The sequence below is a fragment of the Streptomyces sp. NPDC048001 genome, from assembly GCF_043203115.1.
GTDB lineage: Bacteria > Actinomycetota > Actinomycetes > Streptomycetales > Streptomycetaceae > Streptomyces > Streptomyces sanyensis.
The window spans coordinates 228707-286377 of sequence record NZ_JBIDBN010000011.1; the positions used below are offsets into that span (position 1 = coordinate 228707).

At 75.6% G+C, this 57671-nt stretch carries 42 protein-coding genes and 1 pseudogene (2 of these 43 running past the window's edge); 17 read left to right on the forward strand and 26 right to left on the reverse strand.

Annotated elements, in window-relative coordinates:
• Nucleotides 1–1335 carry the 3' portion of an ATP-dependent Clp protease ATP-binding subunit gene (locus tag ACGF15_RS21820; RefSeq protein ID WP_256526613.1) on the forward strand. The gene continues 1191 nt to the left of window position 1, outside the view, so 1335 of the gene's 2526 nt are visible here — the last part of the coding sequence; its start codon lies off the left edge, out of view; the stop codon is at nucleotides 1333–1335.
• 100 nt (nucleotides 1336–1435) lie between these two features.
• Here the strand turns inward: ACGF15_RS21820 and dacB are convergent, their stop codons facing one another.
• Nucleotides 1436–3043, reverse strand: coding sequence for a D-alanyl-D-alanine carboxypeptidase/D-alanyl-D-alanine-endopeptidase (gene dacB / locus ACGF15_RS21825; RefSeq protein WP_392801162.1), 1608 nt, complete (start codon nucleotides 3041–3043; stop codon nucleotides 1436–1438).
• A 546-nt stretch (nucleotides 3044–3589) separates the two neighbouring features.
• Between dacB and ACGF15_RS21830 the strand changes: the two genes are divergently transcribed.
• A complete protein-coding gene (locus tag ACGF15_RS21830) occupies nucleotides 3590–4270 on the forward strand; it encodes a M23 family metallopeptidase (protein WP_345614284.1) in 681 nt (226 codons plus the stop codon).
• A gap of 76 nt (nucleotides 4271–4346) precedes the next feature.
• Here ACGF15_RS21830 and cseC read toward each other — a convergent pair whose 3' ends face one another.
• From cseC to ACGF15_RS21860, 6 genes are all read right to left on the reverse strand, one after another.
• Nucleotides 4347–5702 (reverse strand): two-component system sensor histidine kinase CseC, encoded by a 1356-nt coding sequence (gene cseC, locus ACGF15_RS21835; protein ID WP_392801254.1) that lies wholly within the window; start codon nucleotides 5700–5702, stop codon nucleotides 4347–4349.
• 11 nt (nucleotides 5703–5713) lie between these two features.
• Entirely contained in the window at nucleotides 5714–6403 is a 690-nt protein-coding gene (gene cseB, locus ACGF15_RS21840) for a two-component system response regulator CseB (RefSeq protein ID WP_345614283.1), read from the reverse strand.
• Nucleotides 6404–6487: 84 nt separating this feature from the next.
• Nucleotides 6488–7171, reverse strand: coding sequence for a hypothetical protein (locus ACGF15_RS21845; protein ID WP_345614282.1), 684 nt, complete (start codon nucleotides 7169–7171; stop codon nucleotides 6488–6490).
• On the reverse strand, nucleotides 7159–7731 hold the full coding sequence (locus ACGF15_RS21850) for a SigE family RNA polymerase sigma factor (protein ID WP_345614281.1): 573 nt from the start codon (nucleotides 7729–7731) through the stop codon (nucleotides 7159–7161). The genes ACGF15_RS21845 and ACGF15_RS21850 overlap by 13 nt, the downstream gene beginning before the upstream one ends.
• Before the next feature lie 247 nt (nucleotides 7732–7978).
• Nucleotides 7979–8917, reverse strand: a complete 939-nt coding sequence (locus tag ACGF15_RS21855) for an A/G-specific adenine glycosylase (RefSeq protein WP_392801167.1) — start codon at nucleotides 8915–8917, stop codon at nucleotides 7979–7981.
• Nucleotides 8918–9044: 127 nt separating this feature from the next.
• Nucleotides 9045–9659: a phosphatase PAP2 family protein gene (locus ACGF15_RS21860; protein WP_345614279.1), complete on the reverse strand. Its 615-nt coding sequence runs from the start codon at nucleotides 9657–9659 to the stop codon at nucleotides 9045–9047.
• Nucleotides 9660–9859: 200 nt separating this feature from the next.
• Here ACGF15_RS21860 and ACGF15_RS21865 point away from each other — a divergent pair, with 200 nt between their 5' ends.
• Complete coding sequence (locus ACGF15_RS21865) at nucleotides 9860–10666, forward strand: hypothetical protein (RefSeq protein WP_392801171.1); 807 nt, start codon at nucleotides 9860–9862, stop codon at nucleotides 10664–10666.
• 403 nt (nucleotides 10667–11069) lie between these two features.
• Here the strand turns inward: ACGF15_RS21865 and ACGF15_RS21870 are convergent, their stop codons facing one another.
• Entirely contained in the window at nucleotides 11070–12137 is a 1068-nt protein-coding gene (locus ACGF15_RS21870; RefSeq protein ID WP_392801174.1) for an LAETG motif-containing sortase-dependent surface protein, read from the reverse strand.
• A gap of 388 nt (nucleotides 12138–12525) precedes the next feature.
• On the opposite strand from ACGF15_RS21870, the gene ACGF15_RS21875 reads away from it, so the two are divergent.
• Nucleotides 12526–13113: a hypothetical protein gene (locus ACGF15_RS21875; RefSeq protein ID WP_362614401.1), complete on the forward strand. Its 588-nt coding sequence runs from the start codon at nucleotides 12526–12528 to the stop codon at nucleotides 13111–13113.
• Nucleotides 13114–13134: 21 nt separating this feature from the next.
• Here ACGF15_RS21875 and disA read toward each other — a convergent pair whose 3' ends face one another.
• Entirely contained in the window at nucleotides 13135–14286 is a 1152-nt protein-coding gene (disA, locus tag ACGF15_RS21880; RefSeq protein WP_256526626.1) for a DNA integrity scanning diadenylate cyclase DisA, read from the reverse strand.
• A gap of 81 nt (nucleotides 14287–14367) precedes the next feature.
• Nucleotides 14368–15765 (reverse strand): DNA repair protein RadA, encoded by a 1398-nt coding sequence (gene radA, locus ACGF15_RS21885; RefSeq protein WP_345614275.1) that lies wholly within the window; start codon nucleotides 15763–15765, stop codon nucleotides 14368–14370.
• A 196-nt stretch (nucleotides 15766–15961) separates the two neighbouring features.
• Here radA and ACGF15_RS21890 point away from each other — a divergent pair, with 196 nt between their 5' ends.
• Nucleotides 15962–17641 (forward strand): hypothetical protein, encoded by a 1680-nt coding sequence (locus ACGF15_RS21890; protein ID WP_392801179.1) that lies wholly within the window; start codon nucleotides 15962–15964, stop codon nucleotides 17639–17641.
• 68 nt (nucleotides 17642–17709) lie between these two features.
• Here the strand turns inward: ACGF15_RS21890 and ACGF15_RS21895 are convergent, their stop codons facing one another.
• Complete coding sequence (locus ACGF15_RS21895; RefSeq protein WP_392801182.1) at nucleotides 17710–18561, reverse strand: hypothetical protein; 852 nt, start codon at nucleotides 18559–18561, stop codon at nucleotides 17710–17712.
• Nucleotides 18562–18601: 40 nt separating this feature from the next.
• Here ACGF15_RS21895 and ACGF15_RS21900 point away from each other — a divergent pair, with 40 nt between their 5' ends.
• The 4 genes and pseudogenes from ACGF15_RS21900 to ilvD all read left to right on the forward strand — a co-directional run bounded on the left by ACGF15_RS21900 (nucleotide 18602) and on the right by ilvD (nucleotide 23244).
• Entirely contained in the window at nucleotides 18602–19534 is a 933-nt protein-coding gene (locus tag ACGF15_RS21900) for a Ppx/GppA phosphatase family protein (protein WP_256526630.1), read from the forward strand.
• Between the two features lie 23 nt (nucleotides 19535–19557).
• Nucleotides 19558–20379, forward strand: a complete 822-nt coding sequence (locus ACGF15_RS21905) for a sugar phosphate isomerase/epimerase (RefSeq protein ID WP_345614272.1) — start codon at nucleotides 19558–19560, stop codon at nucleotides 20377–20379.
• Nucleotides 20380–20503: 124 nt separating this feature from the next.
• Nucleotides 20504–21109, forward strand: a pseudogene (locus ACGF15_RS21910) (TetR family transcriptional regulator); the annotation flags it as partial.
• Nucleotides 21110–21393: 284 nt separating this feature from the next.
• Complete coding sequence (gene ilvD / locus ACGF15_RS21915) at nucleotides 21394–23244, forward strand: dihydroxy-acid dehydratase (RefSeq protein WP_345614271.1); 1851 nt, start codon at nucleotides 21394–21396, stop codon at nucleotides 23242–23244.
• Between the two features lie 51 nt (nucleotides 23245–23295).
• Here ilvD and ACGF15_RS21920 read toward each other — a convergent pair whose 3' ends face one another.
• Nucleotides 23296–25467, reverse strand: a complete 2172-nt coding sequence (locus tag ACGF15_RS21920) for a PQQ-binding-like beta-propeller repeat protein (protein ID WP_392801257.1) — start codon at nucleotides 25465–25467, stop codon at nucleotides 23296–23298.
• 135 nt (nucleotides 25468–25602) lie between these two features.
• Here ACGF15_RS21920 and ACGF15_RS21925 point away from each other — a divergent pair, with 135 nt between their 5' ends.
• From ACGF15_RS21925 to ACGF15_RS21940, 4 genes are all read left to right on the forward strand, one after another.
• Entirely contained in the window at nucleotides 25603–25911 is a 309-nt protein-coding gene (locus tag ACGF15_RS21925) for an SH3 domain-containing protein (protein ID WP_345614270.1), read from the forward strand.
• A 195-nt stretch (nucleotides 25912–26106) separates the two neighbouring features.
• The gene (locus tag ACGF15_RS21930) at nucleotides 26107–26445 is read left to right on the forward strand and encodes a PadR family transcriptional regulator (RefSeq protein WP_256526635.1); all 339 of its coding nucleotides are present in this window, start codon (nucleotides 26107–26109) and stop codon (nucleotides 26443–26445) included.
• On the forward strand, nucleotides 26442–27389 hold the full coding sequence (locus tag ACGF15_RS21935; protein ID WP_362612030.1) for an HAAS signaling domain-containing protein: 948 nt from the start codon (nucleotides 26442–26444) through the stop codon (nucleotides 27387–27389). The genes ACGF15_RS21930 and ACGF15_RS21935 overlap by 4 nt, the downstream gene beginning before the upstream one ends.
• Nucleotides 27390–27708: 319 nt before the next feature.
• A complete protein-coding gene (locus tag ACGF15_RS21940) occupies nucleotides 27709–28317 on the forward strand; it encodes a GNAT family N-acetyltransferase (RefSeq protein ID WP_392801189.1) in 609 nt (202 codons plus the stop codon).
• Nucleotides 28318–28592: 275 nt separating this feature from the next.
• Here ACGF15_RS21940 and ACGF15_RS21945 read toward each other — a convergent pair whose 3' ends face one another.
• The 6 genes from ACGF15_RS21945 to ACGF15_RS21970 all read right to left on the reverse strand — a co-directional run bounded on the left by ACGF15_RS21945 (nucleotide 28593) and on the right by ACGF15_RS21970 (nucleotide 35752).
• Entirely contained in the window at nucleotides 28593–30113 is a 1521-nt protein-coding gene (locus ACGF15_RS21945; RefSeq protein ID WP_392801192.1) for an AMP-binding protein, read from the reverse strand.
• Nucleotides 30110–30406: an acyl carrier protein gene (locus tag ACGF15_RS21950; RefSeq protein WP_345614266.1), complete on the reverse strand. Its 297-nt coding sequence runs from the start codon at nucleotides 30404–30406 to the stop codon at nucleotides 30110–30112. Before ACGF15_RS21950 ends, ACGF15_RS21945 begins: the two co-directional genes overlap by 4 nt.
• A gap of 48 nt (nucleotides 30407–30454) precedes the next feature.
• Nucleotides 30455–31486 (reverse strand): 3-oxoacyl-[acyl-carrier-protein] synthase III C-terminal domain-containing protein, encoded by a 1032-nt coding sequence (locus tag ACGF15_RS21955; protein WP_392801195.1) that lies wholly within the window; start codon nucleotides 31484–31486, stop codon nucleotides 30455–30457.
• A gap of 63 nt (nucleotides 31487–31549) precedes the next feature.
• Nucleotides 31550–32863, reverse strand: a complete 1314-nt coding sequence (locus ACGF15_RS21960; RefSeq protein WP_392801198.1) for an amidase — start codon at nucleotides 32861–32863, stop codon at nucleotides 31550–31552.
• Between the two features lie 135 nt (nucleotides 32864–32998).
• Nucleotides 32999–34624: an MFS transporter gene (locus tag ACGF15_RS21965; RefSeq protein WP_392801201.1), complete on the reverse strand. Its 1626-nt coding sequence runs from the start codon at nucleotides 34622–34624 to the stop codon at nucleotides 32999–33001.
• Nucleotides 34625–34816: 192 nt separating this feature from the next.
• Nucleotides 34817–35752, reverse strand: a complete 936-nt coding sequence (locus ACGF15_RS21970) for a LuxR C-terminal-related transcriptional regulator (protein ID WP_345614262.1) — start codon at nucleotides 35750–35752, stop codon at nucleotides 34817–34819.
• A gap of 203 nt (nucleotides 35753–35955) precedes the next feature.
• On the opposite strand from ACGF15_RS21970, the gene ACGF15_RS21975 reads away from it, so the two are divergent.
• Both ACGF15_RS21975 and ACGF15_RS21980 read left to right on the forward strand, forming a co-directional pair.
• The gene (locus ACGF15_RS21975) at nucleotides 35956–36633 is read left to right on the forward strand and encodes a 4'-phosphopantetheinyl transferase (protein WP_392801204.1); all 678 of its coding nucleotides are present in this window, start codon (nucleotides 35956–35958) and stop codon (nucleotides 36631–36633) included.
• A gap of 551 nt (nucleotides 36634–37184) precedes the next feature.
• Nucleotides 37185–38621, forward strand: a complete 1437-nt coding sequence (locus ACGF15_RS21980; RefSeq protein ID WP_392801207.1) for a helix-turn-helix domain-containing protein — start codon at nucleotides 37185–37187, stop codon at nucleotides 38619–38621.
• Between the two features lie 113 nt (nucleotides 38622–38734).
• On the opposite strand, the gene ACGF15_RS21985 is transcribed toward ACGF15_RS21980, so the two are convergent.
• Nucleotides 38735–40474, reverse strand: a complete 1740-nt coding sequence (locus ACGF15_RS21985; RefSeq protein WP_345614259.1) for an acyl-CoA dehydrogenase family protein — start codon at nucleotides 40472–40474, stop codon at nucleotides 38735–38737.
• Complete coding sequence (locus ACGF15_RS21990) at nucleotides 40471–40815, reverse strand: acyl carrier protein (RefSeq protein ID WP_345614258.1); 345 nt, start codon at nucleotides 40813–40815, stop codon at nucleotides 40471–40473. Before ACGF15_RS21990 ends, ACGF15_RS21985 begins: the two co-directional genes overlap by 4 nt.
• A 149-nt stretch (nucleotides 40816–40964) precedes the next feature.
• Here ACGF15_RS21990 and ACGF15_RS21995 point away from each other — a divergent pair, with 149 nt between their 5' ends.
• Nucleotides 40965–41741 carry a thioesterase II family protein gene (locus tag ACGF15_RS21995; protein ID WP_392801210.1) on the forward strand — a complete coding sequence of 259 codons (777 nt, stop codon included), beginning with the start codon at nucleotides 40965–40967 and terminating at the stop codon, nucleotides 41739–41741.
• A gap of 46 nt (nucleotides 41742–41787) precedes the next feature.
• On the opposite strand, the gene ACGF15_RS22000 is transcribed toward ACGF15_RS21995, so the two are convergent.
• From ACGF15_RS22000 to ACGF15_RS22020, 5 genes are all read right to left on the reverse strand, one after another.
• The gene (locus ACGF15_RS22000; RefSeq protein WP_362612002.1) at nucleotides 41788–43017 is read right to left on the reverse strand and encodes a cytochrome P450; all 1230 of its coding nucleotides are present in this window, start codon (nucleotides 43015–43017) and stop codon (nucleotides 41788–41790) included.
• A 74-nt stretch (nucleotides 43018–43091) separates the two neighbouring features.
• Nucleotides 43092–43862: an SDR family NAD(P)-dependent oxidoreductase gene (locus tag ACGF15_RS22005; protein ID WP_392801213.1), complete on the reverse strand. Its 771-nt coding sequence runs from the start codon at nucleotides 43860–43862 to the stop codon at nucleotides 43092–43094.
• Between the two features lie 154 nt (nucleotides 43863–44016).
• Nucleotides 44017–45096, reverse strand: coding sequence for a guanitoxin biosynthesis L-enduracididine beta-hydroxylase GntD (gene gntD / locus ACGF15_RS22010; RefSeq protein WP_362611996.1), 1080 nt, complete (start codon nucleotides 45094–45096; stop codon nucleotides 44017–44019).
• Between the two features lie 274 nt (nucleotides 45097–45370).
• On the reverse strand, nucleotides 45371–51931 hold the full coding sequence (locus ACGF15_RS22015) for an amino acid adenylation domain-containing protein (protein ID WP_392801218.1): 6561 nt from the start codon (nucleotides 51929–51931) through the stop codon (nucleotides 45371–45373).
• Entirely contained in the window at nucleotides 51928–55347 is a 3420-nt protein-coding gene (locus ACGF15_RS22020; RefSeq protein WP_392801260.1) for an amino acid adenylation domain-containing protein, read from the reverse strand. Before ACGF15_RS22020 ends, ACGF15_RS22015 begins: the two co-directional genes overlap by 4 nt.
• A gap of 284 nt (nucleotides 55348–55631) precedes the next feature.
• On the opposite strand from ACGF15_RS22020, the gene ACGF15_RS22025 reads away from it, so the two are divergent.
• Complete coding sequence (locus ACGF15_RS22025) at nucleotides 55632–57266, forward strand: AMP-binding protein (RefSeq protein WP_345614251.1); 1635 nt, start codon at nucleotides 55632–55634, stop codon at nucleotides 57264–57266.
• 305 nt (nucleotides 57267–57571) lie between these two features.
• On the opposite strand, the gene ACGF15_RS22030 is transcribed toward ACGF15_RS22025, so the two are convergent.
• A protein-coding gene (locus ACGF15_RS22030) for a ferritin-like domain-containing protein (protein ID WP_392801221.1) crosses the window boundary here: on the reverse strand, nucleotides 57572–57671 show its 3' portion. 920 nt of this gene lie beyond the right edge of the window; 100 of the gene's 1020 nt are visible here — the last part of the coding sequence; its start codon lies beyond the right edge, outside the window; it ends in the stop codon at nucleotides 57572–57574.

Here is a 57671-nt window from a genome sequence, read left to right on the forward strand (position 1 = left end):
CTCATCGACGAGGCCGGCTCGCGGATGCGCATCCGCCGGATGACCGCGCCGCCGGACCTGCGCGAGTTCGACGAGAAGATCGCCGGCGTCCGCCGGGACAAGGAGTCCGCGATCGACTCCCAGGACTTCGAGAAGGCGGCTTCCCTCCGCGACAAGGAGAAGCAGCTGCTGGCGGCGAAGGCCAAGCGGGAGAAGGAGTGGAAGGCCGGCGACATGGACGTGGTCGCCGAGGTCGACGGCGAGCTGATCGCCGAGGTCCTCGCCACGGCCACCGGCATCCCGGTCTTCAAGCTGACCGAGGAGGAGTCCTCGCGTCTGCTGCGCATGGAGGACGAGCTCCACAAGCGGGTCATCGGGCAGAAGGACGCCATCAAGGCGCTCTCGCAGGCCATCCGCCGTACGCGGGCCGGCCTGAAGGACCCGAAGCGCCCCGGTGGCTCGTTCATCTTCGCCGGCCCCTCGGGTGTCGGTAAGACCGAGCTCTCCAAGACGCTCGCCGAGTTCCTCTTCGGCGACGAGGACGCGCTGATCTCCCTCGACATGTCGGAGTTCAGCGAGAAGCACACGGTCTCCCGCCTCTTCGGTTCGCCCCCCGGCTACGTGGGCTACGAGGAGGGCGGCCAGCTCACCGAGAAGGTGCGCCGCAAGCCGTTCTCCGTCGTCCTCTTCGACGAGGTCGAGAAGGCCCACCCCGATATCTTCAACTCCCTGCTCCAGATCCTGGAGGACGGTCGCCTGACCGACTCCCAGGGCCGGGTCGTGGACTTCAAGAACACGGTCATCATCATGACGACCAACCTCGGGACCCGGGACATCTCCAAGGGCTTCAACCTGGGCTTCGCCGCCCAGGGCGACGTCAAGACCGGCTACGAGCGGATGAAGGCGAAGGTCAACGAGGAGCTCAAGCAGCACTTCCGGCCGGAGTTCCTCAACCGTGTCGACGACACCGTGGTGTTCCACCAGCTCTCGCAGGAGGACATCATCCAGATCGTCGACCTGATGATCGCCAAGGTCGACGAGCGTCTGAAGGACCGGGACATGGGCATCGAGCTCAGCTCCTCGGCCAAGCAGCTGCTCGCCAAGCGGGGCTACGACCCGGTGCTGGGCGCCCGGCCGCTGCGCCGGACGATCCAGCGCGAGATCGAGGACGTGCTCTCGGAGAAGATCCTCTTCGGCGAGCTGCGCCCCGGTCACATCGTGGTCGTGGACACCGAGGGCGAGGGCGAGGAGAAGAAGTTCACCTTCCGCGGCGAGGAGAAGTCGGCCCTGCCGGACGTCCCGCCGATCGAGCAGGCGGCCGGCGGCAGCGGGCCGAACCTCTCCAAGGACGCGTGAGCGGCCCGCCGGGGCACGCCTGAGACACGGTCGGAGGGCCTGGCCCGGACACCCCTGGAGGGGTGTCCGGGCCAGGCCCTTCCGTGTGCGCGGGCCCGGCTCAGCAGGAGGCCGGCTTGCGCCAGGAGCACTCCAGCCCGTCCTCGGCGCCGCCCTCGCGCGCGGCGGGCGGGCGGACCGCCCCGATTCGGCCGGCCGCCGTGTCCGAGGAGGCGAGCAGGACCACGATCGCGTCCTCCACGCTCTTCACCGAGGGGGCCAGGTAGTCGTTGAGCAGGATGCCGAACACCAGCTCCCGCCCCCCGGCGTCGGTGACCGTGCCGGACAGGGCGGAGGCACCGGTGAGTGAGCCGGTCTTGGCCCGGGCGTTGAGCGCGGCCGGTGTCGAGCACATCCGCGAGCGCAGGGTCCCGCCCACGGCCCGGTCGGGTGCGCAGGCCACGGGCAGGGAGGCCGACCACTGCGCGTACCAGGGGGCGTCGCGCACCGCGAGGAGCAGGGTGGTGAGCTCCTCGGCGGGGAAGAGGTTCATCCGGGACAGGCCCGAGCCGTCGGCCTGGCGCACGGTGGCGGTGCGGACGCCCCGCTCCGCGAGGTGGGCCCGCACCTCGGAGAGTCCGGCCGCCCAGCTCCCCTCGCCCGCCCGTACGCGGCCGATGGTCTTCACCAGGGCCTCGGCGTGCATGTTGTTCGACAGCTTCATGAACGGGTGCATCACCTGGGACAGCGGCATGGAGCGGTGGGAGGCCAGCACCCGTGCGCCGGGCGGGGTGGGCCGCCCGGTCCGGGTCGTGCCCCGGACCCGCACACCGTGCGAGGCGAGGGACTCCGCGAAGACGGAGGCCGCGTAGCCGGACGGGTCCCGCACGGCGATCCACTCCTTCGTGGCGGGCGCCCCGAGGGGGATCGTGCCCGTCACCGTGATCGTGGCGCCGCCGTGCGGCCGGTCGACGGTGAGGGTGTCGGCCCCGCCCTCGTCGACCGTGCGGCCCGTGACCTCGAGGGGCACATGCCCGGTGGGCGGCGTCAGGGAGACCCGCGGCGGGTCTCCGGGCCGGGCGCCCGGACGGGCCTCCACCAGGACGGTCCCGGCGTCGTAGTCGGTGTCGGGGGCCAGCGTCAGGGCGGAGACCGGCGCGGAGTAGTACGCGGACTCGTCCTCGGCCGCCCAGGAGCGGCCCAGCCGGACGCCGTCGAAGGCGGTGTCGTCCGCGAGGATCCGGCCCGTCACACGGCGGATGCCGGCGGCGGCCACGTCCGCGGCCAGCCGCTCGTAGTCCGCGGCGAGCATCGTCGGGTCGCCGTCGCCCCGCAGGTACAGGTCCCCGTGCAGGGTCGAGCCGTGGCGGTGGCCGCTCGCCAGTACCCGGGTGGTCCAGCGGTGGCCGGGCCCGAGCAGGGCCATGGCGGCGAGCGATGTGGCGATCTTGGTGGTGGAGGCGGGCATCAGCCGGTCACCCGCGTCGCGCCGGTAGAGGCGCTCGCCGGTGGCGGCATCGGCGACGACGACGCTCACGGAGCCCCCGTCGAGCCGGGGGTCGGTGAGGATCTCGTCCAGGGCGCCCTTGAGCCCGGTGTCGGAGGGGCCCGCCCCGGCGGGCGGGCCCCAGGCGAGGAGGGTGCAGGCGAGGGCCGCGACGGCGGCCAGGGCCCCGGCGCGGCGCAGGGCGGAGGGGCGGTGGCGCGCGGGTTCGGGGGGTCTGCTCATGGCACCGGAGGATCCCGCACACCCCCGTGCCGCGGAAGCATGCCGCGGGGCGTTGCGCCATGTGGCACCGGTCACTCCCAAATGGTGCAAAACGGGCGCGCGTTGGCCTCACCCGAACGGCGGTTCCGCGTGGCCCGGGTCACCTTTCGAGCCTCCGTGGGGCGCTTCGCCCGTGACAAGGCGCACAGGACGAAACGGACCTACTAGATGGAATAGTGCGGGACTCCGGTGCTCTTCCGGGGGGTCGGGCCTCCGGTGGTGCCGGCCCTGCGGGCCCCGGGTGCCACGTCCGGCGGGCGCACGGGCCGAAGGTGCCGCTGCTGGGCCCCGACATGCGGCTAAACCTGATCCAATCCGGACATCCCGGTTCGTTCTTCGGGGCTTCGGGCGGGGGGTGTCCGGTGCGTCAAGAGTCCGATTTCCCTCGCCCTCTCTACGACCTGATGTCGTAGTTGAGGCATTTGAGGCGACTTGGGTGGACGGGTTACCAAGGTGGGGCCAGCCCGGCGAGCACGCCGGGTCCATTCATGCCCGGAGGTTTCCCGTATGTCGAAGCGCACCATGATCCACCGTCTCCGCCCGTCCGTGCTCCGTACCCGTGGTGCCGTCGTGGCCGCCGGAATGGGCGCCGTGATGGTCGTCGGAGCCGGTGCGGGTGTCGCCTCCGCAGACGCGGGCACGGCGGTCAAGCCCCTCGCCGCGAGCGCCGCCTCCGCCGTGGCCGCCCAGGCCGAGGCCCAGGCCGGCGCCGCCGCCAAGGCCGCGGCCGCCAAGGCCGCCGCCAAGAAGAAGGCCGCCGCGAAGAAGGCCTCCTGGGTCAAGCCGGTCGCCAAGTACACGCTGACCGCGAGCTTCGCCCAGGGCGGCTCGATGTGGGCCAGCAAGCACTCCGGCCAGGACTTCGCCGTCCCGGTCGGCACCCCGGTCAAGGCGGCCCACGCCGGCACCGTCGTCAAGGCCGGCCCCAACGGCGGCGGCGACGGCCCCGCCTACGGCAACGCCGTCGTGATCAAGCACGCCAACGGCAAGTACTCGCAGTACGCGCACCTGTCGAAGATCAACGTGAAGCCCGGCTCCAAGGTCAAGACCGGCCAGACGATCGCCAAGTCCGGCAACACCGGCAACTCCTCCGGTCCGCACCTGCACTTCGAGATCCGCACCACCCCGAACTACGGCTCCGCGCTGAACCCGGCCAGCTTCCTGCGCTCCGTCGGCGTCACCATCTGACGCACCGCGCGACGCAGCCCCCCGGCGCACCCCGCCCGGTCACCGCACCGGGACCCCGGCGGCCCCGGAACCGGCCTCACCCCCGGTTCCAGGGCCGCCGCCGGCGTCGCGGGGGCCCCTCCGGGACCACCGGGAGCGGGAAGCTGCCCGTGACCGTCGGCGCCTGCTCCGGCAGCCACAGCACCGCGACCGCCCCGCCCGCCTCGCCGTGCGGCGCCACCCCCTCCGCCGCGGCGTTGCGGAAGGTCAGCCGCGCCCCGAGGACCCGCGCCTGGCCCGCCGCGATGGTCAGCCCCAGCCCGTGCCCGGTCCCCGCGCGGTCCCGCGCCCCGGTGCGGAAGCGGCTCGGGCCCTCGCGCAGCAGCGCCGGGGGGAACCCCGGACCGTGGTCGCGCACCCGGACCACCCGGCCCTCCACCGTGACCTCCACCGGGTCCACGCCGTACTTCACGGCATTGGTCACCAGGTTGCCGATGATCCGCTCCAGGCGGCGCGGGTCGGTGGACACCCACGACTCGTGGACCACCCGCACCACCGCGTCCGGATGCAGGGCGGTCACCCGGCGGGCGGTGAACTCGCCGAGCAGGATCTCCTGGAGCTCCGCCCGCTCCGACGCGCCGTCCAGCCGGGCGACCTCCAGCACGTCCTCCACCAGCGTGCGCAGCGCCTGCGCCCGGTCCCGCACCAGCTCGCTGGGGCGCCCGGGCGGCAGCAGCTCCGCCGCCGTCACCAGCCCGGTGACCGGAGTACGCAGCTCATGGGCGATGTCCGCGGTCACCCGGCGCTCCGCGTCGATGCGCGCCTGGAGCGCGTCGGTCAGCGAGTCCACCGCCCGCGCCAGGTCGTCGGTCTCGTCCCTGACGATGCCGCCGATGGCCTCCCGTACCCGTACCCCGGTGTCCCCCCGCGCCACGTTGCGGGCGGCGGAGGCGGCCTTGCGCAGCCGGCGCGAGAGCTGGCCGCCGATCAGGACCCCGAGCGCGGAGCCGCCGAAGACCACCGCCACCGAGCCGATGATCAGCGCCCGGTCCAGGTCCTTCAGCACGGTCGCGCTGCGGCCGGTGAACTCGGTCCGCAGGGAGAGCACGTCCCCGCCCGCCAGCGGCACGGCGGCCCAGATCTCGGGGGTGTCCCCCTCGTCGTCGACGTAGCTGCCGCGCCGCCCGTCCCGGACCAGGCGGCGCAGCTCCGCGGGGAGCGCGGGGTCGTTGATCCTGCTGTTGAAGCGCGGGTCCCGGTTCTTGGACGACTCGTACCAGCGCTGGGCCAGCAGGATCCGGTCGATCTGGACGTCGCGGGCGTTGTCGAGCATCGAGACCCGGGCCGCGTTGTGCACCACCAGGCTCAGGGCCACCGCGATCAGCGCGCCGACGGCCGCGATGGCGACGCTGATCTTCCACCGGACGCCGGTGCGCAGGTCGGGACGGATCATGGGCCGGGTGCTCACCCTTTGAGCTTGTAGCCGAAGCCGCGGACCGTCTCGATGCGGTCCTGTCCGATCTTCGCGCGCAGCCGCTGGACATGGACGTCGACGACGCGTGTGTCACCGCCCCAGCCGTAGTCCCAGACGCGCTCCAGCAGCCGGTCCCGCGACAGCACCGTGCCGGGCGCGGTGGAGAACTCCAGCAGCAGCCGCATCTCGGTGGGCGTCAGCCCCACGGGAGCACCCCCGCGGCGCACCTCCATGCCCTCGGTGTCCACCTCCAGCTCTCCGAAGACCAGCGGGCCGCCCTGGCCCCCCTGCCCCGGCGCGAGGGCGGCGGCGTGCCCGAAGCGGCGCAGCACCGCCCGGATGCGCGCCATGAGGACGGCGCCGTCGAAGGGCTTGGTCACGTAGTCGTCGGCCCCGGCCTCCAGGCCGAGCACCACGTCGATGGCGTCCGCACGGGCCGAGAGCATGATCACGGGCACGGTCGACTCGTCGCGGATCCGGCGGCACAGGCTCACTCCGTCCAGGCCCGGCACCATCACGTCGAGCAGCGCGATGTCGGGCCGGTCGGCGCGGAAGGCCTCCAGCCCCGAGAGCCCGTCGGGCACGGCCGTCACCGCGAAGCCGTCCCGCTCCAGGGCGAGCTGGGTCGCCTCGCGGATGACGTCGTCGTCCTCGACGAACAGGACATGGGTCTCGGCCATCCGTCAGCTCTCGTTCCCGACCGGTCCGCCCGGTCGCCGTGTCGTGATGGGTTCCGCACGCCCGGTGCGCGGGCGGAGCGGCGGTCAGTCCTCCGCGGGGGTCGGTGTCTCCGCCGAGGCGACGCCCTCGCCGCCGCCGACGGACCGGCTGTACTCGTTGCGCACCCAGTACTCCTGCGCGAACTTCCCCGCCGACCAGCGGTAGGTGGTGACCTCCTCGCCGGAGGGCTCCGCCACCGGGTCGCCCGAGGCGTACACCTGCTTGGTCACCACCAGGTCGCCGCGGTCGATGGCCGCGTACACGGCGGGCTCCTCCACGGCGAAGACGTTCTCGTAGCGCCCCCCGTCCGCACGGTACACATAGGTGGCGAGGCCGACCGCGTCGCCGCAGGTCATGACGTTGACCACGACATCGGGGGAGCTGCCGCCGGTCAGCATCCCGTAGGAGGTGTCCACCGGGTAGGAGTCCGCGGCGCAGGGCCGCAGATCGGCCTTGACCCGGGCGCTGACCTCCGGGTCGGCCTTCAGCAGCGCGGCCGCGTCCACCGCCTGGGCGAACAGGCCCGTGCTCGACGAGGGCCCCGGCGACGGCGTGCCCTTCGTCGGCGCGTCCGGCGCCTCGCCCTCGTCCTGGAGCCCCGAGCCGCCGGCCGAGCAGCCCGCCGCCAGCACGGCGAGGGCGACCAGCGCGGTCACCACCGCGCCGGCCGCCTTCCTCGCTCCGGTCCCGCTCTCCGCCTCGCCGTCCGTGCCTCTCAGGCCGCGCACCGCTCCTGCTCCCGTCCGCCCTGCCGGTGGATACGCCGCGTCTCCGCGCGCTCCAGGGCGCGGGCGTCCCGGTCCCGCGCCTCCAGTTCCTGGCGGAGCTTGGCGAGCGCCCGGTGCAGCGTGCTCTTCACCGTACCCGGCGACATGCCCAGGGCGTCGGCGGTCTCCTCGGTGCTCAGCTGCTCCCAGTGCCGCAGCACCACGACGCTGCGCTGCTTCGGGGCGAGGGCGTCGAGCAGGTCCAGCAGCAGGGCGCGGTCGGCGCGCTGCTCGCTGCCGTCCTCCACGCTGGCGTCCGGCAGCTGCTCGGTCGGGACCTCCTCCAGCTTGCGGGCGCGCCACCACTCGGTACGGGTGTTGATCATGACGCGGCGGAGGTAGGCGTCCGCGAGGGACTTGTCCGATATCCCCTCCCAGCGGCCGTAGGTGCGGACCAGTGCGGTCTGCAGCAGGTCCTGGGCATCCACCGGGTCGGGCACGAGCCGGCGTGCACTGCGCAGCAGGGCCTCCTGCCGCGTGCGTACGTACTCCTCGAACCCGAGCACCTCGCCGTGCGCCATGCCGATCCGCCTCCGTGTCCCCGTCAAGCCCCGTTGTCCGTGCCCCACAGAAGCTACGGGGGGTCTGTCACGGGGCTGTGCGGGGCAGCCGTCGGTCGGCGCACGGCCACCCATCGGTTGTGTAACGGTCCAGGTCGCGGACGCGGGAGCGGCCGCTCGGCTCGGGTCCCGGCGGGTGGCCGCCGGGGCCCGGGAGGAGCGCTGCGCACGGCGTGCCCGGGCCGCTCGGCGGGCGGCCCGGGGCGGCCTACCGCGTCGCCGGGCGCCCCGAGGGGAGCCGGTAGCGGCCCCCGTCGAGCGGCTCGACCAGCCCGTCCGCGACCAGCCCGTCCAGGGCGCGGGCGCGCTGCACGGGCTCGTGCCAGACCGTGTCCAGGACGGACTGCGGCACCGGGGAGGTCGCCTCGCGCAGCACGGCGAGCAGCCGCCCCCGCACCTGGCGGTCGGTGCCCGCGTAGGACTGCCCGCGGCGGGCCGGGCCCTCGTGCGCCGGTTTGCCGGCCAGCCGCCAGGCGCAGCGGTCGGCGATCGGGCAGCGACCGCAGTCCTCGTTGCGAGCCGTGCAGACGAGGGCGCCGAGCTCCATCGAGGCGGCGGCCCAGCGGGCGGCGGTCGCCTCCTCCACGGGGAGCAGGGCCCGCGCCAGCCGGCGCTCGGCGGCCGTGGTCGCGTTCGGCGGGTACTGCACCCCGGTCGACGCACGGGCGAGGACGCGGCGCACATTGGTGTCCAGCACGGCATGGCGCTGGCCGTAGGCGAAGGAGGCGACGGCCGCCGCGGTGTACTCGCCGATGCCGGGCAGGGCGATGAGCTGGGCGTGGTCGCTCGGGACCTCCCCGCCGTGGCGTTCCGCTATGGCCTGGGCGGCGCCGTGCAGCCGCAGGGCCCGGCGGGGGTAGCCGAGGCGGCCCCAGGCCCGGACGGCCTCGCCGGGTTCCTCGGCGGCCAGGTCCGCGGGGCGCGGCCAGCGGGCCAGCCACTGCTCGTACACCGGCAGGACCCGCGCGACGGGGGTCTGCTGGAGCATGAACTCGCTGACCATCACCCCCCAGGCGCCCGCTTCCGGGCGGCGCCAGGGCAGGTCGCGGGCGTGCTGCTCGAACCAGGCGATCACGGGCCCGTGCAGGGCGGCGGGGTCCTGGGGGGAGTCGGGGATCGGGGATGCGTGGGCGTGAGTGGCAGTCATGGCAGTCACGATCCTGGCACGTCCGGGCGGGCGGACGCCGGATGCGGGCGGCGGGGCGCTGATCCTGCCGCCCCTCCCGGCGGACCGCCGAGGGGCCCGCGCCGCCGGGTCCGCCCGCGTGCGGGGCTCAGGAGGCGCGGCCCGGCCCGGCGAACCAGAGGACCACGCCCGTGCGGCTCGTGCGCATGGTGCCCAGCAGCGCCTGCGCGGGACGGCGCAGGGCGAGGACGAAGACGAGCGCGACCAGGGCGCCGACCACGAGGCCGACCGCCACGTCGTGCGGGTAGTGGACGCCGACGAACACCCGGGAGAAGGCCATCAGCACCGCCAGCGGCACGGTCAGCAGCGCGATCCGGGGCCAGGCCAGTGCCAGTGCCAGGGCCGCGGCGCCCGCGATGGCCGAGTGGTTGCTGGGGAAGGACCAGTCCCCGGTGGGCGGGCAGGGCACCAGCGAGGCCGCCGCCTCGGTGACGGTCCGGCACGGACGCTCCTCGTCCACAACGGACTTGAACGACTCGCTCACCACGTATCCGGCCGCGGTCGCCAGCGGGGCGAGCACGGCGAGGGCTATGGAGCCCTCGTCCCGGGTCCGCGAGCGCCACCAGGCCGCCAGGAAGAGCACGGCGAAGAGCAACAGCCCCAGTTCCGTGAAGAGTTCGGCGAAGTGCTGGACCCAGGGGGGTGTGGCGTGGGCGAAGTCGACGATGTCCCGGTAGAGATCGCGGGTGATGCTGCTGTCCATGGTCACGGACCGTACCCTCTCCCGCGGAGCGGTCACGCGGCGCCATCGGCCGGGGGCCGCGCCCCGGGGGCCCCGGCGGGCGCCGCGGTGTCCCCCTCGGGCTCCTGAACGATCATCAGGAGAACTATGATCCGCAGAACTTCACGCACGAGCGGCGGGTGGGGCGGGAGACGGGCCCGATCTCTCGTAGAGTTTCGCCCGTGGGATCTCTGCGCAATCCGATCGGGCCGCTTCCCTCCTCCATCTACTGGCGACGGAGGGTGGTGGCGCTCGCCCTTGTCGCCGCGCTCGTCGCCCTGCTCGCCTGGGTGCTCTCCTCCGGCGGGGACGAGGACGGGAAGACCGCCGCCGACGGCAAGGGCCCCACACCGGCCCCCACCATCTCCGCGGGCCCCGACCCCTCGGGGCCGGCGATCAGCCAACAGCCCGGTGGACGGGACGAGTCCGGCGGCGGCTCCGGCGGCTCCGGGAGCGGGGGAGGAGCGGACGGCGAGGGCCCGGACGCCTCCTGGAGCCCCGGCGCCCCGGGCGCGGAGGACGGCTCCGGAGGCTCCACGGGCGGCTCCGGGGACGCCGCGGGCCAGCAGGTCCCGGCGAGCAGCCCGCTCCCCTCCTGCGCCCCCTCCGCCCTGAAGCTGACGCTGCGCACCACCGAGGTCTCCTACGCGCCGGGCGAGAAGCCCTCCTTCGAGCTGGTGGCCACCAACACCTCGGCCGCGGACTGCAAGGCCGACTTCGGGCCCAAGGCCGCCGTGCTCACGGTCAGCGACGCCGAGGACGAGGACGTCTGGTCCTCCGAGGACTGCCCCCGCACCGCCCCGCCCCGGCTCCTGCGGGTCCCGGCGGGCGGGACGATCACCCACACCGTCACCTGGGACCTCCGCCGCAGCACCGACCGGTGCGCGACGCCGGAGGCGGGCACCGCCGGGCCCGGCACCTACCTGGTCGAGGCGGTGTTCCCCGGTGTGAAGGTGCTGCCCGCCTCCTTCCGCCTGGAACAGGACTGAGGACAGCGGGCGCGAAGGCCGTCCGGGCCCGCGACGCGGCCGCGGCCCGCGTGGAGACCCGTGTGTGAAGTCCCGTGTGTGAAGTCCCGTGCGTGAAGTTCGCGGCCACGGCGTCCGGAGCGGCCGGGACCGCCCTGCGGATCACCGGCTGCACGGGTGCCATGACCGGGGAGCGCAGGCCGTGCCGGTCCCGCCGCCGGCCAGGGGCCGGCGACGGGACCGACGGAGGGACCGGGAGGCGGCCCCTGGCCGCGTGGCTCGCGGCCTCGGCCGGCCTCCCGCCCTGTGCGCCGACCGGGAGGGGGTGCCGCGGTCACCGGGGAGGCGGTGCCCCCTGCCGGTGCAGGGGCCGCGCCGGGGAACCCGGGGGTCCGACGCGGCCGCTGACCCGGTGCGGTGGGTGTCAGACGGTGCCGGGGGCCGAGCTGCGACGGCGCACCAGGAACGTGGCGCCCACACCGACGGCGACGGCGGCGCCACCCGCGAGGGCGATGACCGGCAGCGCGGAGCTGGAGCCGGTCTCGGCGAGTCGGCCCTCGGGGTCGATCGGGGTGTTGCCGGTCGGCTTCTGCGGCAGGGGCTTGCTGCCGCCCTGCGGCTTGGCGTCGCCGGTGTCGACGGGGGTGGATCCGGCGGCCAGGATGTCGAACTCGTAGTAGCTCTCGTCGTCCGCGTAGACGCAGTTGCCCTCGTCGTCGGCGTACATGCCGATGCTGATGGCGAAGCCGAGGCCGGCCGGGGCCTTCTTGTCGACGCTCAGGCGCAGGTCGACGGAGAAGGACTCGTGGGCCTTGATGTCGGTGTAGCCGAGGTAGCCGGCGTGCTCGTCCTCCTCGTCGAGGGAGATGCCGGTCCAGGCGCCGGTGGCCGGGTCCTTGTACTGCAGGGTGAGGTTGCCGGTGTCGACGAAGAAGTCGTTCTCGTCGATCAGCGCGGCGAACACACCGAAGTCGATGCGCTCGTAGCCGTGGTCGGCCTTGTTGTCGACGTTCAGCGTGAAGCCGTGGAAGCCGCTGCCGGCCACGATCTTGGAGGGCAGGCCGGAGAGGCTGGTGCGCAGGTCGCCGTCGAACCTCATGTCCTCGTCGCTGCACTCCGCCGGACCGGCGGGGCTCGTTTCGGAGGGCGAGGGCGAGGGCGAGGTGGACCCGGCCTCCGGCGTGGAGTCGTCCGACGGGGCCTTCTCCTCGTCCGACGCCGTCTTCTCCTCGGCTGCCGGGGAGGTGCTCTCCTCGGCGGGCTCGGCCTCCTCGGCTGCCGGCGTGGTGCTCTCCTCGGCGGGCTCGGCCTCGTCGGCTGCCGGGGTGGTGTCGTCCGCCGCGGGAGTGGACTCCGCCGGGGCGGGAGTCGTCTGGCTTTCGGAGGACGACGGACCGTTGTCCGTCGCGTACGCGGCCGGAGCTGCAAGCAGCACGGCCGGCGCTATGGCGGCCGTCGCGGCGGCGAGTGCGAGGGAACGGCGAATCTTCATGTGTACCTCTGAGAGGAAGTGACCGATGCGTCGCCAGACATGACCAGGTCAACGAAAGAAAGGTTGCATGATCCTTATGTTTTCTTCACGTGGCGTGCGTCACTGCGAGGTGCGCCCGGGCCGGGCAGGAGGAGCAGGCCGCATCGGCGTCCACGCCACCCCGCGGAACCCGGGCGGGCGCCTCCGCCCCGCGGCCCGCGGCTCCGCGCCGCCGGGACCGCCGGGATCCTCCCCGAAGCCGGCCGCGCCGCGCGGATCTGCAAGACTGCCGGGACCGGCCCCGGACTACGCGGCGGGAGCGGAGGCCCGGCCCAGCCGCACACCCTGACCCCTGCTCACCCGCGGGCACGGTGGCCGGGGCCGCAGGACGAAGGGAGGCTCGCCCGTCGTGGCCGACAGGAACCGGGCCTGGGTCCTCGGGGCCGCCCTCCTCTCCGTGCTCACGGGATGCGGCGGCAGTGGGGGACCTCATGAGCCGCACCCCTCGACGGCGCACCACGCCACGCCTCTCGCCCGGCTCGAACCGATCCCCCTGGGCGGCGCCTCGCCCCCCGAGGACGCGGGACGCCTCACCTTCCTGGCCGAGCTCTCCTTCCCGCACGGCCGCCTGGTCGCGTACGTCGCGGAGGACGCGTGCGGCCTGCTGACCGACCCCGGTGACCGCACGGAAGGCGGAATCCGCCTCGAGTCGGGCTTCCCCGGCGAGGGCCAGGGAAGCGACCGCTACCCGGGAGGCCCCTACGGGACCGTCTCCGGCGCGGACGGTGCGGGGCGCTGGGCCTCCCTGTCCTGCAGCAGGAACGCCATGGTGATCGACTACGTCTCCGGCGACCCGGGGGCACCCGGGCGAACCCGCGGCCACGCCACCCTCACCGAGGTCGCCGACAACCCGGCGACCACCCGGATCGTCGTCGGGGACACCGGCATCCGGGAACGGATCAGCCGTCGGGCGGCGGCTGCCGCACACCGGACCTGACGCCCCCGCACGGGACGTCCCTCAGACGTAGCGCTCCAGGATCGAGGACTCCGCCAGCCGGGACAGGCCCTCGCGGACGCTGCGGGCCCGCGCCTCGCCCACGCCGTCCACCGCCTGGAGGTCGTCCACACTGGCCGCGAGCAGCTTCTGCAGGCCGCCGAAGTGCTCCACCAGGCGCTCGATGATCGCGCCGGGCAGCCGGGGGACCTTCGCCAGCAGGCGGTAGCCCCGCGGGGACACCGCCGAGTCCAGGGTCTCGGGCGAGCCGCTGTACCCCAGGGCGCGTGCCACCACGGGCAGTTCCAGCAGCTCGGTGTGGCTGAGGGCGTCCAGGTCGGCGAGCGCCTCGTGGACCGTGCGCGAGCGCTGGGAGCCGCGGCCCGTGCCCGTCCGGGGGGCGGTGGCCTCGGGCGCGTAGTCCCGCACGACCAGCTCCCGCTCGGGCTCCACTCCCGCGATCAACTCGTCCAGCTGGAGGGCGAGGAGCCGGCCGTCGGTGCCCAGCTCCACCACGTACTCGGCGATCTCGGTGGCGATGCGGCGCACCATCTCCAGCCGCTGCGCCACGGCCGTGACGTCCCGGACCGTGACCAGGTCCTCGATCTCCAGCGCGGAGAGCGTGCCCGCCACCTCGTCCAGGCGCAGCTTGTAGCGCTCCAGGGTGGCCAGGGCCTGGTTGGCCCGGGAGAGGATCGCGGCGGACTCCTCCAGGACGCGGCGCTCGCCGTCCACGTAGAGCGCGATCAGGCGCATCGACTGGGAGACCGACACCACCGGGAAGCCGCACTGGCGGGAGACCCGGTCCGCGGTGCGGTGGCGGGTGCCGGTCTCCTCGGTGGGGATGGAGGCGTCCGGGACCAGCTGCACCCCGGCCCGGTGGATCTTGGAGATGTCCTTGTCGAGGATGAGCGCGCCGTCCAGCTTGCACAGCTCGCGCAGCCGGGTCGCGGTGAACTCGACGTCCAGCACGAAGCCGCCGGTGCACATCGACTCGACCGTCCTGTCGAGGCCGAGGACGATCAGTCCTCCGGTGTTGCCCCGCAGGATGCGCTCCAGTCCGTCCCGCAGCGCGGTGCCCGGGGCGACCGCGCTCAGGGCCGCGCGGATCTGCGCTTCGTTGCCCGTGCCTTGGCCGGACTTTCCGGGTGCTGCTGCCCCGTCCTTGGCTGCCACTGCACTCCTCCGGCTCGTACGGGTGGGCGAGACCAGGGCAAAGTCTACCGGCGAGCCCCGTCGCCCCGTGGGGACTACGTCTCAGGCGCCCTCGGGCGTCTTCCTCCGGCCACGGGGGAGGACCCGCAGGGCGTCGCCCATGTCGGCGACCTCCGTGACCCTCATCCCGGCCGGCACACGCCCCGGATCGGCCGGGACGAGCGCGTGGGTGAAGCCCAGGCGGTGCGCCTCGGCCAGCCTGCGCTGGACGCCCGTGACCCGCCTGACCTCGCCCGCGAGGCCGACCTCGCCGATCGCCACCAGGTTCTTGGGCAGCGGGGTGTCGCTCGCCGCCGAGGCCAGGGCGAGGGCGACGGCGAGGTCCGCGGCCGGCTCGGAGAGCTTCACGCCGCCCACCGTGGCGCTGTAGATGTCCCGTTTGCCCAGGGACGAGATCCGGCCACGCTGCTCCAGTACCGCGAGCATCATCGAGACCCGCGAGGTCTCCAGCCCGGAGGTGGTGCGCCGGGGCGAGGGGATCTGGGAGTCGACCGTCAGGGCCTGCACCTCGGCGACGAGCGGACGGCGGCCCTCCAGGGTCACGGTCAGGCAGGTGCCCGGGACCGGCTCGGCGCGCCGGGTCAGGAAGAGGCCCGAGGGGTCGGCGAGGCCGGTGATCCCCTCGTCGTGCAGCTCGAAGCAGCCCACCTCGTCGGTCGCCCCGTAGCGGTTCTTCACACCCCGCACCAGCCGGAGCCGGGCGTGCCGGTCGCCCTCGAAGTGGAGCACCACGTCGACCAGGTGCTCCAGCAGCCGCGGGCCCGCGATGGCGCCGTCCTTGGTGACGTGGCCGACCAGCAGCGTGGACATGCCGCGCTCCTTGGAGGCCCGGATCAGCGCGCCCGCCACCTCGCGCACCTGGGCCATGCCGCCCGGCGCGCCGTCGATCTCCGGGGACGCCACCGTCTGCACCGAGTCCAGGACCAGCAGGGAGGGCTTGACGGCGTCCAGGTGGCCCAGCACCGAGGAGAGGTCCGTCTCCGCGGCCAGGTACAGGTGGTCGTGCAGGGCGCCGATGCGGTCGGCGCGCAGCCGCACCTGGCTCGCCGACTCCTCCCCGGTGACGTAGAGGGTGGGGCGCTCCTCGCTCGCGGCCTTGGCCGCCACGTCGAGCAGCAGGGTGGACTTGCCCACCCCCGGCTCGCCCGCCAGCAGGACCACCGCGCCGGGCACCAGCCCGCCGCCGAGCACCCGGTCGAGCTCGTCCACCCCCGTGCTGCGGGCGGCGGCCTGCCGCCCGTCGACCTGGCCGATGGGCAGCGCGGCGCTGGTCACCCGCCCCGCCGCGGTGGTGCGGACGGCCGGTGCGCCCTGCTCCTCGACGGTGCCCCACGCCTGGCACTCGGGGCAGCGGCCGAGCCACTTCGCGGTGGTCCAGCCGCACTCGGTGCAGCGGTAGGCGGGGCGGTCCTTCGCGGACCTGGTACGGGCAGCAGCCATGCGCACACCGTATCGGTGCCCGCCGACACCCCGGCCGCGGCGGCCCGCACCGGGCCCGGGCGCGCTGCGGGACCCGGCGCGCGCCGGGCCGCGCCGTGGCCCGCCCCCGCTCCCCCCGGGCCCCATGTTCACCCGTAGGGGTTAAAAGCGCTCAAGCGGTGCGAAGGGGCTGCGCCCCTGCCCCTACGGTCGCGGAGTGACGAGCAGCAGGCTGGAACCTCCTTCCCGCACCACCGGCGCACACCGGGCGCGCCGCCGTCCGGTCCGTACCACGTCGGCGCGGTCCGCCGCGCGCCACGATCCGTATCTCGACGGCCTGTTCACCTACTGCCTCTCCGTGCTGTGCGACCGCGGGGCGGCGACCGCCGCGCTGGGCGAGGTGCTCGCCGCCGCCGACCGCCATCGCGGGCGCTGCCCCTCGGGCGAGGAGCGCCGCAGGGCCTGGCTCTACGCGCTGGCCCGCTGGGCCTGCCTGCGCCGGATGGCCGAGGACCGGCGCAGGCGCCCCGGGGCGCACTCCGGGCGCGTCCGGTCCGTCCCCGTCCCCGTCCCCGCGCAGGACGAGGAGCTGCGCGCCGAGCTGGCCCGCCTCGCGTGGCCGGAGGCGGCCGGCACCACCCCCGAGCAGCGGGAGGCGCTGGAGCTCTCGGTCCGCCACGGCCTCGGGCCCGCGGAGGTGGCCGCCGTGCTCGGGCTGGGCACCACGGCCGCACGGGAGCTGCTGGCTGCCGCGGCCTGCGAGCTGGAGCGCACACGCGCGGCGCTCGCCGTCGTCGAGAAGGGCACCTGCCCGGCGGTCGCCCGCCTCGCGGGGGACAGCCGGGTGCTGGTCTCGGCCGCGCTGCGGCGCGAGCTGGTGCGCCACGTCGACGACTGCCCCCGCTGCCGCCGGGCGGCGGAGCGGGAGGGCGCGGGCGGGCCCTGGCCCGGCTCCTGCCGGACCCCGGCCGCGCTGCCGCTGGTCCAGGCCCCGCGCTCCGCCGCGTACCTCGCCGCGCTCCCCGCCTCCCGGGCCCGGTCCTCCGGGCCCCGGCTCGGCCCGGACGGCTTCCCGCTGGACGCCAGGGACCAGGCGGCCCGGCGGGACCGTCTGCGCGCCCGCGCCGTGACCACGACCGTCGTGGCCACCGTCGTGGCGGCCCCGGTGCTCGCGCTGTGGGCGGCCTACCGCTCGGAGCCGCCCGCGGAGGAGGCGGAGCGCGCCACCGCGGTCAGCGCCGAGGAGGCCGAGGGCGGCGGCTACGGGCGCTACGAGAACGCGGGCAGCGCCAACGCGGGGTCCGGCCCCCGCCTCGCCCCGGGCCGCGATCGGGCCGCGGTCTCCGTCGAGGTGGTCAGCACCGGGACCCCCTCGCCCCCGTCCGCGCACGACCGGGGCCCCGGCCGGCTCACCGTCCGGGCCCGCTCCGCGGGCGGGGCCACCCTGGTCACCCTGTCCGCCTCCGGCGCGTCGCCGGTCGCGTGGCGGTGGTGGACGGATGCCTCCTGGCTGGTCGCCGACCGGGGCTCCGGCGTGCTGGAACCGGGCGAAACGATCACTCTGCGCATCACGGTGGCCGCCTCGCGCCAGCCGTCCGGACCGTGGCGGGCCCGGATGGGCGTCGACCCCTCCGGGTTCGTCGTCGCCCTCCGGGGCAGCGGCCCACGGCCGGGAACGCCCCCGCCGCCCGCCCCGGACCCGGTGCCGGAGCCCTCCGATCCCGCGCCGTCACCGGACCCCTCGGGCCCCGGTCCGGACCCGGTGCCGGAGCCCTCCGACCCGCCGCCCTCGCCGGAGCCCTCCGATCCCGCGCCGTCACCGGACCCCTCCGGCAGCGGGCAGCCGCCCGCCCCCGAGCCGTCCGCGGAGGATCCGTCGCCGGACCCGGCGGGGTGAGCGCCCCCGTGCCGCCCTTCGCGGGACGGGCCCGGCGGTCGCCCTCCGCGGGGACCGCCGGGGGCGCGTCAGCCCTCCGCGGCCTTTGCCGTCCCCGAGGCCTTCGTGGCCTCCGTGCGCGGAGGGTCCGCCGGGTGCGGGGCCACCAGCGGCAGCGAGGAGGCGAGGCGGGCCTCGCACAGCTCCACCAGCACCTCGTAGGCCGCCTTGCCCATGAGCTCGGTCAGCTCGGCCCGGTAGCTCACGTAGACCGGTTCGCCGGCCCCGTGCGCCGAGGTCGCGGAGGTGCACCACCAGTGCAGGTCGTGCCCGCCCGGGCCCCAGCCCCGGCGGTCGTACTCACCGATGGAGATCTGGAGCACCCGGGAGTCGTCGGGCCGCTCGATCCAGTCGTAGGTCCGGCGCACGGGCAGCTGCCAGCACACGTCGGGCTTGGTCTCCAGCGGCTCCCGGCCCTCCCTCAGGGCCAGGATGTGCAGCGCGCAGCCCGCACCGCCCGGGAAGCCGGGACGGTTCTGGAAGATGCAGGAGCCCTTCCAGCGGCGGGTCTGGCGCTCCCCGTCCTCGTCCTGCTGCACCCAGCCGGTGCCGGTGCCCGTCTCGTGGAACTGCCAGAGCTCCGGGGTGAGGCGCGCCACGTGCTCCGACACCCGCCGCTCGTCGTCCTCGTCCGAGAAGTGGGCTCCCAGCGTGCAGCAGCCGTCGTCGGCGCGGCCCGCCCGGATGCCCTGGCAGCCGCTGCCGAAGATGCAGGTCCAGCGGGAGGTCAGCCAGGTCAGGTCGCAGCGGAAGACCTGCTCGGGGTCGGCGGGATCGGGGAACTCCGCCCACGCCCGGGCGAAGTCCAGGCCCTTCTCGTCCTGCTCGGTCACCGGGCCGGGGGCTGTTTTGCCCGGCTTCGTCTTTTTCGTCTTTGGCACGGCTCCAGCGTATGCGCGAGACCGCAGTAGCGTTCCGCCCATGAGACTCGGAGTCCTCGACGTCGGATCGAACACGGTGCACCTGCTCGCAGTGGACGCCCACCCGGGCGCCCGCCCCCTGCCCGCGCACTCGCACAAGGCGGAACTCCGCCTCGCGGAGCTGCTGGACGAGGCGGGCGCCATCTCGCCCGAGGGCGTCGACGAGCTGGTGAAGACCATCGGCGAGGCGCAGCACGCCGCCGAGGACCAGGGGTGCGAGGAGGTGCTGGCCTTCGCGACCTCGGCCGTGCGCGAGGCCGTCAACGCCGAGGCCGTCCTGGCCCGGGTGAAGGACGAGACCGGGGTGGACCTGACCGTCCTGTCCGGTGAGGAGGAGGCGCGGCTGACCTTCCTCGCCGCCCGCCGCTGGTTCGGCTGGTCCGCGGGCCGCCTGCTCGTACTGGACATCGGCGGCGGCTCGCTGGAGGTCGCCTACGGCATGGACGAGGAGCCCGACGCGGCCGTCTCGCTGCCCCTCGGCGCCGGGCGGCTGACCGCGAGCCTGCTGCCCGGGGACCCGCCGGACCCGGAGGACGTCCGGGCGCTGCGCCGGCATGTGCGCACCGAGATCGCCCGCACCGTCGGGGAGTTCAGCCGCCTCGGCCGCCCCGACCACATCGTGGCCACCTCGAAGACCTTCAAGCAGCTCGCCCGGATCGCCGGTGCCGCGCGGTCCGCGGAGGGCCTGTACGTCCAGCGGGACCTGAGTCGTTCGTCACTCGCCGAGTGGCTGCCCAGGCTCGGTGCGATGACCGTCGAGGAGCGGGCCGCCCTCCCGGGCGTCTCCCCGGGCCGGGCCGCCCAGCTGCTGGCCGGGGCCCTGGTCGCGGAGGCGGCGATGGACCTCTTCGGCGCCGCCGAACTGGAGATCTGCCCCTGGGCCCTGCGCGAGGGAGTCATCCTGCGCCGCCTCGATCACCTCCCGGCCCGCTGAGCGGCCCCCGTAGGCTGTCCCCCGTGTCAGAACCAGTGCTGCGCATTCCGGACGCGAAGGTCGTCCTGTCGACGGCCTCCGTCTATCCGGAGAGCACGGCGACGGCCTTCGAGGTCGCCGCGCGCCTCGGCTACGACGGTGTCGAGGTCATGGTCTGGACGGACCCGGTCAGCCAGGACATCGAGGCGCTGCGCAGGCTCTCCGACTACCACGGCGTCCCGGTCCGCGCGGTGCACGCGCCGTGCCTGCTGATCACCCAGCGGGTCTGGTCCACCGACCCCTGGACCAAGCTCCAGCGGGCGCGTGCCGCCGCCGAGAGGCTGGGCGCCTCGACGGTGGTCGTGCACCCGCCGTTCCGCTGGCAGCGCGGCTACGCGCGCGAGTTCGTGCGGGGCGTCTGGCGGATGGCCGACGAGACGGACGTCCGCTTCGCCGTGGAGAACATGTACCCCTGGCGCTACCGCGACCGGGAGATGCTCGCCTACGCGCCCGACTGGGACGTCACCAAGGACGACTACCGGCACTTCACGATCGACCTGTCCCACACGGCGACCTCGCGCACCGACACCCTGGCGATGGTGGACCGGATGGGCGACCGGCTCGCCCATGTGCACCTCGCCGACGGAAAGGGCTCGGCCAAGGACGAGCACCTGGTGCCCGGCCGCGGCGACCAGCCCTGCGCCGAGTTCCTGGAGCGGCTGGCCCACGGCCGCTTCGGCGGCGATGTCGTCATCGAGGTCAACACCCGCCGGGCGATGTCCGCGGCGGAGCGCGAGGCGGACCTCGCCGAGGCCCTGGCCTTCACCCGGCTGCATCTGGCCTCCGCCCGCACCCCCGGTCCGTGACCGGCCAGGACCGCCCCGTCCGCCCCCGGCCGGGGGCCCGGTGGGCGACCGGCGACGGGGGCCGTGCCCGCCCGGCCGCCGACCCGACCCCTCCCCCCGCCACCGAGGAGCAGGAGCCCGCCAGGTGACCGAGGAGCCCAGACGACGGGGACGCCCCGCGCGCCGGGCGGCCGACGCGCGCCCCGGGGCCCGGGAGCGGATCCTGCAGGCCGCCCGCACCGAGTTCGCCGAGCGCGGCTACGACAGGACCACCATGCGGGGGATCGCCCGGGCCGCCGGGGTGGACGCCGCGCTGGTGCACCACTACTTCGGCACCAAGGACGAGGTCTTCGCCGCGGCCATCGAGCTGTCCTTCGAGCCCGCCATGGTCGTCCCGCAGATCCTCGGGCAGGGTGCGGAGGGTGTCGGCGAGCGGCTGGCCCGCTTCTTCATCGGCATCTGGGAGAACCCCGCCACCCGCGCCCCGCTGCTGGCGGTCATCCGGTCGGCGCTCACCCACGAGGCCGCGGCCGCCGTGCTGAGGGGCTTCGTGCTGCGGCGGCTGCTGGAGCGGGTGGCCGCGGAACTGGAGGTGCCCGAGCCCCGGCTGCGGGCCGAGCTGGCGGCCTCGCACATGGTCGGCGTGGCGGTGCTGCGGTACGTGCTGCGGGTGGAGCCCCTGGCGTCAGCCGACCCGGAGGAGATCGTGCGGCTGGTCGCGCCGTCCCTCCAGCGCTACCTCACCGCGGCGGACGCGGCGGGTGAGGCGGCGGCCGACCTGCCCGGCGGGCAGGGCCCCGCGGGTGGCGGCGCGGACCCGGGACCGGGCGGCGCGGACGCGGGACCGGGCGGGGCGGACCCGGGACCGGGCGGTGCGGGCGGGGGCCCCGGCGGGGCCTGAGCCCGGCCCGCGAGGCCGCACGCGGCCTGCTCGCAGGGCGGTCTCCGCGTCCCACATTCCGGGCATGCTGTCCAGATCTTGGAGCGACGGCGTACGCTCGACCCAGGCACATCCATCACGAGGAGCGAGCGACGATGCCCGAGCTGAGGTCCCGCACGGTCACCCACGGACGCAATATGGCGGGCGCCCGCGCCCTGATGCGCGCCTCGGGCGTAGCCGGCGAGGACATCGGCAAGCCCATCGTCGCCGTCGCCAACTCCTTCACCGAGTTCGTCCCCGGCCACACCCACCTCGCGCCGGTCGGCCGGATCGTCTCGGAGGCGATCAAGGCGGCGGGGGCGGTGCCGCGCGAGTTCAACACCATCGCCGTCGACGACGGCATCGCGATGGGCCACGGCGGGATGCTCTACTCGCTGCCCTCGCGCGACCTGATCGCCGACTCGGTCGAGTACATGGTGGAGGCGCACTGCGCCGACGCCCTGATCTGCATCTCCAACTGCGACAAGATCACCCCCGGGATGCTGATGGCCGCGATGCGCCTGAACATCCCCACCGTCTTCGTCTCCGGCGGGCCGATGGAGGCCGGCAAGGCGACCCTGGTCGACGGCACCGTCCGCAAGCTGGACCTGATCAACGCGATCGCCGACGCGGTCGACGAGAACGTCTCGGACGAGGACATCCTCCGCATCGAGGAGAACGCCTGCCCGACCTGCGGCTCCTGCTCCGGCATGTTCACCGCCAACTCGATGAACTGCCTGACCGAGGCGATCGGCCTCTCCCTGCCGGGCAACGGCTCCGTCCTCGCCACCCACACCGCCCGCCGCGCCCTGTACGAGAACGCGGCCCGCACCGTCGTGGACATCACCAGGCGCCACTACGAGGGCGGGGACGACTCCGTCCTGCCGCGCAGCATCGCCACCCGCGCCGCCTTCGAGAACGCCATGGCCCTGGACATCGCCATGGGCGGCTCGACCAACACGATCCTCCACCTGCTGGCCGCCGCCCAGGAGGCCGAGCTCGACTACGACCTCTCCGACATCGACCAGGTCTCCCGCCGGGTGCCCTGCCTGGCCAAGGTCGCGCCGAACGTCGCCCCCGGCGGCACGTACTACATGGAGGACGTGCACCGGGCGGGCGGCATCCCGGCGATCCTCGGCGAGCTGTACCGCGGCGGTCTGCTGAACGAGGACGTCCACACCGTGCACTCCCCGTCGATCAAGGAGTGGCTGGACACCTGGGACGTGCGCGGGGGCTCCCCCTCCGAGGAGGCCGTCGAGCTGTGGCACGCCGCCCCGGGCTGCAGGCGCTCCGCCGAGGCGTTCTCCCAGTCCGAGCGCTGGGACACCCTGGACCTCGACGCCTCGGGCGGCTGCATCCGCGACGTGGAGCACGCCTACTCCCGGGACGGCGGGCTCGCCGTGCTGAAGGGCAACCTCGCCGTGGACGGCTGCGTGGTGAAGACCGCGGGCGTCGACGAGTCGATCTGGACCTTCGAGGGCCCGGCCGTGGTCTGCGAGTCGCAGGACGAGGCCGTCGACAAGATCCTCCGCAAGGAGATCGCGGCGGGCGACGTGGTCGTCATCCGCTACGAGGGCCCGCGGGGCGGTCCGGGCATGCAGGAGATGCTCTACCCGACCTCGTTCCTGAAGGGCCGCGGGCTCGGCAAGGCCTGCGCCCTCGTCACCGACGGCCGCTTCTCCGGAGGCACCTCGGGCCTGTCGATCGGCCACGCCTCGCCGGAGGCCGCCTCCGGCGGGACCATCGCCCTCGTCGAGGACGGGGACCGCATCCGCATCGACATCCCCGGCCGCTCCATCGAGCTGCTGGTGGACGAGGCGACCCTGGACGCCCGCCGCGAGGCCCTGGGCGGGGTCTACGCCCCCCGGGACCGCGAGCGCAAGGTGTCGGCCGCGCTGCGGGCGTACGCCGCCATGGCGACCAGCGCGGACAAGGGCGCCGTCCGCGACGTCTCCCGGCTCGGCTGACCGCCGACGGCCCCCGCGACCGGCCCCGGCCGGGGCCGGTCGCGGGAGCCGTCACCAGCCGCCGGGGGCGGCCGCGTCCAGGGCGAAGACGCTGCCGTCGGGTGCCGTCGCATGGACCCGGCCCCCGGCGAGCACCGGGGCGGGCAGCCGCGGGCTGAAGGTGTTCGGCCCGGTGTGCATCCGGGGGTCGCTCTGGCCCACGAGGGTGCCCCGGGCGGCGTCCACCGCGAGCAGGCGCCCGTCGCCGGACGAGACGAAGACCGCGCCCGCCCCCGCCGCCGGGCGGGAGAGCCTCGCCGCCGAGGTCTCCAGCCGCCACACCTGTGCGCCCCGCCCGCCGTCCGCTGCCGTGTCCACCGCGATCAGCGGGCCGCCCGCCCCGGTGACGTGCACGGTGTCGCCGTGCGCGGCGGCCTGGGCCTGGTCCACGGGCGCGTCCAGCGGGACGCGGGTCACCGAGCCGCCCGCACCGGAGAGCTCCAGGCGCACCACGGCATCCGTGAAGCCGTCGAGGTCCGAGGCCAGCAGATGCAGCACGGGGCCCGCCGGTTCCACCGGGGAGAGCAGCCCGTCCAGCCTCCGCTCCCACAGCGGACGGCCGTCGTCCGGCGCCACCGCGCCCACGGTGGTGGCGGAGCCGTCGTCGGACGGGGTGACGGCGAGCAGCGGCCCGCCGGGGGAGGCCACCCACTGCGCCCCGGCCCGGCCCCGGGCGGTCCAGCGCCCGGCTCCCGTCGCCGCGTCCAGCGCCTCCAGCCGGCCGTCCGCGGACACCAGCAGCACCAGGCCGCCGGCCACGCGCACCGCCGCGTAGCCGGAGGTCTCGCGCTCCCAGCGCACCTCCCCGCTCACCGGGTCGAGCGCCCGGTGCCGCCCGCCGTCCGAGGGGGTCACCTGCAGCAGACCGCCGGAGAGCACCGGTGCCTCGCCCTCGCCGGCAGGGGTGTGCGCTCCGGCCGTCCATGCGGTCCTGCCGTCGCCCGCCTCCAGCCGCACCGCGGTCGTCCCCGGCGCCGTGCAGAACACCGCGGCTGCCGAGGCCGTGCATGCGGGGATGCCGCTGCCGGACGCCTCCCGCAGCGGCACGCTCCACGGCCGGAGGACACCGTCGGCTGTGTTCGCCGCGGGGGCGGGCGCCCCGCCCCCGCGGTCCCCGGGTGCCGCGACGGAGAAGGCCGCCGCCGCGGCGGCCGCCGCCGCGCAGGCGGCCGTTGCCAGCCGCACCGCGCGGCGCCGCGGCCGGGAGCGGCGCGGTGGGAGTGCCTGCGCCCCGGGGGCGGCGCACCCGCCGGCCCCCTCCGCCTCCCCGGAGCCGGCCGCCGGCCGAGCGGCGGCGGAGTCCGGGCCGGGCCCCCGCTGTGCCGGGATGTGGGCCTGGGTGTCGTGGGCGGCCGAGGGCGAGGCGGCCCGCAGGGCCACCATCACCTCGTACGGGGAGGGGCGGCCGGCCGGGTCCTTGGCGAGGCAGCGGCGCAGCAGCGGCACCAGGTCGCCGGGCACGCCCGTCAGGTCGGGGTCGTCGTGCACGACCTGGTAGGCGACGATGTAGGGGCTGTCGGAGTCGAAGGGACCGCGGCCGGTCGCCGCGTGCACCAGCACCGCGCCGAGCGCGAACACATCGGCCGCCGGGCCGACTTCCCGCGGGCGCTGGAACTGCTCGGGCGCCATGAACGGCGGCGTCCCGATCAGCTTCCCCGTCTCGGTGCGCAGTTCGCTGTCGCGCGGGCGGGAGATGCCGAAGTCGATGACTTTCGGCCCGTCCTGGGCGAGCAGCACATTGCCCGGCTTGAGGTCCCGGTGGACCACCCCGGCGCGGTGGATGTCGCGCAGCGCCTCCGCCAGCCCCGCCCCGACCCGGCGCAACCGCGCGGAGTCCAGCGGTCCGTGGCCCTTGACCTCCTCGGCCAGGGTGGGGCCCTCGATGAACAGGGTGGCCATCCACGGGCGGGGCGCGTCCGGGTCGGCGTCGACGACCGGCGCGGTGAAGGCCCCGCTCACCCGGCGGGCCGCGGCGACCTCCTGGCGGAACCGCGCCCTGAACTCGGGGTCCGCCGCGTGCTCGGCGTGCACCACCTTGACCGCGAGCCGCAGCCCGGAGGCCGACGAGGCCAGGTGCACGACACCCATCCCGCCGTGCCCCAGGCACTCCTCCAGCCGGTACTGCCCGGCCTGCTCGGGTTGTTCCGCACCCGGGAACGCCCCGGTGCTCCGCAGCGGCGGCATCCCCACCCCCGTCCGATGGTGCGCACACGCGACGCTCGGAGCCTAGTCGATGACGCATGCGATTCGGCCATCGCTTGCTAGCCTGCGCGCGGCGGGCCGGGGCGGTCCGCGAGGACGTGACGACGGGGGGTTGCCATGGGGGCCGACGAGGTGTCCGGCGCGGGGACCGAAGGGGTGCGGACGGCGGGGTACACGGTGCGGCGGTACCCGGTCGCACCGGGGGTGCGGCTGAACGTGCGCTCGGGGCCGGGCACGCAGTACCGGGTGGTCCGGGTGCTGCCGTACGGGGCGAGCGTGCCGGTCAACTGCCAGACGACCGGCCAGTGGGTCACCGGCCCCTACGGCACCAGCAACATCTGGGACAACATCGCCGACGGCCAGTTCGTCTCGGACGCCTATGTCCTGACGGGCAGTGACGGATACGTGGCCGTCCGCTGCTCCTGACGGCCGAGGGGGCGGCCCCGGCCGTCCACCGCCGCACCGCGAGGCCCGGGGCCCGGCGCGCAGCACGCGCACCGGACCCCGGGCCTCGTGCCGTGCGGGAACCCGGCCTTCGCCTCGGGTGGGGCGCACATCCCTGTGGCCAGCACCATGATGTGGGACTGGCATTAGTGTGCGCCACACAGTATGGTGTCACTCGTGGCCGTAGAAGAACTGTCCCTGAGCCAGGCTCAGGAGCTGCGCCGCGGGACGGTCGTGCTGGCCTGCCTGGCGCTGCTCCGCACGCCCCAGTACGGGTACGCCCTGCTGGAGACCCTCAACGAAGCGGGGGTCTCCGTCGACGGGAACACGCTCTATCCGCTGCTCCGCCGACTGGAGAAGCAGGGCCTGCTCACCAGCGAATGGAACACCGACGAGTCCCGGCCGCGGAAGTTCTACCGGGTCAGCCCCGACGGCTCCCGCGTCCGCACCTCCCTGGTGCGGGAGTGGGAGGACCTCGTCGCCTCGATCTCACGACTCACCAAGGAGAACGGATGAGCACGAGCACGCTCACCGAGCGCTACGTGCATGAGGTCGTCCGGCGGCTCCCCGCCGACCAGCGCCAGGACATCGCGCAGGAGTTGCGCGCCACCATCGCCGACACCGTCGACGGCCGCGCCGGTGCCGACCCCCGGGCCGCGGAACGCGAGGTGCTGATCGAACTCGGCGACCCCGTGCGCTACGCCGCCCGGTACACCGACCGGCCCGCGGCCTTCATCGGCCCCGAGCTCTACCCCTCCTACATCCGCCTCCTGCGCCCGCTGATGGCCGGTCTGCTGCCCGCCGTGGCCGTCGTCCTCACGGTGCTCGACCTCCTGGACGGGCGCGGCGTGGGCCAGGCGCTGGCCACCGGCGCCGGCACCCTCTTCTCCTTCGGCGCCCAGCTCTTCGCCGCGGTCACCCTGCTCTACGCCGCCGCCGACCGGATGCGCCGCCCCCGCGGCATGCTCGCCTCCGCGGCCACCTGGTCCCCGGAGGACCTGCCCGAGGTCCGGCACGGCGAGCGCACCGGCACGGCCGCCGCGAGCCTGGCCGCGGCGGCCCATGTGGTGCTCATCGCCCTGGTGTTCTGGCAGCACACCGCCCGGCCCTACCGGCTCGGTGACGGCACCCCGGTCGAGGTCCTGGACCCCGCCCTGTGGTCGGGCTGGATCTGGCCCGTCCTCGGCGGACTGGCCGCCCTGGCGGCCGTCGGCGTCGCCCGGGTCGCCGCAGGCGGCTGGACCCTGCGTCTGGCCGCCTGGTACACGGCCGCCCAGGCGCTGTTCAGCCTGCCGCTGGCCTGGGTGCTGCACCGCCAGCTCCTGCTCAACCCCGAGTTCCTGGCCGACGCCACGGCGCTGTGGGACTCCCCGGACCCCGTCTACGACGGCCTGGCGCTGCTCGTGCTGCTCGGTGCGGCGATCGGGGTCTTCACGGCCTTCCGCGACGCCCGCCGATGAGACCGCGCTCCGGTGCGCGGGGTACACCCCCGGCCCCCGCACCGGAGCGCACCACACAGGAGGGGCCGCCCGGCCGCAAGGCGGTTTCCAGCGGCGGGGCGGCCCACGTACCAGGACCACGGGCGCGGTCAGCGGGCGTGTCCGCCACAGAGGCCGTGCTCCTGCGGGGGGAGGCCCACCCGGAAGACCACCGGCCGGCCCGCCGCCTCCGCCCTCCGCGTCGATCACGCGGACAACCGCCACGCCCTTCCGGGCGAGGCCCCGACCGTCCGGACAAACGGATGGCCGGGGGCGGGCGTGACGCGGCAGGATGCTCCGCATGACCTTGCCCACCCCCGAGCTGCGCACCGCCCGCCTGCGACTGCGGCCGTTCACCGACACCGACGCGGCGTCGCTGTACGCGCTGCACAGCGACGCCCACGTGCTGCGCTACTGGGACTCCCCACCGTGGACCGAACCGGCCCGCGCCCAGCGCTTCATCGCGAGCTGCCGGACGATCGAGGAGGAGGGCACGGGAGCGCGGGTGGCCGTCGACCGTGTCCGCGACGGCGCGTTCATCGGCTGGTGCGGCCTGACCAGCTGGAACCCGGACTTCCGCAGCGCGTCCCTGGGCTACGTCCTCGATGCCGCCGCGTGGGGCCGCGGCTACGCCACGGAGACCGCGCACGCCGTCCTGCGGTGGGCGTTCGACACCCTGGACCTGAACCGCGTCCAGGCCGAGACCGACACACGCAACGTGGCGTCCGCCCGGGTCCTGGAGAAGCTGGGCTTCGTCCGCGAAGGCACCCTCCGCGAGGACTGCGTCGTCAACGGCGACGTCTCCGACTCCTGGGTCTTCGGCCTCCTCCGCCGCGAGTGGTACCCGATGTCGCCGCCTGCCCCACCGGTCCCGGCCAACCGCACCACCGGGGCATCCGGTGGTTCATAGGGTCTGCCCGAGGAGGCGACAGCCTCAACGGCCCGGGTACCTCCCGGAGCAGTGAACAACCGCTGCCGAAACCGGGGTTCCGGCTCAGCTCCCGGGAAACGGTTGCGGAGAGTCGATCTCCCCGAGGAGCACGCTGGGATGCCACGCCTGCCCCCGGGACTGGCACAGCGCCGGTCAGGCGCGGACCAGGAGTACGACACCTCCGGCCGAGGCCGCAGGGCACGGCGACCGCCCCGGCCGCAGCGGCCGGGCGGTCCTCCCGCGGCCCCTCCCCGTCAGCCCCCGGCGGCCAGCAGCTGTTCCCGGATGCGGTTGCGGTCCACCTTCCCCGTGGACGTGCGGGGCAGCGGCTCCCGGACGGTCTCGATGACGGCCGGCACCGCCGCGCGCGCCGAGCGCTGCGCGCAGTGCTGCCGGAGCGCCAGCACCCCCGCCGCACCGGGACCGGTCAGCCGGATGCGGGCGTGCAGCCGGTGGCCGGCGACCGGGTCCGGCAGGGCCACGACCGCCGCCTCCACCACCTCCGGGTGCTCCAGCAGCACGTCCTCCACGCTCTGCGTGCTGACCTGGAAGCCGCGGACCTTCACCAGGAAGTCCCGCCGCCCCACCAGGCGCACGGTGCCGTCCGCCTCCCGGGTGGCGAGGTCCCCCGTGCGGTAGTAGACCCGGCCCGCGACGCCGTCCGGGTGCGGGCCGAAGCGTTCGCCGGAGGCGGCGTTCGCGTAGCCCGCCGTCTGGAACGGCGTGCTGACCAGCAGCTCCCCGCTGCCCGGGCCGTGCAGCGCCCGGCCGTCCCCGCCGGTGATCAGCCACTCGACGCCCGGCAGCGGGCGGCCGATCGGCAGCGGCGCGGTGACGGGCAGGGCGCGGTCCACCTCGTGGAGGAAGCTGTTGTTGGTCTCGGTGCAGCCGTAGTTGTTGTACCAGCGCGCCCCCGGCAGCAGCCGCGGCAGCTCGTCGAGGAGGCGGCCCGGCATCGCGTCCCCGGCGAAGACGACGTGCTCGGGGCCCTCCAGCGGCCCCTGCTCCGCCGCCGTCTCCAGCAGCAGCCGGAAGAGCAGCGGGACGCCCTGGACCACGCGGACCCGGTGGCGGACGATCTGCTCGCGCAGGTGCCGGGGCACGGTGGCGCGCTCCGGGTCGACCAGCACCGCCGTCCCGCCGCAGGCCAGTGTGGACCAGACGTCCAGGAGGCTGATGTCGAAGTTGAGCGGGGCGTAGTTGAGCACGGCGGTGCCCGGGCCGACACGGAAGGTCTCGCCCACCCAGACCGAGAAGCGCGTCACGGCCCCGTACGGCAGGGGGACGATCTTGGGCAGTCCGGTGGAGCCCGAGGTGGTGAGCAGGAAGCCGGGGGCGCCCCCGGCGGTCCTCCGGGGCAGTGGCAGGCCCCCGGGGCCGCCGCCCGGGTGCCCGGCGGGCGCGGCCGGACCGGTGTGCGGGTCCACGACGACGTCCACCAGCTCTCCCGGCTGCGTCGAGAGGACCGCGGAGCAGCCCGCCTGCCGGACGAGTTCCCCGAACGGGGCGTCGGGCAGCTCGTGCGAGGGGAGCAGGAAGCTGCGGCCCGCCAGCAGGCAGCCGAGCACCAGGGCGACGGTCTCCGGCGACTTGCGCACCCGCAGGCCCACCGGGCGGCCGTCGTCCGGGACCGCGGCCTCCACCTGCGCCCGCGCCCGGCAGGCCAGGGCGTACAGCTCGGCGTAGCCGACCGGCCGGTCCTCCCAGACGAGCGCCGCGGCCCCGGGCCGGTCGGCGGCGTGCCGGGCGAACGCCTCGACGAAGGACCCGCTCATGCGCCGCCCTCCCCGCGCGCCGCGCGTTCGGCGACGGCCCTGATGGCCGCCACCGTGCGGAAGTTGCGGCCGGCCAGGTCGGCGTCCGGCAGGACGATGCCGTACCGCCGCTCCAGCCAGGCGGCGATGTGCAGGATGCCGAGACTGTCGATCACGGCGGTGGCCAGCAGGTCGTAGTCGGGGTCCAGTTCCCCGGCGTCCACGCCGGGGAGGAACCGCTCGACGACGAACGCGGCGATGTCGCCGTCCAGGACGTCGGGGGCGGCCGTGGCGGCGGGGGGCTCGGCGGGCATGGTGCTTCCTTCCGGTGCTTTGTGCGGCGCGGTCCGGCGGGCGCCGCGTCAGATCTCGATCAGGGTGCAGAACCAGTGCATGCCGGGCGCCGCGACACCGACCAGCGCCACCAGGTCGCCCTTGGCGAGTTCGCCCCGCTCGATGTGCTTCCAGAGGCAGACGAGCTGGTCGGCGGCGCCCATGTGCCCCAGCTCGGCGGCGAGCCGGGCGTTCGTGCGGTCGAGGGGGACCCCGAGGGCCTCCGCGGCGTTGGCGATCGCCTGGCGGCTGTCGTTGAGGTGGATGACGCGGGCGAGTTCGCCGCGCTCGCGTCCGGCGCGGGCGAGCGCGGTGCCGACGACGGCGGCGAGACGGTCGCCGATCTCCCGCATGAACCCCTGGAACCGCTCGGGGTCCCGCCCGAAGTGCCGGTAGACCCGGGCCATCGGGTCCACGACCAGGTCCGTGCTCCCCTGCGGGGGGAGGGGCGCCGCGGCGCCGCCGTACTCGATCCGGAAGAGGTCCGCGTACTCGGGGTTGGTGGTCCGGGCGGAGGAGAGGCGGCGCAGCCGGGGGTGGTCGCGCCGCAGCACCGCGGCCACCGCCCCGTCGCTGGCGATCGACCCGTTGAACTCCATCCGGTTGGTGTGCGCCTCGCTCACCACGTTGACCAGGACCACCAGCACCGTGCCGGTCTCGGGCGAGAGCGCCATCGCCCCGGCGGCGTGGTCGAGCGCCACCGACCAGGCGGCGCAGGACTGGGCGAGCAGGACGGTCGGCGTCTCCCGGGAGCCCAGCTCCCGCGCGAGGGCGGCGGAGGGGTCCCAGCCCAGGTACTCGGGGACGTCGGAGTTGCCGAGGACGATCAGGTCCACCTCGCCGATGCCGAGGCCGGCCATCTCCAGGGCCTCACGGGAGGCGTCGGCGGCGAGTCGGGTCGCCGTGGTGCCCTCGGCCGCCCGGTGGTACGAGGTGTACCCGAGGGCGAGGACCGCCTCGGGGTCGGGGACGTAGTCGGCGGCCGTCCCGGCCACACTCCGCCGCTCGCCGAAGGCCGTGCCGGTGCTGACGATGCCCAACTCGACTGTACTGCTGCCCATAGGGTGTCCGTTCGCTCGTGCGTGGCTCGGGGCCGGGGGCCCCGCCGGGCGTCGCGGCAGGTCTCAGGCGGCGTCCGCGGAGACCTGCCGTTCCAGTTCGGCGGCCCAGGCGAGCAGCGCCTCGTCTCCGCCCGGATGCCCCACCAGCTGGAACCCCAGCGGCAGTTCGCCCTCGGTGCGGGCCTGGGGGAGGGTCAGGCAGGGCAGCCCCGCCCCGCTCCACGGCAGCGACATCACCGACTCGCCCGGGTTGCCGAGGTCCCCGGGGGCGGGGCCGGTCGCCGCCGGGGCCGCCCAGAGGTCCACCCCGTGGGCGCGGGCCGCCTCGGCGATCGCCCCGCGGAAGTGCTCGCGCTGCTCCAGGCACGCCCGGTGGTCCTCCTCGGAGGCGCCCTGGCCCTGGACGATCGCCTGCGCGGTGCGCTCGTCGTAGAGCTCCCCGAAGCGCCCGAACCGTTCGGCGTGCGCCCGGGAGAGTTCGTAGAGGTTGATCACGAAGAGGGGGAAGGCCTCCTCCTCCAGCTTCTCGAAGAGGGGCACGCGCACGATCTCGTAGCCCGCGGCGGCCAGCGCGGCCAGCTGCCGGTCGTAGGCGGCGCGGGCCCCGGGTTCCGCGAAGTCCAGGTAGGGGCCCTCGGGGACGCCGAGCACCGGGCGGCCCGCGGGGGCCTTCGACGGGTCGAAGCCGTCGCAGAGCACCTCGGCGGCGAGCGCGGCGTCGGCGACGGTGGCGGCGGCCACGCCGACCGTGTCGAAGGTGGGCGCCACCGGGAGCACACCGTCCAGCGGGATCCGCCCGTGGCTGGGCTTGAAGCCGACCACACCGCAGTAGGCGGCGGGGCGGATCAGCGAGCCGATCGTCTGGGTCCCGATAGCGAGCGGGACCATGCCCGCCGCCACGGCGGCCGCCGTGCCGCTGCTGGTTCCGCCCGGCGTGTGGTCGGGATGGTGCGGGTTGCGGGTGGGGGCGGGGGCGGTGACGGCGAACTCGCCGGTGGCCGTCTTGCCCGCGATCAGCGCGCCCGCCCCGACCAGCCGGTCCACCACCGCCGCCTGCGGACCGGCCAGTTCCTCCGGCGGCAGCGCCGAGCCGGCGGCCGTGGGCAGACCGTCGACGTGCACGATGTCCTTCACCCCGACCGGCACCCCGTACAGCGCGGGCCGGTCGCCGGGCGCGGTGCCCCGCGCCGCGAGTTCCCGGGCCGCCGCGCGCAGCCGTCCGGCCCGGTCCGGCTCGGGCACGAAGGCCCGTACCGTGCCGTCGGCCTCGGCGATGCGCCGGAGCGTGCGCTCCGCCTCGGCGAGCGGCTCCGTGTCGCCGCTGCGCAGGCGCTCGGCGACGCGGACCAGGGAGACGGGCTGAACGAGATCTTCCATGGGTGTCCTCGGGTCCTCGGGGTGGTGGTCCGGTGCGGTCGTCGGTCGTCGGTCGTCGGTCGGCGGTCGGCGGTCGTCGGTCGTCGGTCGGCGGCCGTCGCCTCGGTGCGGCGGTCCGCCCTCCGCCCGCACGGGTCAGGGGGAGCCCTTCGCGGGGCCGGTGAGCACGTCGTCGGCGGACGCGTCCCCGGCGGGGGGCCCGGCGGGCGGCTGCCCGCCGGGGGCGTCCGGGCGGATCGGGGCGGGGCCGCCCGCGGTCGGCGCGGGCAGCTCCTCCACCTCGGCGAGCGGGATGTCGAGGACGGCGAGGTGGCGGCGGCCGAACGGCAGGGCGAGCGCCAGCAGCACCATCAGCCCGGCCAGCAGCAGCGTCGCCGAGGGCGCGCCCATCGCGTCGGCGAGCACGCCGGCCGCCAGCGGTCCGATCCACTGCACGGCCTGGAAGCAGAACCTGCTGGTCGCCGCGACCCGTCCCACATAGGCGTCGGGCACCAGCCGGACCTCGTAGGACTCGGTGACGACGTTGATCGGCACCATGCAGGTCATGCCGAGCAGCATCACCAGGCCGATCTGCCACGGCTGGGGGACCAGGGCCACCAGGGCGAAGGACCCGGCGAAGGTCCAGGCGGCGAGCGTCAGCACCCGGCGCGCGCCCAGCGAGCGGATCAGGTTGGGGGCCGCCACCGCGCCCACCACGCCGCCGACGACGGCGAGCGAGGAGGCGAGGCCGACCGCGTTCGGCCCGCCCCCGCGGTGGTGGATCAGCACGATGAACAGCAGGGTGAGCCCCTGGGCCACGGTGTTCAGCACCGCGCCCCAGACGAGCGTGAACACCAGGTACTCGCTGCGGCGGATCATCCGCACGCCGTCCCGCATCTCCGCGACGAGGCCGGGCCGCTGCTCCCCGCCGGGGGCGCGATCGGGTCCCAGCGGACGGCGGATCAGCAGCGAACTGACCGTGATGAAGAGGAAGGAGAGGGCGTCGAAGAGGAAGGGGACCCAGCGGCCGACGGTGTAGAGCAGGCCGCCGAGCGGTGCCCCGAGCAGCTGGACCACCATGTCGCGGCCCATCATCTGCGCGGTGGCGTCGGGCACCTGCTCCTTGGGGACCACCCGGCGCAGCACGGGCGCCGCCACGCTGTTCTTGAGACCGGCGGCGAGGCCGCTGGCCAGGGCGAGCGCGTCGAGCGCCGGGATGGAGGGGTCGCCCCGGTAGACCAGCAGGGCCACGGCGCCCATGGCCAGCGCCTCGGCCAGCGAGGACAGGCACAGGATGGCGCGGCGCGAGACCCGGTCGGCGAGCGCCCCGCCGACGGCGAGGGTGGCCAGTTTGCCGAGCATCTGCAGACCGGTGATGGTGCCCGCCTGGGCGGCGGAGCCGGTGGCCCACAGCATCAGCAGCGGGAAGGCGATCATGGACACGCTGGTGCCCAGCGTGGACAGGCCGTTCCCGGTCCACCAGTACAGGTAGTCGAGGTTCCGCCACAGGGAGGGGGGCCTGTCCCCGGCCGCCTCCGCGCCGCCGCCGCCCCCGCCGGCCCCGGCGCCCTCCGCGCCCCCGGCGCCCTCCGCGGTGCCCTCCCCGGTGGTGGAGCCGCCGCCGGGGGGCGTCTCGCCCGGGGCGGCGCTCGCGCCCCGGGCCGCGCCTCGCGGGTCCTTCTCGTCCGGGGGTTCGCCGCTGTGGTCCGACAGGTGCCCGGTGGCCTCCGCGGGGGCCCCCGTCTCCTCGGGTTCCGTCTGGTCGGGACGTGGCTGAGCCATCGCCGTCCGCCCCCCGTCCTTTCGCGATCGGATCCCACCGGACCCGGGCCGTCATCCGGGCCGTCGCCTGTACGGCCGACCTCGCGAGCATGCTGGTCGATCCGTCGCGGCCGGTGCCAGGCACCGCACCGGCAACTCACGGGGGCAAGTTGCCGCCGGGTGCGGAGCGCCCCGGGCCGCCTCCGGCCGGGCTCAGATCCAGCCGCGCTTGGCGGCCTGGTAGCCGGCCTCGAAGCGGCTCGCGGCGCGCAGCCGTACGCACAGGTCGGCCACGATCCTGCGGACGGTGCGCAGGGAGACGCCGAGCCGGCGCCCGATGACGTCGTCGTTGAGCCCCCGGGCCAGCAGCCGCAGCAGTTCCTTCTCCCGCGGACTCAGTCCGTGCTCGTCCGGCTGGGTCGGGGTGCCGAGCGGGACGCCCTGCTCCCAGACCCCTTCGAACAGCGCGACAAGGGCTTCCAGGGCCCCCGGGGCCGTCAGCTGGACGACACCCCGCCAGGGGTCGGCCGGGTCGGCGGGGAGCAGCGCGCAGGCGCGGTCGGCGATGACCATGGGGACGGGCAGCGAGGGCACCGTGCGGACGGGGCAGCCCAGCCCGCCGCTCCAGCCGTCGCCGTGCAGGCCGCGGGTGTCGCTGCGGACGCTGTCCGTGGAGACGGTGCGGGTGGCCACCCCCCGGCCGCGGACCTGGCGTTCCAGTGCCTGGGCGGTCTCCAGCCATTCCCCCGGGGCACCTCCGGGGAGGAAGGCCAGCCACTCGCTGCCGACGGCCTCGGCGAGGTCGCGCAGCCGCCCGGCGACCGCCTCACGGCCCGAGAGGCACTCGCTGCCGCCGTCGGCCCCGGGCGACCGGTGCACCTCGGCGAAGCGGTCGGCATAGCGGTCGACGAGTGCGAGCACGGCGGCCCGGTCCTCCTCGAACTCGCGGAGCCGGGACTCGATTCCGGCCATCTGCCGGAAGAGCAGCGACTGGAGGCCGAGCCGGGGGTCGACGAGCCGGCCGACGCCCTCGCCGACGGGGTGGAGCAGATCCAGCTTCTCCAGGCGTCCCAGCGCCGAGAGCACCTCGTCGACGGGGTGCCCCAGATGGTCCGCCAGGCCCTCGGCGCTGTGGTACCGGCCGCTCATCAGGCGTTTGTAGACTGCCGCGGTCAGGCCGTCGAGTCCTAGCCGTTCCAGCATCGAGCACGCCCCCGGGTTCCCCGCCGCCCCTCGTCTCCTGCGCACCATCTTCACATGGGGGCCCCTGCCGCCGCAGGCGCACGGGAAGCCTCCGTACGCAGCCGGCGCCGGAGTCAAACCGGCGCGCCGTGAAAGGAGTTCGCGCGGTGATGGCCGATCTCGCGCCCCCCGGGGTGCACACGGCGGAGGCGACGGGGGACGCGGGCCCGGACGGTGCCGCGGAGCTGCATCCGGACGAACTGGCCTGCGTGGCGGGGGCGGTGGCGGAGCGGAGGCGGGAGTTCACCACGGTCCGCGGGTGCGCCCGGCGGGCCCTCGCCGAGCTGGGGGCGGCCCCGGTGCCGCTGGTCCCGGGGCCGATGGGGGCCCCGGAGTGGCCCGCCGGGGTGGTCGGCAGCATGACCCACTGCCGGGGCTACCGGGCGGCGGCGGTGGCGCGGTCGGCCGCGTACGCCTCGCTCGGCGTGGACGCGGAGCCGGTGGAGCCGCTGGCTCCGGTGGTGGCCCGCCGGGCGCTGCGCGCGGCCGAGCGCGCACGGCTCGCGGAGGTCTTCCCGCCGGGGGACGAGGCTGTCGCCCGGCGCCTCGCGGTCTCGGCGAAGGAGGCCGCCTACAAGGCGTTCTCCCCCTGGCTCGGGCGGCGCTTCGGCTTCGCCGACTTCACCGTGGAGCTGTTGCCCGCAGGGGTGTTCACCGCCCGCCCGCCGGCTCCGGTTCCCTTCCGTTCGTCCGCGGGCGAGGGGGTATTCACGGGCCGTTGGGTGGTGGGTCCGGGAATTCTGCTCACGCTTCTCGCGCTTCCCGCCGTTCCCCCCGCCTCATGCTGACATGTCCGGCTCTCTCCGTATTCGCTGGAGCTGGCATCAAGCGGTCATGCGGCCCCTACCTGCCATCTTCTCGTCTCCCCATCGAGCAACTTGTCGAGTAGGGTCCGCTTCAGGCCACGTCGGGCGTATTCCGGGGGAAGTCGTCATGTAGAACGAGCCATTAATCGAATATTTCAAGCCATGTCATCGTGGGACCCTTGCGGACCTGCTCGGCCGGGTCGCCAGCGGCCGGAGCGCGTCGGAGCAGCCTGCCGTGCGCTGCGGCGCGAGCGGGCCGGGACGCGCCCTGCGGCCACGAGGACAGTGGATACCAGCCATTCTCCGCCACGGGGTACGCCGTGGGGGAACGAGCGTGTCGAGCGGCGGAATTGCCGGTCGCCCAGGAACGACCGCCACAACCGATTCACGGCGGCCCGCCACGAGCGAGGGGCCGCCGAGCGCGTCCGTGCGGTGCGGATTCCCCAGGAACACGGCATTCCGTTCTTTCGGGGGTCCGGTGGGGTGCGCGGACGTGGCACCTGCTGTGAATTCTGACAAGGGGGATGTGTCCAATGGTGATGTCGAGCGAGTTCGTACCCTTCGACAGAACGGACATCCACCAGCTGCGCGACTTCCTGCTGAATCAGCGCAGGGTCTCCGGCTGGACGCAGGAGGAACTCTCCGAACGCTCAGGGGTCAGCGTCCGGACCATCCGCAACCTGGAGACGGGCTCCAACACCAATCCGCGGCGCACGTCCGTGGCCCTGCTGCTGTCCGCGCTCGGCGCGGCACCCGCCGCGCCCTCCGAGGCCCCGGGCCGGGACGGCTCCTGCTGGCCCGCGCTGCCGGACCGGCAACCGGAGCCGGCGCACGCGCCGCAACGCGCGTCGACCCTCTCGCCCTGGCAGGGGCCCCGTCCCCAGCGCGACCCCCTGGTGGGCCGCCAGGCGGACATGCGCCATGTCCTCGCCGCCGCCCAGCGCAGCCGGCTGGTCATCCTCACGGGCTCCGGCGGCGTGGGGAAGACCCGCCTCGCGCTCGCCGCGGCCGCCCGTCTGCGGCCGCTGTTCCGCGAGGGCGTCGCCGTCGCCGAGCTGCGCGACTGCCCGCCCGAACACCTCGACCCGGTCCGCACACGCGCCGAGTTGACGCGCGTCGCACGGGAGCTCGTGGGCGAGCCGGCCACCGCCTCCGGCGACAGCGGGTCCACGGGACGCCGACTGGTGGTGCTCGACGGGGCCGAGCACGTCGTGCAGCAGACCGCCCGGCTGGCCCGCCGGCTGCTGGACGCCCACCCCGGGCTGCACCTCATCGTCACCTCGCGCCGGGCCCTGGCCTCCGGGTCGGCCGAGACCTGGGAGGTCGAACCCCTGCCCGTGGAGGGCCACGACGGGCAGGACGCCCGGGACGCCGCCGTGCCGGGAGCGGTGGAACTGCTGCTGCGGCGCGTCCAGGCCGGGCTGCCGCTGCTGGACCTCGCCCACCACCTGCCCCAGGTGCACCGGTTGTGCCGGCTGCTCGACGGAGTGCCGCTGGCCATAGAGATCGCCGCCCAGCGCCTGCGGTCCCTGCCGCTCAGCTCGCTGCTCGACGAGCAGACCCTCTTCCACCTCCTCGACCAGGCCGACACCGGCGGTCTCAGCGCCCACCGCACCCTCTCCGAGAGCGTGCGCTGGAGCTACGACCTTCTGCCCGACCAGCACCGCGAGCTGCTGCACGAACTGGTCGCCCTGCCCGACGGCTTCTCCCTGGAGCAGGTGCTCACCGCGCGGCCCGCCCGGCGCCTGGGGATGATGCGGGTCGCCCACCTGCTCGCCGAGCTGGCCGACGCCTCCCTGGTGCAGACCCACCGCGAACGCCACTACACCTACCGCGTCCACGCCCTCGTCCGGCACGTGGTGGCGCAGACCACCCGCCCCGCACCGGAACTCCGGGCCGACCGGGTGCCGGTCCAGAGCCGCGGGGCGGCGAGGATCACCCGCGAGCGGCCGGTGCCCGCGGGACGCTGACCCCCCGGGGCCGTCCCCGGGGAGCGGGGGGCCGAGGACGGGCCGCGGGCCGCCGGCACCGCCGCCCCGCCCGGACCCGCCCCTCCCCCGGGGGGACGGCCCCGCCCGGCCGCTCAGTCCCGCGCCGCCGCCAGCACGGCGTCCAGCGAGAAGTGCTCCGGCCCGTCGAGACGGGCGAACATCAGCTCCTCCAGCCACGGCAGCAGGCTCTCGTCCAGCTCCGCCGTCGGGTCCAGCCGCTGGAGCAGGCGCTGCAGCACCAGCACCAGCCAGCCCGCGCCGCGGACGGTGGCCCGCTCCGCTCCGCCGCCGTGGAGCCAGGTGTAGAGGCAGGAGGCCGCGGCGTGGTGGAGGCAGTGCTCGACCGCGGTGTCCTGCGCCTCGGTCGTGGCGGCGTCCGGCGCCTGCGCCGCGAGACGGGTGTAGAACGCCGCCCGGCGGGAGCCGAGTTCGTCCAGCACCTTCGCCAGCGCGCCGCCCACCCCGGACGGCAGGTCCCGGGCGGCGATCTCCCGGGCGCGGGCCGCCGCGGGCTCGAAGCCCCGGGTGATCTCGTCCTCCGCCGCGTTGGTCAGCCGCAGCGCCCGGCCGGACGGCTCCCACACGGGCGCCTCCTCCGAGCGGTCGAAGAGCCGCCGCAGCACCTCCTCCCCGCCCGGCTGCGGCCGGTCGGCCACGCGCGCCACGGCGGGCAGCTGGGAGGCGATGGCGTGCAGGTTCACATGCGTGGTGCCCTCGAAGATGCTCGCGATGGCGTGGTCGCGCTGCAGCTTCTGGAACGCGCCCCCGGCCACGCCCTCGCGCAGATAGCCCCGGGCTCCCAGCACCCGGCCGCACTCCTGCACGACCTCCTCGCCGAGCGTGGGCACCAGGTACTTCACCACCGAGGACCACAGGCTCAGCCGGGACGGCACCAGCGACAGCGACCGGGCGACCGGGAGGGTGGTGCACTCGGCGACCAGCAGGTCCAGATGGGCGCGGACCAGATGCCGGCGGATCACCGGGATCCGGTAGATCTCCTCGCCGTACAGCACCCGTTCGCGGGCGTGGCGCAGGGCGATCCGCAGCACCGAGTCCATGGTGCCCAGGGAGAGGGCGCCGATCGCGGTCCGGGTGATCTGGAGCACCGTCAGGACGGCGGTGAGCCCGGCACCCGGGCGGCCCAGCAGCGCATCCGCCGGCACCCGGGTGCCCTTCAGGACGATGCCGCTCAGGTCGTGGCCGCGCAGGCCCACGGTGCGCACGAAGGGGTGGTTCTCGAACTCGGCCGGATCCGCCTGCTCCTTGTCGAGCAGCAGCAGCGAGGACCCCGCGTTCTCGACGGCCGCGTAGACGGTCACGAAGCGGCCCCGGGTCGCGTTGCCCACCGGCCACTTCTCGCCCGTGAGCCGGTAGCCCTCCCCGTCCGCGACCGCCCGGGTCGTGTTGGTGCCCAGGTCGCTGCCGTGGTCCGGTTCCGAGACGGCGAAGCAGGCCAGCGCGCCGCCCAGCATCCCCTCGGCGACCCGGGCCCGCTGCTCCTCGTCCCCCCACAGCCACACCGGGTTGACGCCCAGCAGCGCCGATCCGAACATCACCGACACCGTCAGGTTGCGCCGCGCCAGCGGCCGGGTGAGCAGGACCAGCTGCTCCAGGTTGCGCAGACCGCCGCCGAAGGCCTCGGGCACCAGATAGCGCGCGAAGCCCCAGGAGCGCACCAGGTCCACCGCGCCCGGCGGCAGTTCGCCCGCCTCCTCGTGGGCGACCGTCCGGGCGAAGCCGAACGGGCCGTCCGGGTCGGCCGGGTCGCCGAGGAGCCGGTCCAGCTCGGCGGCGAGGGCGTACGAGGGGCGGTCCGCCGCGGTGCCCGTCATGCCGCCGGGGCCTCGGCGCCGTAGCGCGCGAACATCGAGGACACCTCGTCCTCCTCGGCGGGCTGCGCGCGCCCCGCGGCGATCTCCTCCGCGACGAAGGCGATCACGTCGCTGACGCGCTCCAGCTTCATGGCCTCCTCGGGGGTCAGCGTCCGCAGCCCGTAGAGGTCCTCCAGGTTGTAGCCGAGCTCGGCGAGGACGAGGGAGTGGAAGCCGAGGTCCCCGATGAGGCGGTGGCCGGGCTCGACCGCGTCGAGCTTGCGCGGGGCGATCAGCCGGACCATTCCGCACACCACGGGGGAGACGGCCTCGGCGCCGACGGCGGCAGGAGTCTGAGTCATGCGCCGAACCTAGGGCGGCGCCCACGGGCTTCCCAGGCAACCGGCCCGGCAAGCTCACGGCAACTCGGCTCCTCCCGCGGCCGGGTCGGGCCCACGATGCCGCCGGGCTGCCTGGCCCGCCCCGGCCCGGATGGGCGAGGCTTGGGGGCATGAGTGCCACCGACGCCCACGCCCGGGGAGCGAGCTGGGTCAACGCCCGCTTCACCGCGGGAAACCCGCGGCTCCGGCTGATCTGCCTGCCCCAGTCCGGGGGCGGCGCGACCGCCTTCACCGGATGGCGGCCCCACCTCCCGGAGGGAGTGGAGCTGGCCCCCGTGGAACTCCCCGGCAGGGGATCGCGGATGGCCGAGCCGGTGATGGGCGAGTTCGGGCCGCTGCTCGACGCGCTCCTCGACGGGCTCCGCGGCGAACTCGACTCCCCCTACGCGCTGTTCGGCCACAGCTTCGGCGCCCTGCTCGCCTACGAACTCGCGCTCAGGACCGAGCGGGACGGACTGCCGTCCCCCGCGGCCCTGTTCGTCTCCGGGTCGCGCGCCCCCCAGGTGCCGCTGGGCCGGGCCGCGGTCGCCGGGAGCAGCGACGAAGAGCTCGCCGGCTGGCTGCTGCGGACCGGCGGCCTGCCTAGGGAGCTGCAGGACCACCCCGACTTCCTCCGCGAGATCCTGCGCGCCGTCCGCGCGGACATGGCCATGGCGGAGCGGTACCACGTACCGGAGCCGCTGCCCGTCGGCTGCCCCCTGCTCGCCCTCGCCGGGCGGGACGACGAGGTCAGCCCGCCCCGGGCGGTGGCCGCCTGGTCCTCCTGCACCACCGCGGTCCACCGCACCGCGCTGGTGCCCGGCGGCCACTCCTATCCCCGGACGCACCCGCGGGAGACCGTCCGCGCCGTCCGCGAGGGGCTCGCCCTGGCCGGGATCGGCCTCTGAGCGCCTCCCCGGCGGGCCCGGCGCCCGGGCCCGCCGGGGAGAAGGGTCAGCGGGCCGGGGTGAGGGCCACCGGCAGCGAGGAGAAGCCGCTCAGGAAGTTCGAGTACACATGCCGCGGCTCCCCGTCCGGACGCGCCGAGCCCACCAGCTCCCGCAGGCTCTCCAGCAGCGCGCCCAGCTCCGCACGCGCCAGGAACGCCCCCAGGCAGAAGTGCGGCCCGTGTGCGAAGGACAGGTGCTTGTTGGGGGTGCGGGCCAGGTCGAACCGGTCCGGGTCGGTGAAGACGCGCTCGTCGCGGTTGCCCGACGCCAGCCACGCCACCACGATGTCCCCCTCCTCGACGAACTGGTCGTCCACCAGCACGTCCTGCGTCGCGGTCCGGCCGCTGTGCAGGGCCGGGCTGGTCCAGCGGAGCACCTCCTCCACGGCCGGGGCGGTGCCCACCCGGCCGGAGACCAGGGCCTGCCACTGGTCCTCGCGGTGCATCAGCGCATGGAGCCCGCCGATCATGGCGAAGCGGGTCGTCTCATGGCCGCCCATGATGATGCTGTAGCAGTTGAAGACGATCTCCTCGTGCGTCAGCGGGCGCCCGTCGATCTCCTTGGTCACCAGCAGGCTGACGACGTCGTCGTAGGGCTTGGCGCGCCGCTGCGCCGCCAGCTCGGAGAAGTACAGCAGCAGGCCGTTGCGGGAGGACCAGGTGGCCTCCTCGGTGGGCGCCCCGTCGGCGGAGGACAGCGCCGTGGAGGTGAGGTCGATGATGTGCTGCCGCTCACCGGCGGGCACACCCAGCAGGTCGCAGATGGCCGCCAGCGGGATGTGGGCGGCCACGTCGGCGGCGAAGTCCACCCGGCCGCGCTCCACGGCCTCCTCGACCAGCTGCCGGGTCCCGCGCCGCACGCTGCGGACCACCACGTCCAGGGAGCGCGGGGAGAACGGCTTCAGCAGCGCGCTGCGGAGCGCCTTGTGGGGGCGCCCGTCGGTGACCGCCAGCATCTGCCCGGCGGCGGAGTCGCCCCCGGCGAGCAGGGTGTCGAGCACGTTCCCCCGCTCCGAGGTGAAGGTCTCGCTGTCGTTGAGCACCGAGACGATGTCGGCGTGGCCGCTGACGACCCAGAAGCCCGGGCGGTCGGCGGTCTCCGGCTGCCAGTGCACCGGCGACTCGCTGCGCAGCCGCCGCCACAGCGGCCCCAGGTCGTGGTCGGCGTGCAGCAGCGGGTCCGCGAGGTCCAGGGCGTCGAGCGGGCCCGGGGCGAGGGCGGGGCGGGTGTCCATGGGGGTTCCTCGGGTCGGAGGGCGGATACGGGGGGCCGCGGTGCCCGGGCGGGGCGCGGGCACCGCGCACGGGCTCAGCCCAGGGGCTTCAGCGGGCCGGGGAAGAAGGCCGTGGTCGCCCCGGCGGTCTCGGCGCCGTCGACGGTGAACTGCTGGCCGGAGACGAACGCGGCCTCCGGCGAGGCCAGGAAGTGGAACATTGCGGCGATCTCCTCCGGCAGGGCGTGCCGCCGCGCCGGGATGCGCTCGTTGACCTCCTGGAGCATCGCCTCGGTGTACTCGGCGCGCTGCATGGGCGTGAGCACGGCGCCGGGGGCGACGCACGCGGTGCGGATCAGCGGGCTCAGCTCCACGGCGAAGGTCTGGCAGAGCGAGGCGACACCGGCCTTGCTGGCGTTGTAGTCGGCGTAGAGCGGGTATCCGCGGGAGCCGTTGACGGAGGCGGTCGCCAGCAGCACGCCCTCGCCCCGGCGCAGCATGTGCGGCACGCTGTGGCGCCACAGGGCCAGCACGCCCATCAGGTTGACGTCCAGGGTGCGCCGCGCCTCCGCCTCGGTCAGCTCGCAGATGCCGTGCCGGATGCTGATGCCCGCGTTGGCGACGACCACGTCCAGGCGCCCGCGTGCGGCGTGCACCCGGTCGACCTCCTCGCGCACGGCGTCCCAGTCGGCCACGTCCACCTCCCTCCAGTGGACCGCCCCGCCCCCCTCGCGGGGGCCGTCGGGGGCGCCGGGGGAGGGCGGGGCGACGTCGAGGTTCACCACGTGGTCGCCGGCGCGGGCGAACCGCTCCGCGGTGGCCTGGCCGATGCCGCTGGACGCGCCGGACACGATGACGGTGCGCATGGGTGCTGCCTTTCTGGTTGTGCCACGGAGAGGACTGGCTTGTGCCACGGAGAGGACTGGCTTGTGCCACGGGGAGGTCTGGTTGTGCCACGGGGAGGCGGACCCGCCGGGAGCGGTCCGCGGGACGGGGCGGTGCGGCCCCGGGCCGCACCGGTCAGACGACGACCCGCTGGTGCCCGAGCGCGTAACCGGTCTGGTCGCGCCGCAGGTTGCGGCTGACGGTGAGCTTCTTCAGCCAGCGGTCGCCGCCGTCGTAGCGGGGGACGAACGGCCTCCGGCCGTGTACCGCCCGGTAGTTGTCCACGACCAGCAGCGAGCCGGGGCCCACCGCGACGTCCCGCTGCACCCGGTGGAGCTCCGCCGTCAGGCGGTCGAGTGCCGCCTCGGCCCCGGTGTCGCCGGGGCGTACGTCCATGAAGGGGCGGTCGATGCGCAGGTAGGGGTTGAACCGGTCGCCGAACAGCACCGCCGTCGGCACCGGCCGCTCGGCCATCTCGCGCAGCCGCGCGAGCGCCGGGTGCCCGGGGTCCGACTCCTCGAGCTGCCGGATGTGCTCGGTGTCGGGGCGGATGCGGAACCGGGGCTCCGCCAGGACCGAGCGGTCCGCCTCGCTCAGCCGCACCTCGCCCACCGAGGCCACGATGGTGGGCACCAGGTCGGGGTTGCGCAGCCCGAGCAGCAGCAGGTAGTCGCAGCGGTTCGGGTGGAAGCCGTCCTCGGTGTGGAACTCCAGCAGGCTGGTGCTGCCGTACCCGCTCTGCCGCTCCTCGTCGCCGCGGACGGGCAGGATGTTCTGGATGATCCGGCCCTCCTGGAGCGTCGCCCAGCCGAACGGGTCGCCCAGCACCATCCCGCACATCGCCAGCCACAGCTCCTGCTCCCGGGCGGTCTCCCCGCGGATCGCCTCGCTCCAGTGCCCGGGGGTGGGCCCGAGGAGGGCGTCGTCCACGGGGAAGCCGTGCACCAGGGCCGCGGCGCTGCCCTCGGTGCGCCGGAAGGACTGCAGGAAGGCGCGCAGCCCGGCGGGCAGCAGCTCCTCGGGTGAGTGGTCCAGGTCGTAGAACTCGGCGCGGTCCGGCCGCACCCGGGTGTCCGCGAGCGCGGCGGCCGCCTGCCGGAGTGCGCGCACCTCGCCGCCGCCGAGACGGTACTCGGCGAGTGCCGGGGCGCCCGGGGCCCCGGACGCGGTCGCGGCCGGGCGGGCCGCGCGGGAAGCAGGAACGGTGCTCGTCATGTCGGTGGTCCTCACCAGGTCGTGACCGCTCGGGTCGTCGGGCGTTCGGTCCTGTGCGGTCCGCGCAGCGGGTGCCGGGCCGCGTGTCGGTACCCCCTGGACCGGCCGAGCAGGGTCCCGGCCGTCCTGGTCCAGGGGCGGTGCGGTGGTGCGGGTCCCGCACGAGGTGCGCGGGCGTGCGGGGCGCTCTCGGGGGAGCGGTGGTGCGGGGGCGGGCCGGGGCCCGGCGGCGCGGGCGGGCCGGAGCGGCGCCGGGCCCGCCCGCCGAGGCGTCTCAGCCCCCGTCGCGCCAGTCGGCGGCGAACGCATCCAACTCGTCCGCGCCCAGCTCGATCAGGGGCTCCTCCGCCGCGTCCCCGTCCGGATCCGCCCCGGGGTCCGGGGTCCGCTCCCGCACGGCGACCGCGAGTGCGGCCACCGTCTTGTGGGCGAACACCTCGCGCGGGGACAGGTCCAGCCCCTCGGCCTGGGCCAGTGTCACCAGCTTGATCGAGCTGATCGAGTCGCCGCCGAGGTCGAAGAAGCTGTCCTCCGCCCCGACCGCGTCCAGCTCCAGGGCCTTCGCGAACAGCGCGCACAACTGCTCCTCGCGCGCGGTCCGCGGTGCCCGCCCGCCCTCCGGGCCGGCGAACTCCGGTGCGGGCAGCGCGGCCCGGTCCAGCTTGCCGCTCGGGGTGGACGGCAGCCGCTCCAGCACCACGACGGCCGCCGGGACCATGTGCTCGGGCAGCGCCGCGGCCGCCCGGGCGCGCAGCGCCCCCGGCTCCGGCCGGGCGCCCGGCCGCGGGGCCGCGTACGCCACCAGCTGCCGCAGCCCCGGCCGGTCCTCGCGCACCACGACGACCGCCTGCGCCACCGACGGGTCCCGGGCCAGCACCGCCTCCACCTCGCCCGGCTCGATGCGGAAACCGCGCACCTTCACCTGGTCGTCGGCCCGGCCCAGGTACTCGAGGGCCCCGTCCCCGCCGCGGCGGGCGAGGTCGCCGGTGCGGTACATGCGCGACCCGGGCGGGCCGAAGGGGTCGGCCGTGAACCGCTGCGCCGTCAGTCCCGGCCGCCGCAGGTAGCCGCGGGCCGGACCGTCGCCCGCCAGGTACAGCTCCCCGGGTGCACCGGGCGGCACCGGGCGCAGCGCCCCGTCCAGCAGGTACACGCGGGCCCCGGTGACGGGAGCGCCCAGCGGCGGACGGCACCGGCCCTCCAGCGGGGCGCTCATGGTCGCCATGACGGTCGCCTCGGTCGGGCCGTAGGCGTTGACCATCCGGCGTCCGGCGGACCAGCGCTCCACCAGGTCCGGCGGGCACGCCTCGGCGCCGACGACGAGGGTCACCCCCTCGGGAAGGCCCCCCTCCGGCACGACGGCCAGCGAGGAGGGCGGAAGCAGCAGCAGCGTCACCCCCAGGCGCTCCACCGCGGCCGCCAGCGCGGGCCCCGGCAGCAGCTCCTGCGCGGGCGCGGTCACCGCGGTCGCCCCGGTCAGCAGCGCGGTCGTCCACTCCCACACGGAGGCGTCGAAGCTCGGGGAGGCGAACAGCAGCACCCGCTCCTCCTCGCGCAGCGCCAGCCCCGTGCGCTGCTGGTCGACCATCGCCCCGATGCCCGCGTGCGGCACCGCGACCCCCTTGGGCAGCCCGGTGGACCCCGAGGTGTAGATCAGATAGGCGGGATGCAGGGGGTGCAGGGGCGCGGTGCGTTCGGCGTCCGTCAGCGGCTGTGCCGACCGCCCGGCGCCCAGCGGGCCGTGCTCGCCCAGGAGTTCGGCCGGATCGCCGTCGAGCAGCAGCACCGGTGCGGCCCCCGCCCCCGCGGGCAGCGAGGGCGCCCCGCCTCCGGTGACCACCAGGGCGGGCGCCGCGTCGCCGAGGATGTGCCGCAGCCGCTCCTCGGGGTAGGCGGTGTCCAGCGGCAGGTAGGCGGCACCCGCCTTCAGCACCGCGAGCACGGCCGCCAGGAAGGCCGCGGACTTCGGCAGCGCGACCGCCACCACGTCCTCCGGCCCCACTCCGCGCTCGGCCAGCACCCGGGCCAGCCGGTTCGCGAGGGCGTCCAGCTCCGCGTAGGTCAGCCTCCGCCCGTCGTCGTCCACCGCCACGGCCCCGGGCCGGGCCCGGACCTGCTCCTCGAACAGCTCCGGGACGGTCGCCGGGGCGCGTCCCGGCGCGGGCCCGGCCGCCGCGGCCGCGAGCGCCTCGCGCTCGGGGTCCGTGAGCAGGCCGATCCGCCCGAGCGGTGTCTCCGGGTCGGCCAGGAACCCCTCCAGCACCCGGCGCACCCGGGTGAGCAGGGCGGCGCACTCCCCGGCCGTGAACAGGTCGGAGCGGTAGCTGAGTTCCAGCCCCAGCCGCTCTCCCGGAGACACCACCAGGCTGAGCGGGTAGTGCGAGGCGCCCGGCACCGGCTCGTCGTCCACGGAGATCCGCAGCCCGGGGACGAGCTCCTGGATCGCGGCGCCGTCCAGCGGGGTGTTCTCGAAGCCGACGACGGTGTCGAAGAGCTCGCCCGCCCCGACCAGCCGCTGCACCTCGGTCAGCCCCAGGTACTGGTAGGGCAGCAGCTCCGCCTGCTGCGCCTGCAGGTCCGCCAGCACCCGGCCCAGCGGCCGCGCGGCGTCCAGCCGCACCCGCACGGCCACCGTGTTCATCAGCAGACCGACGATCTCCCCGGCACCCGGCAGCTCCGCCGGACGGGCCGCGGTCGTCGCCCCGAACACCACGTCGTCCCGCCCCAGCAGCAGCCCCAGGGACACCGCCCAGGCGCCCTGCACCAGGGTGTTGAGGGTCAGCCCCGCCGCCCGGGCCGCGGCCGACAGCCGAGCGGTGTCCTCGGCCTCCAGATGCGCGGTCACCAGGTGCGGCACGGTCGCCGCGGCCGCCTCGGCCTCCGGCGCGACCAGCGCCGGCTCCTCGAAGCCCGCGAGCGCCCGGCGCCAGGCGTCGGCGGCCCGCTCCCCGTCCTGGGCGCCCAGCCAGCGCAGGAAGTCCCCGAACTGGGCCGCGGCCGGGGCGCCCGGCGCCCCGCCCCGCGCGTACAGGGCGAACACGTCCCGGAAGAACAGCGGCAGCGACCAGCCGTCCAGCAGTCCGTGGTGGTGCGAGACGACCAGCAGGTGGTCGTCCTCGCCGAGCCGGACCAGCGTGGCCCGCAGCAGCGGCGGTTGCGCCAGGTCGAAGCGGCGGTGCCGCTCCTCGTCCAGGAGCGCCGCGAGGCGCTCCCGGCGCTCCCGCTCGCCCGTCCCGGACAGGTCCACCTCCCGCCAGGGCACCCGGACGTCCTCGTGGACCGCCTGGACCAGGCGCCCCGAGCCCAGCAGCGTGAAGGAGACCCGCAGCGCGTCATGGCGGGCCACGGCCCCGTCGAGGGCCGCCCGCAGCACGGCGGGGGACAGCGCGCCCTGCAGGCGCAGCGGCGCCTGGGCCGTGTACACGTCCACCCCGTCGGCCGCCAGCAGCGCGTGGAAGTGCATGCCCTGCTGGAGCGGGGTCAGCGGCAGCACCTCGGAGACGCCCCGCCCCCGCGCGTCCAGCTCGGCGGCCTCCTCCTCGCCGAGGACGAGCAGCGGGCCCCGCTCCTCGGGTGCGCCGTCCGCGCCGTCCGGCTCCTTGGGGACCTCCCCGGCGGCCCGGGCCAGCCGTGCGACGGTCCGGTGGACGAAGACGTCCTTCGCGGACACCGCCAGCCCCGCCCGATGGGCCCGCGCCGCCAGCTGCATGGCCGTGATCGAGTCGCCGCCGAGGTCGAAGAAGCTGTCGTCGACGCCGATCCCGGACTGCCCGAGCACCTCGGCGAACACCTCGTGCAGCGCCCGTTCGCGGTCCGTGCCGGGCGCGCGGTGGACGCCCCCCGCGCGGAAGGAGGGCTCGGGCAGCGCCCGGCGGTCCACCTTGCCGTTGGCCGTGAGCGCGAAGGTGTCCACCGCGACCACCAGCGCCGGGACCATGTACGAGGGCAGCCGCTCCGCGACCGCCTCGCGCAGCGCGGCCGCGTCCACCCGTGCCCCGGCCGCGGGCCTGACGTAGCCGACCAGCCGGCGCACACCCGAGGGGTCCTCCGCCACGGCGGCGACGGCCTGGCCCACCGAGGCGTCCGCGGCCAGGGCCGCCTCCACCTCGCCCAGCTCGATGCGGTGGCCGCGGATCTTCACCTGGAAGTCGGAGCGGCCGCAGTACTCCACGGCCCCGTCCGCGCGCCGCCGCCCGAGATCGCCGGTGCGGTACATCCGGGACCCCGCCGGGCCGAAGGGGTCGGCCGTGAAGCGCTCCGCGGTCAGGCCCGGCCGTCCCAGGTAGCCGCGGGCCACCCCCTTGCCCGCGATGTACAGCTCGCCGACCGAGCCGTCGGGAACGGGGCGCAGGAACCCGTCGAGCAGGTACACGCGCGTGTTGTCGGCCGGGGAGCCGATCGCGGGCCGGTCCAGGGCCCCGCCGTGCCACAGCATCGCGTCCACCGTGCACTCGGCCGGGCCGTAGAGGTTGTAGACCGACAGGCCCTCGGCTGCGCCGAGTTCGGCCCACAGGTCCTCGCCCACCTCCTCGCCGCCGAGGGCCAGCACCCGCACCCGGTGCCGGCCGTGCGCCGCCTCGAACATGCCCGCCGCCAGCATCTGGCGCGCCACCGACGGGGTGGTGTCGAGCACGTCGACCGACTCCCGCGCCGCCTGGGCGACCAGCGCCACGGCGTCCCGGCGCACGGTGTCGTCCACCATGAACAGCTCGTGCCCGGCCACCATCCACAGCAGCTGGCTCCAGGAGGCGTCGAAGCCGAGGGAGTTGGTGAGCGCCGCCCGCAGCGTGCGGCCCCCGGCCCGGGCCTGCTCGGGCTCGAAGAGGTTCACCCGGTGGCTGTGGAACATGTTGACCAGGTTGCGGTGCTCCACGGCGACGCCCTTGGGGCGCCCGGTCGAGCCGGAGGTGTAGATCACGTAGGCGAGGTGGGCGGGCCGCAGGGGGGCGGTACGGTCCGCGTCGCCCAGGTCCGCCTCCAGTGCCTCCGCGTTCAGCGCCTCCGCCTCCAGCGCCTCCGCCTCCTCCGCCGAGGGGCGCGTCCGCTGCGTCCGCGGCTCCGGGGCGTCGAGGAGCAGCACCTTCGCGCCGTCCGGCAGCGAGGCGGCGGTGTCCCCGGCGGCGAGCACCACCGCCGGGCGGGCCTCGTCGAGGACCGCCGCGATCCGCTCCGCGGGGTGGCCGGTGTCCACCGGCAGGTACGCGGCGCCGGACTTCAGCACGGCCAGCACCGCCACCACGGCCTCCACCGTGCGCGGCAGCGCCACGCCCACCGCCCCGCCCGGCCCGGCGCCCTCGGCGACCAGCCGGCGCGCCAGCCGGTTGGCGCGGGCGTTCAGCTCGGCGAAGGTCAGGTGCGCGGTGCCGTCGGACACGGCGCGCGCCCCCGGGGCCGCCCGCACCTGCTCCTCGAACACCTCGGGCAGGGTGCGCGGGTCGACCGGGGCGGTCCGGCCGCAGGCGGCGCGCAGGAACTCCGCCCGCTCCTGCCGGCTCGGCAGCGGCAGCCGCCCGGCCGGGACCTCCGGGTCGGCGGCGATGTCCGCCAGCACCCGGCACAGCAGCTCCAGCACCCGGCGGGCCGCGTCGGCGGGGACGGCGTCCTCCCGGTGGTTGAGCTCGAAACGCAGCTCCCGGCCGGGGTGCACCGCCAGGCTCAGCGGGTAGTGGGTGCCCTCGAAGGCCTCGTCCACGGCGTCGCGCAGGATGCCGACGGCCAGGTCCGGGATCCGCGCGCCGCGCACCGCATGGTCGACGGGGACGTTCTCGAAGGCCACCGTGGTGTCGAACAGCTCGGTGGCGCCGACCGCGCGGTGGATGTCCGCCAGGCCCAGGTAGTCGTGGCGGGTCAGGGCGCTCTGCTCGCGCTGGATCCGCTCCAGCAGGGCGGCCACCGGCTCGGCGGGGTCGAGGACGACCCGGGCCGGCACGGTGTTCATCATCAGGCCCACCATGCGCTCGCTGCCCGGCAGTTCGGGCGGACGGCCGGCGACGGTGTTGCCGTAGACGACGTCCTCGCGGCCCGTCAGCACACCCAGCACCAGCGCCCAGGCGCCCTGCACCACGGTGTTCAGGGTCAGTTCGCGGGCCCGGGCCACGGCGGTCAGCCGCTCGGTCTGCTGCGCGGTCAGCTCGCCGACGACCCGCTGCTGCCCCCGGTCCGAGCCGCCGGTGCCGGTGCCGCCGGCCACCAGCGTGGGACCCTCGACCCCGGCGAGCGCGGCCCGCCAGGCGCGCTCCGCCTCCCCGCGGTCCTGGTCGGCGAGCCAGGCCAGGTAGTCCTGGAAGGACGCGGGCGGCTCCAGGCCGTCGGCGGAGCCGCCGTCCCGGTAGATGCGGAACAGGTCCGCCAGCACCAGCGGCAGCGACCAGCCGTCCAGCAGGATGTGGTGGTTGGTGAGCACCAGGACATGGCGCTCGGCCTCCAGCCGCACCAGCAGGAACCGCAGCAGCGGCGGCTTCGCCATGTCGAAGCGCCGCGACCGGTCCTCCGCCAGCAGCCGGGCGAGCCGCAGCCGCCGCTCCTGCGCGCCGAAGCCGGAGAGGTCGGCCTCGTCCCAGGCGGGTTCCACGGAGCGGGCCACGGCCTGCACCGCCTCGCCGTTGCGGCGCCGCAGGAAGCCCGCCCGCAGGCTGACATGGCGTGCGGGCAGGGCCGTGCAGGCGCGGCGCAGCAGCCCGGTGTCGAGCGGGCCGGTCAGCTCCAGCGGAGTCTGCACGGTGTAGAAGTCCACCTGCTCGGCGTCGGCGTCCCCCTCGTCGAAGAGGGCGTGGAAGAGGATGCCCTGCTGCAGGGGCGAGAGCGGAAGAACCGCTTCCAGGGATGTCTGTCTCACGGTGTTGTCCCCCACTGGGCTTCGAGCTCGTCGAGTTCGTCGGCGTCGAGCCGCACCAGGTCCTCGGCGCGGCGGGTGCCCGGCTCCGTCGGGGCGGCGGCGTCCGCCGCCGCCTCCGCCAGCCGTGCGATGGTCTTGTGGACGAAGACGTCCTGCGCGGTGACGGCGAGCCCGGCCCGGTGGGCGCCGGCCGCCAGCTGCATGGCGGTCACGGAGTCGCCGCCGAGGTCGAAGAAGCTGTCGTCGACGCCGATCCGGGGCTGCCCGAGCACCTCGGCGAACACCCCGTGCAGCGCCCGCTCGCGGTCCGTGCCGGGCGCCCGGTAGACGGCGGCCGCCTCGAAGGCGGGCGCGGGCAGCGCACCGCGGTCCACCTTGCCCGCGGGGGTGCGCGGGAAGGCGGGGAGCACGACGACGGCCGCGGGCACCATGGAGGCGGGCAGCCGCTCCGCGAGGTACGCGCGCAGCCGCGCGCCGTCCGCGCCGGGTGCGGTACCGCGGCCGTCCGCGCCGGGTGCGGTACCGCGGCCGTCCGCGCCGGGTGCGGTGCCGCCGCCGTCCGTGCCGGGTGCGGTGCCGCCGTCGTCCGTGCCGGGTGCGGTGCCGCCGCCGTCCCGCCCGTTGCCGTCCGCGCCGGGTCCGGTGCCCCCGGGGCCGCACGCCGGTGCCTCCGGCGGGGCCAGCGCGTAGGCCACCAGGTGGCGCAGCCCGGGCCGGTCCTCGCGCACCAGGGCGGCCGCGGCGGCGACGCCCGGTGCGGCGGCCAGCACCGCCTCGACCTCCCCGAGTTCGATGCGGTGCCCGTGCAGCTTCACCTGCCCGTCGGCCCGCCCGAGGTAGGTCAGCCGGCCGTCCGCGGTCCGGCGGGCGAGGTCCCCCGTCCGGTACATCCGCGTGCCCGGGGCCCCGAACGGGTCGGCCACGAAGCGCTCCGCCGTGGTGCCGGGCCGCCCCAGATAGCCCCGGGCGAGCCCGTCGCCGCTCAGGTACACCTCCCCGGCCGCACCCGGCGGCACCGGCCGCAGGGCCGGGTCCAGCAGCAGCACCCGGCAGCCGGGCACCGGACTGCCCATCGGGGGCACGGCCCGCCCCTGCAGAGGGCCCGTCTGCGTGGCGATCACCGTCGCCTCGGTGGGCCCGTAGGCGTTCACCATGTGCCGCCCCGGCGACCAGCGGGCCACCAGCTCCGCGGCGCACGCCTCGGCACCCACCACCAGCGCGAGGCCCTCGGGCAGCCCCCCGGGCGGCACCGCCGCCAGCGCCGAGGGCGCCAGCAGCAGGCAGTCGACGCCGAGTTCGGCGACCAGCTCGGCCAGCGGCGGCCCCGGCGTGAGCCGCTCCGCGGGGGCGACCACGGCCGCCGCCCCGGTCAGCAGCGCGGTGGTCAGCTCCCACACGGAGGCGTCGAAGGAGGGCGAGGCGAACTGGAGCACCCGCGAGGGCGGGGCCGGGCGCAGCCGGTCCCGCTGCGCCGCCACCAGCCCGGCCAGGCCCGTGTGGGTGACGACCACGCCCTTCGGGCGGCCCGTCGACCCCGAGGTGTAGATCACGTACGCCGGGTGCTCCGGCCGCAGTGGGACCGGCCGCTCCCCGTCCCCGGGGCCGGTCCCGGACAGGCCGCCGGGGAGCGGTTCCTCCTCCCCGTCCGGGGCGCCCCCCTCGGCGTCCGCGTACAGCCGCGGCACCCGCGGGGCCAGGTCCGGGTCGTCGGCCGCCCGGGCGGTCAGCATCAGCAGCGGGGCGGTGTCGTCGAGCATGGCGGTGATCCGGGCCCTCGGGTAGGCCAGGTCCACCGGCAGGTACGCCGCCCCCGCCTTCATGACCGCCACCACCGCCGTCAGATACGCCTCCCCCCGCGGCAGCGCGACGGCCACCAGGCGCTCCGGGCCCGCGCCGCGGGCCCGCAGCACCCGGGCGAGCCGGTCGGCGCGGGCGTTCAGCTCCGCGTAGCTGAGCACCCCTTGGGGGGACACCACCGCGGGCGCCGAGGGCGTGCGCCGCACCTGGGCCTCGAACAGCGCGGGGAAGGTCCGGGGAGCGGGCGCCTCCGTACCGGCGCCCGCCGCCCGGAGCGCCTCGGCGCGCTCCTGCTCCGAGGCGACCTCCGTCCGGCCGATCGGCTCGTCGCCGGGCGCCGCCAGGAAGCGGCCCAGGAACTCCGTGAAACGCAGCCGGTGGGCCAGCAGCTCCTCCGCGGTGTACCGCTGCGGGTTGGCCTCGAACTCGACCCGCGCCCCGCGGCCGTCCGGACCGGGGTGGCAGGTGATGTTGAGATCGGTCACCGGACCGCCCGACAGCACATGGAGCACGGCGTCCCGGCCGGTGAAGGCCGTCTCCGAACCCGCGGGCATGATGTTCACCAGCACCCCGAACATCTGCTCGTCGGTGCCCAGCAGCCGCTGGTCCCGCCGCAGTTCGTCGTACGGGTAGCGCTGGTGCACCAGCAGCTCGCCCAGCGCCCGGGCCGCCTGCCGGACCAGCTCCGTGCGGCCGGTGGCGGGGGCGAGGGACAGCCGCAGCGGCAGCGTGTTGGAGAGCATCCCGGGGACGGTGCGCGAGCGGGTGCCCACCCGCGCGGTGACGGGCACCCCGAGCGTCAGGTCCCCGGCGCCCGTCATCCCGTGCAGATACGCCGCGACCGCCGCGTACAGCACCACCGTCCACGGCGCCCGCGCCTGGCGGCCCGCGGCGTGCAGCGCCCGCAGCTGCCCGGCGGACAGCTCCCCCGACGAGGACAGGGCCCGCCCGGCCGGCCGGGTCGGCACCCCGGGGGCCGGGCTGGCCGCCTCGGGCCGGTCGGCGAAGACGCCCGCCCAGTACTCCCGGTCCGCCGCGTACGCCGTGGAGGCCCGGTACTCCGCCTCCTCGGCGAGCAGTTCCCGCAGCGTGCCGAGCGGTTCGCCCGACGGCTCCCGGCCCGCGGCCAGTGCCTCGTAGCAGGCGGCGATCCGCCGGGAGTGCAGCACCGAGCCGAAGCCGTCGGACAGGACGTGGTGGCTGCGCTGGTACCAGAACCAGTGCTCCTCGCCGACCCGCATCAGCCAGTGCCCGGAGAGTTCGTCCGCCAGCAGGTCCAGCGGGGTGGTCCGGTCGCCCTCCACGACCTGCCAGGCGGCGGCCACCGGGTCGGGCGCGCCGCGCAGGTCCACCTCCCGCCAGGTCGAGCAGCCCGGTGCCACCGGCCGCTGGTAGAGCCCGTCGGCCCGCTCCACCAGCGCGACGTCGAAGCTGCCGCTCTCGCCCTCGGCCACCCTGATGGCCCGTCGCAGCAGCTCCCCGTCCACGGCCCCGCGGATCTCCATCACCGCCACCGTGTTGTACGCCGGGTCGTCCGGGGAGCGGCGCTGGGCGTGGAAGACACCGCGCTGCGCGGCCGTCAGCGGAAGCAGTGCGTCCTCGGCATGGCGTGGTGGCATCAACTCGTAACCGCTCTCGTGCACGACGACGGATCGGGAGGGTGGAGCCCGCTCGGGCCGCGACCCCGGACCCCGTCCGATGCTGCAACGGCCCACCGGCGGCCACCAGGCAACCGACCGGCAATCGGGGGTGCGGCCGAAGTGCCGCCCGGACCGGGTGAGTTACCGGCCGCCTGCCTGGCGCACACCCCCCGCCCGCCGGAAGCTGGCACCGAGCCGGGTACGCCGGAACCGCCGGTGTGTGCACCGGCCTCCGCCGTGACCACCCGGAGAGGACGAGGACGTTGGCAATCCCGGACCGGGGCCTGCTCGACTGGCTGGACGAGGCGTCCGCCGAGCGGGGCCTCTCCTACGCGAACCGCGACGACGACTGGGACTTCGTCTCCTACCGCGAGCTGGCCTCCCTGGTGCTGCGCACCGCGGCGGCGCTGCGGGCCCGCGGCGTCGGCGACGGCGACACCGTCGCCCTGGTGCAGCGCTCCAGCCCGGGCTTCGCCGCCGGGTTCTTCGGCGCGCTCGCCGCGGGGGCCACCCCCTGCTCCCTCGCCCCGCCCTTCGCCTACCAGCGTGCCGACGACTACGCCCGGCACGCCGGGCACCTGCTGGCCGCGGTCCGCCCGCGGGCCGTCGTCTGCGACGACGAGTCGCTGGAACGCATCGCCAAGCTGTCCGCGGACGCGGGGCTCGACGCGCCCGTCACCTTCGGTGCCCTGGTCGAGGGGGTCGAGCCCCTGCCGCGCCCCCTGCCGCTGCCCGCGACCGCGCTGGTGCAGTTCACCTCCGGATCCAGCGGCCACTCCCGCGGTGTGCGGATCTCCGAGGAGGCGCTGCGCACCAACCTCACCGGGATGCGCCGCTGGCTGGGCTGCCGCCCGGAGCTGCCCGCGGCCAGCTGGCTGCCCGTCCACCACGACATGGGGCTCGTCGGCTTCCTGCTGAACGTCGTGGTCACCGGCTTCGACGGCTGGATGATGCAGCCGGACGACTTCGTCCGCTCCCCGCTGCGCTTCCTGCGCTGCCTCAGCGAGCGCCGGATCGCCATGACCGCGATGCCCAACTTCGGTCTCTCGTACATCCTGCGCCGGGTGCGCCCCGCCGACCTGGAGGGGCTGAGCTTCGACGCGCTGCGCTGCGTGATCATCGGCGCGGAGCGGGTCGACCCCCGGGTGCTGGAGGACTTCCACGCCCTCCTGGGCCCGCACGGTCTGGACCGGGGCGCCCTGCTCCCCGCCTACGGCAGCGCCGAGGCCACCCTCGCGGTGACCGGCCTGCTCCCGGGGGAGGGCTGGTCCGCCCGGGAGCCCGACGACAGCGACGCCGCCGCCCTCGCCGGGACGTCCGTCGTCGGCTGCGGCCGCCCCCTCGAGGGGCGCACGGTCTCCATCCGGTCCGAGGACGGCTCCGAGCTCCCCGAGGGCCAGGTCGGCGAGATCGTCGTCGAGGGGGTCTCGATCGCCGACGGGTACGTCGGCGACGCCGGCTCCGCCTCGGGCACCAGCCTCGGCGAGGGCGGGCTGCGGACCGGCGACGCCGGATTCCGGCGCGCGGGCCAGCTGTTCGTCATCGGGCGCCTCGGCGACGGCCTGAAGGTCAACGGCAAGATGGTCTTCGCCGAGAGTCTGGAGACGCTGCTGCACCAGCGCGGCCTCCCCGAACGCCGGGTCGCCGTGCTGCTCGGCGTGCGCGAGGGCGTGCCGACCGGTGTGGCCGTCTTCGCGGGGGTGCAGGACGGCTGGCGGGAGACCGCCCACGAGGTGCTGGCCGAGTGGCTGCCGGGCGCCGAACTGCTCTCGGTGGAGGTGCCCCGGGGCGGCATCGCGGTCACCTCCAGCGGCAAGCCGCGGCGCCGGGTGATCTGGAAGGCGGTCTGCGCCGGCTGGTTCTCCGAGTCGACCCGGGCCCTGGCCCCGGAGGGCTGACCGGGCGCCGCCCCTCGGCGGCCCCGCCCCGCACCCGGTCCGCCGGGGCGGGCGGGGCCCGTCGCCGTCCGGCCCGCCCCGCCGGGAACGGGCCTTCCCCCGGGCCCGTCGCGCTCCCGCACGCAGCCGGTCCTGCCCGGACCGGCCGAGCGCCCCGGACCGGCCGAGCGCACGGGACCGGCCGAGCGCACGGGACCGGCCGAGCGCCCCGGGGCGGAGGCCACCGTGCCCGCGCACGCAGATACCGGCCGCCCGCGCATCGGGGGGTGCGCGGACGGCCGGGGCCGGGGGAGGGCGGGGAGGGGTCAGCGGGTGGCGGCCATGATCTCCGGGCGCACCAGGTTCTCGTCCAGCAGCAGCCGCTTGACCTTCTCCGACAGCATCCCCAGCTGCCGCAGCACATGG

Bases quoted from the DNA above. Each gene is read 5' to 3' on its own strand.
- dacB (WP_392801162.1), bottom strand. From the start codon at position 3,043: ATGAGCAGACCCCCCGAACCCGCGCGCCACCGCCCCTCCGCCCTGCGC.
- ACGF15_RS21830 (WP_345614284.1), top strand. From the start codon at position 3,590: ATGTCGAAGCGCACCATGATCCACCGTCTCCGCCCGTCCGTGCTCCGT.
- cseC (WP_392801254.1), bottom strand. From the start codon at position 5,702: ATGATCCGTCCCGACCTGCGCACCGGCGTCCGGTGGAAGATCAGCGTC.
- cseB (WP_345614283.1), bottom strand. From the start codon at position 6,403: ATGGCCGAGACCCATGTCCTGTTCGTCGAGGACGACGACGTCATCCGC.
- ACGF15_RS21850 (WP_345614281.1), bottom strand. From the start codon at position 7,731: ATGGCGCACGGCGAGGTGCTCGGGTTCGAGGAGTACGTACGCACGCGG.
- ACGF15_RS21855 (WP_392801167.1), bottom strand. From the start codon at position 8,917: ATGACTGCCACTCACGCCCACGCATCCCCGATCCCCGACTCCCCCCAG.
- ACGF15_RS21860 (WP_345614279.1), bottom strand. From the start codon at position 9,659: ATGGACAGCAGCATCACCCGCGATCTCTACCGGGACATCGTCGACTTC.
- ACGF15_RS21870 (WP_392801174.1), bottom strand. From the start codon at position 12,137: ATGAAGATTCGCCGTTCCCTCGCACTCGCCGCCGCGACGGCCGCCATA.
- radA (WP_345614275.1), bottom strand. From the start codon at position 15,765: ATGGCTGCTGCCCGTACCAGGTCCGCGAAGGACCGCCCCGCCTACCGC.
- ACGF15_RS21900 (WP_256526630.1), top strand. From the start codon at position 18,602: ATGAGACTCGGAGTCCTCGACGTCGGATCGAACACGGTGCACCTGCTC.
- ilvD (WP_345614271.1), top strand. From the start codon at position 21,394: ATGCCCGAGCTGAGGTCCCGCACGGTCACCCACGGACGCAATATGGCG.
- ACGF15_RS21920 (WP_392801257.1), bottom strand. From the start codon at position 25,467: ATGCCGCCGCTGCGGAGCACCGGGGCGTTCCCGGGTGCGGAACAACCC.
- ACGF15_RS21925 (WP_345614270.1), top strand. From the start codon at position 25,603: ATGGGGGCCGACGAGGTGTCCGGCGCGGGGACCGAAGGGGTGCGGACG.
- ACGF15_RS21935 (WP_362612030.1), top strand. From the start codon at position 26,442: ATGAGCACGAGCACGCTCACCGAGCGCTACGTGCATGAGGTCGTCCGG.
- ACGF15_RS21940 (WP_392801189.1), top strand. From the start codon at position 27,709: ATGACCTTGCCCACCCCCGAGCTGCGCACCGCCCGCCTGCGACTGCGG.
- ACGF15_RS21945 (WP_392801192.1), bottom strand. From the start codon at position 30,113: ATGAGCGGGTCCTTCGTCGAGGCGTTCGCCCGGCACGCCGCCGACCGG.
- ACGF15_RS21950 (WP_345614266.1), bottom strand. From the start codon at position 30,406: ATGCCCGCCGAGCCCCCCGCCGCCACGGCCGCCCCCGACGTCCTGGAC.
- ACGF15_RS21955 (WP_392801195.1), bottom strand. From the start codon at position 31,486: ATGGGCAGCAGTACAGTCGAGTTGGGCATCGTCAGCACCGGCACGGCC.
- ACGF15_RS21960 (WP_392801198.1), bottom strand. From the start codon at position 32,863: ATGGAAGATCTCGTTCAGCCCGTCTCCCTGGTCCGCGTCGCCGAGCGC.
- ACGF15_RS21965 (WP_392801201.1), bottom strand. From the start codon at position 34,624: ATGGCTCAGCCACGTCCCGACCAGACGGAACCCGAGGAGACGGGGGCC.
- ACGF15_RS21970 (WP_345614262.1), bottom strand. From the start codon at position 35,752: ATGAGCGGCCGGTACCACAGCGCCGAGGGCCTGGCGGACCATCTGGGG.
- ACGF15_RS21975 (WP_392801204.1), top strand. From the start codon at position 35,956: ATGGCCGATCTCGCGCCCCCCGGGGTGCACACGGCGGAGGCGACGGGG.
- ACGF15_RS21980 (WP_392801207.1), top strand. From the start codon at position 37,185: ATGGTGATGTCGAGCGAGTTCGTACCCTTCGACAGAACGGACATCCAC.
- ACGF15_RS21985 (WP_345614259.1), bottom strand. From the start codon at position 40,474: ATGACGGGCACCGCGGCGGACCGCCCCTCGTACGCCCTCGCCGCCGAG.
- ACGF15_RS21990 (WP_345614258.1), bottom strand. From the start codon at position 40,815: ATGACTCAGACTCCTGCCGCCGTCGGCGCCGAGGCCGTCTCCCCCGTG.
- ACGF15_RS21995 (WP_392801210.1), top strand. From the start codon at position 40,965: ATGAGTGCCACCGACGCCCACGCCCGGGGAGCGAGCTGGGTCAACGCC.
- ACGF15_RS22000 (WP_362612002.1), bottom strand. From the start codon at position 43,017: ATGGACACCCGCCCCGCCCTCGCCCCGGGCCCGCTCGACGCCCTGGAC.
- ACGF15_RS22005 (WP_392801213.1), bottom strand. From the start codon at position 43,862: ATGCGCACCGTCATCGTGTCCGGCGCGTCCAGCGGCATCGGCCAGGCC.
- gntD (WP_362611996.1), bottom strand. From the start codon at position 45,096: ATGACGAGCACCGTTCCTGCTTCCCGCGCGGCCCGCCCGGCCGCGACC.
- ACGF15_RS22020 (WP_392801260.1), bottom strand. From the start codon at position 55,347: ATGCCACCACGCCATGCCGAGGACGCACTGCTTCCGCTGACGGCCGCG.